Below are 57,671 nucleotides of genomic sequence, written 5' to 3'. Positions count from 1 at the left end.
GGCGGGTGTGCGGTCCCTGGAGAGCGAGGCCGCCCAGGCTCTGCGAGACAGGGGCGTCGTCGTGCGGGTGGCCGATTATGCGCGGCCCGAGACCCTGGCTGAGGCCTTCCGGGGCATCGAGCGCCTGCTGCTGATCTCCTCGAGCGAAATCGGCCAGCGCGTCTCCCAGCATGGGAACGTCGTCGCGGCGGCGAAGGCGGCCGGGATCGGCCGGCTCGTCTATACCAGCCTCCTTCATGCCGACACCTCGCCGATCAATCTGGCCGGGGAGCATCGCGCCACGGAGGCCGCCATCGCGGGCTCAGGCCTGCCGGCGGCGATCCTGCGGAACGGCTGGTACACGGAGAACTACACCGCCTCGATCCCCGGCGCGCTCGCCGGCGGCGCCTTCCTCGGCAGCGCCGGTGACGGCCGGATCGCCTCGGCCGCGCGGGCCGACTACGCCGAGGCCGCCGCCCTCGTGCTGACCGGCGACGGCCATGACGGGCGGACCTACGAACTGGCGGGGGACGAGGCCTACACCCTGGCGGATCTCGCCGCCGAACTCTCGCGCCAGACGGGCCGCGACATCCCCTACCGGGACCTGCCGCAGTCGGACTATGCCGCGCTGCTCAAGGGGTTCGGCCTGCCGGACGTCCTGGCCGATTCCCTTGCCGCGTGGGACGTGGACGCCGCGCACGGCGCCCTGTTCGACGAGGGCCGGCAGCTCTCGACGCTCATCGGCCGCCCGACGACGCCGCTGTCGGCCAGCATCGCCGCCGCGCTGGGGTGAGGCCGGCCTCGGGCCAGACCATTTCCGAAGGATCGCTACGGTCTCCGGCGGGCGCGGGTCCCCTCTCCTTACAGGAGAGGGAGCCTGTCGCGCTTCGTGCCGAACCATTTCGGATAAAGACCGGCTGTCCAGCGGATGAATGAATCAAGTCGCCTTGTGGGGAGGAACTGGAGAGGAACGCGCTCACCCGGCGGGATCGTCCGGGGGGCGGCGGGCGGCGGTGTCCCGGTCCTTGGCGATGCTGCGCCGAACGACGACGAGCTGCCACAGGGCCAGGCCCAGCGCGAGGGCGAAGACGAGGCCGATGTCGAAGGCGGCGAAGAGCCGGTCGCTCACGAGGGGGCGGGCTCGCGGCCGAGCGCCTCGCGCTCGCGCAGGGTCTCCACGAGATCGAGCACCTGCGCCACCTGCGCCGGGACGTTCCACCAGGGCGGGATCCGCGGGGCCACCGACGGCCGAGCGGCCACGGCCTCGATCAGGAACAGGATCTCCGGCAGGGGTGGTTCCAGCAAGGCCGCCCTGTCGTCCGTGGAGATGAGGGCGCGGGCGAGGAGCGCGAGCTTCCGGCGCCCGTCCACGCGGGCGCGGCGGGAGACCGAATCGTAGCCGGCCCGCTCCACCTCGCGGCCGATCTCGGCATAGATCAGTCGTGCCGCGCGGATCGCCGGGCGGCAGGCGGGGGGCAGGCCCGCGATGCCGGATTCGGAGCGCGCATAGAGGAGCTCCGCCGCCGCCAGCAGGCGCGCCACGACGCCCCCTAGAGCGGGGGTAAAGGTGGGCGCGCGCAGGAACGCGTCCGGGTCGATCCCGGCCTCCCTCAGCCAGGATCGCGGCAGGTAGAGCCGGCCCGCCCGCGCGTCCTCGCCGACATCGCGGGCGATGTTGGTGAACTGCATGGCGATGCCGAGGTCGCAGGCGCGGGCCAGCACGTCGGGGTCGCGCACGCCCATGACCAGGGTCATCATCGCCCCCACCGAGGCGGCGACCCGCGCCGCGTAGGCGGTGAGGTCGGAAAGGGTTTCGTAGCCATGCCCGGCCGCGTCCCAGGCGAGGCCCTCGATCAATGCGGCGGGGAGCGCCTGTGGGATGGCATGGTCGGCGACGATGTCGGCGAGCGCCCGGTCCGCCGGGGCGTCGCAGGGCTGTCCGTCATAGGCGAGGGCGAGGCGCAGCCGCAGCCGCGCCACGGCGGGCCGGCGCCCGCTCGCGGCGACGTCGTCCACCGCGTCGTCGGAGAGGCGGCAGAAGGCGTAGAGCCCGTAGGCCGGCCGGCGGAGGGAGGGCGGCAGCAGGGCGGAGGCGGCAAAGAAGCTGCGCGACCCGGTGCGGATCGCCGCCCGGCAGGCGGCGTGGTCGGCCGCATCCGCATGGGGGATCGCCCAGAGGGGCGGCCGAAGTAATTCAAGCGAAGACGCGCGCATCCGGCACCACGGTATCGAGAATTCGGGCGGAGGAGAGGACGCCGGGCAGGCCGGCGCCGGGATGGGTGCCGGCCCCCACGAGGAAGAGCCGCGCCACGTCCTCGGAGGCGTTGTGCGGCCGGAACCAGGCCGATTGCGTCAGCACCGGTTCGAGTCCGAAGCCCGAGCCGCGAAAGCTCAGGAAATCGGCCGCGAAATCCCCCGGATGCGTCACCTTGGAGGTGACGATGCTCTCCGACAGGCCCGGCATCACGGTGGCGTCGAGATGGCGTTCGATGGCGCGGCGATAGGGCTCCGCCTCCGCCGCCCAATCCTGGCCGCCGGCGAGGTTCGGCACCGGGGAGAGCACGTAGAACGCATCGCAGCCGGGCGGCGCCAGCAGCGGATCGGTGGCGGTGGGGCGATGCAGGTAGAGGCTGAAATCCTGCGACAGCACCTTGCGCCGGAAGATGTCGTCGATGAGCCCGCGATAGCGCGGCCCCATCAGGATGGTGTGGTGGGCGATGTCCGGAAAGGTCCGGTTCGTGCCGAAATACCAGACGAACAGGCCCATGGAGGAATGCGACCGGTCGAGGCGGCGGTCGGTCCAGCGCCGCCGCACCCCGTCGGGTAGGAGGGTGCGGTGGGTGAAGGCGGAATCGGCGTTGGAGACGACGATGTCGGCGGCGATGCGCTCGCCCGAGGCGAGGGCGACCCCGGTGGCGGCCCCGTCCTCCACGAGGATGCGCGAGACCTCAGCGCCGCAGCGGAGCGACCCGCCCTGCCCCCGGATCAGCCCGGCGAGCCCGTCCACCAGGCGACCGGTGCCGCCGAGGGCAAAATGCACGCCCCAGCGCCGTTCGAGATGGGCGATGAGGCAGTAGATCGCGCTCGCCCGGAACGGGCTGCCGCCGATGAGGAGCGGGTGGAAGCTGAAGATCGTCCGCAGGCGCTCGTCGCGGATGTAGCTCGCCACCACGTCGTAGACGCTGCGATGCCCGCCGAGACGCACCAGATCGGGCATGATCCGCAGCATGTCCGCCACCGAGCCGAAGGGCACGTGGCCGAGCCGCTCGAACCCGACCTCGCAGATCGCCCGCGAGCGCTCCATGAAGCGCTCGTAGCCGGCGACATCCCCGGGCGAGAACCGCGCCACCTCCTCACGCATGGCGGAAAGATCGCCGCTGTAATCGAAGGTCGCGCCGTCCTCGAAGCGGATGCGGTAGAACGGCAGCATCGGCGCCAGGACCACGTCGTCCTCCATGCGCCGTCCGCACAGGGTCCAGAGCTCCTCGAACAGGAACGGCGCGGTGACGATGGTCGGCCCGGCATCGAAGGTGAAGCCGTCCTGCCGATGCACCCGCGCCCGCCCGCCGGGCTGGTCGAGCCGCTCCAGCACCGTGACCCGGTAGCCCCGCGCCCCGAGTCGGATCGCGGCGGCCAGCCCCCCGAAGCCACTGCCGATCACCACCGCATGGGGGCGACGGGCCGGCCGGGACGAGGAGGTCGGCACATCGCTGAGTGTCAACATAGGGTGACACTATCAGGGGTGAAATTGGGGATGCAAGTGGTGATTTGTGGTCGGAGCGGGTGGGCGTTCTGGAGGGCTTGATTTTGGGGGAATCTCAGTGGCCTAAGGTCTTCAACCTCAGGCCACCGCAGCACCGTGAATAAGCTCTTCTCAGAAACATACGTCTGTTCTGTAATTTGACATTTTGCAGCATGTTTTTATTGGTCTATAATAATAGAATATTTCTTATCATAAATAAATTTCGCCACCGCATGTAGTATAATATTTAGAATACATAGCGTCCGGTAGATAGATTAAACTAAGAAAATTCATTATCGAGCAGAGATAAATCCGTCAAAATATCAACGAAATCTAGCGCTCGGGCGGAAAATTGCATTGGTACGAGATAATCCGTTACAAGCGCCGACCGGATTTGAATTTTCTCAAGCGGGATCGAAGTTAGTCGCGCTAATTCACGTGTATTCGCCTTGAGAAAGCGTAGTCGGTCTAGGTGCTTCTGGATAGGCGTGCGATCTCCTGTTTCCGTGATGCTGGTGTACTCTGTCAGTCGTTCTCCAATCTCACCGACCGTGCGCGCAAACGAAAGACGCTTGCATTCGACAGCGTAAACAATGCTCTCCTCCGGCCTCCATGCAAGAACATCGATGTCGCCCAGTTTCTGCTCGCCACCGAGGGCTTGAAGACCCACCTCGGTCCGTACCTGCCACCTCAGCCGGCGTAGGCGTTCTGCAACGGTGCTGTTGAATGCGTGTCCATCGCGGTCAACGGCAGCGCCGATGAGCGAGCGCATCTGTGAGCTGTCGAATAACTCAACCGGAATGCGTCCACTGGCAGTTTCACAAAGATAGCGTAGGTTGATATCGAGAAGTGTTGGGACAATGAGAACGTCTGGGTCCGCGTCATTTGATAGCTGTACTAGTGGGCGCCGGGTCAACGACAGTCGCCGATTGAAACGCCAGGGGTACCAATCGCGCGCCTTAGCTCCCTTTGGCTTGATCTCGTCCCATTGCGACCGCGGCTTAAGGGCGAGCGCCTCGAATGTTCGTAGGGGATTCTTTGCCCCAAGCTCTGCAAGTCTTCGTAGGACCTCGCTCCTGGGTAAGCGGTACTGCGATCGCATCTGATCCATTGCCGCTTCGGCACAGTCGGCGACAAAAGAGAAGTAATCGGTCGGATCTAAACCGAACTCGGCCAAAAATGCAGACGCAAATACAGTGTCAATGGCGCCGCCCTCAGCGTGAACAGGTTGAAACGCAATGCCATAGTCTTCCGCTGCAGCGCGAAATATGCGTTCCCCATGTGCGGCCATATAGGGGTGCTGAATATTTTCCGCAAAACTGCCATCAAAGGAGATGGAACCATTCGGATTTACAATTGGCGTATCACTTACAAGACTATGGTGCAGCGCATCGCTCTGACTGGCGCATTCAATAAGAGTTCCAACGTGGGCCATTAGCTCGTCGAGGTCCGTTGTGCTGCATTGCTTGCCACCTGCTGGCGGAGACGTGCAAAGTGCCATTTCAGCAACAACACGACTTGCGAGCCCTGCCAAAGCGCGTTGTCCTTCGCGGTCGTTCGCGGCGCGTAACACATCACCAACGTTATGATGCAGTGCAAGCAGAGCGGCAGCCGTCATTCGCCAAGTTGACCTGTCGTGTTCGATGGCATCCTGATTTAAAAGAGCACGCTCTATAACACTACTACGGTTTAATGAAACTAACTGCCCGCGGATGCGCTGCCAGAGTGCGTCCACCGCCAGGTTCAGTAATGGGCGAGCCTTGTCGAAAGGGACGCGCCCCGGGGAGGAGGTCCACCCGGCTTCCTGCGCTAATCCGAGGCGACTCCAAGTGCTGTTCTCGGGCGATTGCAAACGAGGCTGTGGTAGCTGGACCGCGGCACGGACGGTTTCGCGTAAGTTACTTGGCGGGATCATGTGAAAAAAGCGCGCCTCATCTGACCGTACCACCTCGTTCACGAGAGCAGCTAAACTTACGTCGTCAGTCCCACCCCCAATGAGCGCGAAAGCACCTCTGACAAGTGCCGCCACCATCAGGCGATCCCCAATGTTGAGAGGCCTCGCGAACGCCCGCAGGTAATCGAGAGGACACTTAATCATAATAATATTGTTACGAATTTCGACCACCGGCTCTGTCAGCGGTCCAGGTTGGAGCAACGTCGCTTCATCAAAATTTATAAGTTCGTCGAAGCATAGCTGAATGACTATTGGCCCAGATGGGAGATTTGGAAGAATGTCTTCTAATATTGGTGCTAGCCGGACAAGCCAGTTGCGCGCCATCTTCCAGATTTCAAGAACTATGTTGTAATGCCGCTCGTAACTAGGTTGGTCTTCACATTCAACCCACCATGGGCGGTGTGTAGTCTCGATGCATGCTGATAGTACTCCTGATGCAATGCGACCCGGACTGACGAAGACGGGCAGGTTCTCTAGTTCCGTAAAAAAGACATTCGTCGTCTCCCGTTGCACCTCCACCCAGGCTCGGCCACCTGGCGCCAATGCGACATGCTGGTCCAGAGTAACCCTGAGACGATGACGAAGCGGGGTCAGGAAGTCGGTCGCGAGTCCAATCATTCCCAGCGACATTTCAGCTGGGACTAGTTCATAATTATGCTGGTTGGCAAAGGCGTAGAGATTCGTGAACCCATTTAAGTTTGCAATCCTAATTCCGCGACGAACGAGTGCGTCCTCTTGGTCCAGCAACTTCCACGAGCGGAGCGCGCTAAACTCAGCGTCCCATCCAAGGCGCATGAAGTCTGGAAGAGACAGACCGAGGCGCTGCCATCCAACGGGTGACCCGCCGAAGCCGACAGCGAAACCTCGGCCAACCCCACCATGGATGACTAGCGTCATGCCGCGACGATAGTCGGCGCGGGTTGCCAACACTTGAGTTTGTTCATTGACGCGCGAATCAATGATTCCAAACAGCGAATGAGTTGCCTGCAGGCCGTTGCGAGCAACAGCAGTCAGATCATCGGGGACGAAGATAGCGTGGATGTAGCTACCTTCATCGAAGCGTCCGATGAAATCGACTAAACCAGATACGCCGAGCGGCGTTGGGCCATCAGTGACGACTATGTCCCAACCAACTCGACCTAGGTGAAAGGCGTCCTGAAACTGGCCGTCGGCCACCGTCGTTTGAAGCAACGCAAGATCGCCAGCCTCTTCCGCGCTTTCAATGATGAACCGGCGAACGGCCGCGCCGATAGCTGTTGGAAGCGCTACGATGGTGAGCCCATCGGTGCGCACCAGTGGGCGACGCTCGAGGCTAGTGTGTCCAAGGCCCTCGCCCTCTAATGTGTGGGCGTCCTTAGGTCGGAACACAAACGGGTTCAGGTCGCCAGGCGAGAAGCCCAGGGCAAAGATATCTTCTATCGTGAAGGTGACATGTGCCTTTCCGGGCTCAACTGTCGCAGCGGAGATTCTCAGCGGGCGCCGCGGAGGAGAATTGCTTAATGTGAAACGCGGTATCGCTGTCCGTGCGGCAACAGCTTCGCTCAAGCGCAGGAGCGCAATAACGTGTACCTGGGCCCGCGCTGCCCAGGGACGATCCTTAAGCTTCGTCAGTGCCGCCAAACAAGATTGCACATAATAGTCGTTGTCGCCCCATCCTCCATCAAAAAGCCTCGCGTTACCGAACCAGGTCGCGACATTCGACAAGAATACGTCCTCGACCGGATCCTCCAGTTCAGCGGCGTCTTGGAAAATGATGTCGTTCAGCCATTCTCTAAGCTGCACCAATGAGGGTGCCCGTGTACCCCGGCAACCAAGTGCAGCTAGGTGGATCAGCACCTCCACCCGCCCCGTTGCAGGATGGTTTTCGGGACGTAAAAGAAGCGCTGCCGCCACCTGAGCGACGAGCGGAAAGCTGAACTTGCGCAGACGGTAGATCAGGCGATCTAGGCGAGAGGCTAGCGAGCCAATATGTCGGGCTTCCTCACCATCTGCCCCAGCCATAAAGGCGGCCATGGCGTTGAACTTAAGATCGTTGGGAAACATTCATCTCTGCCTTTGGCACGCCAGATTGCTATGAAACGCATGCCAGCAATTTTCGCATCCGCGCTTGCCGTCAAATTCGTTTAGGGCAACGGCTCATGGTGCTTCAGAAAAATGTGCAACTTTTGCCGAAGTCAACTTATGGTGAGCGTCTACTTCTCAGATTTGCCTCATTGATGCCGCTCCTGCGCTCTTAGCAAACTTCCACGATTTCTATCGGCGTCCGCTTTTCCAATTGGTCGGACGTAGGCGACAGTCGCATACCGGCCCAATTCAGACCTCACGGCCAAATCTCGAACCGAAACACCACCGCGCCGCTATCACGGCAGTATAGTAACCCCAACATCTTCCCCCACCGCCAAATCCATCGCCCCAAAAATCACTGTCGCCACCTTCTCCGGCGCCTCCTCATGCGCGAGGTGGCCGAGGCCGCGTAGCAGCTCCACGCGGGCGTGGGTCAGGCGCTTCTTCAGGGCGAAGGCGGTGTCGGGGGAGATGGCCTTGTCCTCGCTGCCGACCACGAGGAGCGTCGGGGTGGTGAGGCGGGGGATGGCGCGGTCGAGGGTGGCGAGGTCCCAGTTCGCCATCATGCCGAGCGCCCCAGCCACGTGGCCGGGTGTGCGGAACAGGCGGCGGTAGAGATCGAGCCCCTGGGGGTCGAGGCGCGAGCCGGTGCCGCGAATCAGGCGCTCCACCGCCGGGCGGTCGGCGGTCCAGGCGAAGAGTTTTGGGGTCACCGGGTTGAGGAAGAGCAGCCGCGCCATGCTGGGGAACAGCACCGAGGCGAGGCCGGGAAACGGGGTCAGCGCGCCGTTGAGCGCCACCAGGAGGTCGGGCGCGATCCGCCCGTCGAGGCAGAGCCGGACCAGGAGCGCCGCCCCCGCCGAATGTCCGACGACCAGGCTCGGGCGGAGGGCGAGGCTGTCGAGCAGGTCGCCCACGGCGCCAGCCATCCCCGGCAGGGAGAGTTTCGCGGCGGGGAGCGGGTCGGTGAAGCCGTGGCCCGGCAGGTCCGGGGCGACGATCCGGAAGCGCGTCGCCAGGAGCGGCATCAGCCCGCGCCAGGAATGGGTGGCGGCCCCCGTGCCGTGGAGCAGCAGCACGGTCGGGGCCCCTTCCTCCCCCATTTCCTGCACGTGCCAGTTGAGGCCGGAGGCCGTGACGAAGCGGCTCGCCTCCCGGTGCGGCCAGTCGGCGCCCTCGCGCTCCCAGCGGGGTCGTTCGGCGGGCGCGCGCATGCTGGAACCCTTTATTCCCTCGCCGACCGGATCGCGGCGCTCATCGCCCCCGCATCGGCATGGGGCAGGGGCAGATAGCGCGCCCCCATGGCGGCGGCGAGGCGGCGCGCCGAATCCTGCGGCCTCGGGGCCGTGTCGATGAGGATGGCGCGGAAGGCCGCCTCGCGGAACAGGCGGGCGGCTTTGAGCGAATCCTCGCCCGCGCGCTCCCGCCCGGCGATCCCCGACCGGGCGACGTTGGCCCGTCCATCGGTGAGCATCACCACCACCGGCGTCCCGCCGCCGCGCCTGACCCCGAGGGCCACCTCGCCGGCGGCGTCGATGCCGGCGGCGAGCGGCGTCCCGCCGCCTCCGGGCAGGGCGGCGAGCCCGCGCCGCGCCCGCACCAGGGAGCGCGTCGGCGCAAGGATCAGCTCCGCGCCGGCACCCCGAAACGCCACCAGGGCGACCTTGTCCCGCCGCGTATAGGCTTCGGCCAGAAGCAGCTCGACGGCCCCCTTGGCCTCGGCCAGCCGCTCCAGGGCGGAGGAGCCGGAGGCGTCGACGGTGAAGATCGTCGTGGTCTCGGTCCGCTGCCGGAACCGGGTGATTCGGATGTCGTCGGGGCGGATCGCCAGGAAGGCGGCGCTTCCGTCCGGCGGCCGGCGGATGGCCTGCCAGGGGGCCGCGGCGCGCAAGGTCGCGATGAGATCGAGCCGGCCCCGGCGCGGATCGCCCGGCCGCGCCCCCATGGGGCGGCCGGAGCGGGCGGAGACGGCCTTCGCCCCGGCCTTGCCGGCCCTCGGCATCCGCAGGCGCGGGCCGTCCCGCATCAGCATGGCCAGGAGACCGGCGGGAATCGCGGCGCGGGCGGCCTCGACGATGCGGTCGTCGCTCGCCTGTCCGGTGCCCTCCTCCGGCTCTGGGCCGGGGGGCGCCTGTTCGGGGGGCGACGGCTCGCCCTCCTCCGGCTTCTCCCCGGGGGCGGATTCGCGTTCCGGGAGGCGGGTGGCGCGGTGGCCGAGGACGAGGCGCGCGGCCTGCCGCGCATCCGCCTCGGCGGTCTCGGCGCGCCCGTCGAGGCGGGCGAGGAGGCGGGCGACCCGGAGGGCGAGGAGCGGCGCGCGCAAGGAGGCGATGCCGAGCCGGGCCGCGACCTCGCTCAGCTCCGCGACGGGATCGTGGCCGCTCCGCGCACCGCCATGCGGCGGCATCTCGGATTCCGGCGAAAGGCCGTCGCATGGCGGTGGAAGCACCGGTCGCATGGCGCTCGGCGGCACGGTCGTGAGGTCGAGATGGAAGGCCAGCCGATCGGCCAGGGCGGCCGGCGCGGCCTCGTCCTCGCCGATCCCCTCGTCGAGGAGGACGAGCCCGAATCGCGCCGGCCGGGTCTCCGCCAGCCCGTCCCGCTCCACCCTCAGACGCCCGGTATCGAGGGCGGCGGCGAGATGCGCGGCAATGCCCTGCCCCATCCGCTCCGCCATCGCGGCCACGAGAAGTCCCCCATCGGCCTCGGCCAGCAACCCGGCCTGGGCCACCGGCCGCCCGGCGGAGAGGGTCGCCGCGAGGTCGAGTCCGCCGATGAGCCGATCCTCGGCGATCCCCGCCGGCATCCGCCGTAACGGCTTGCCGGGATTGAGGTTTTCGCGGACGATGTCGAGCCAGCGGTCGCGCACCGGACCGGCACCGGCGCGCAAAACAACGCCGCCGCAGCCATGTGGGTCGGCGGCCACGAGCCGGGCGATGCGCAGGGCGTCGGCCCAGATCGCCGAGCTCTCGCTCACGAGCCCAGCACCTCCTCCACCGCTCTCGAGACCCGAGCGGTGGAGCCGGATTCGTCGAGCGGGTTGCGGCGCAGGCGGTGGCGTAGAGCCGATGGGGCGACCTGCCGGAGATGGTCGATTCCCACAATGTCGGCCCCCTCATAGGCGGCCAGCGCCCGGGCGGTGCGCATCAGGGTCAGCTCGCCGCGCAGGCCGTCGGTGCCCAGAGCGAGGCAGAGCCGGGCCGCGGCCTCCAGGGTCGCGTCGGGCATGTCGAGGGTGGGCAAGCGGGCGCGGGCGGCGGTGAGCCGCTTTTGCAGCGCGCGGTCGGCCTTGGCATAGGCGGCGCAGAACCCCGCAGGGTCGCGCTCATAGGCGTCGCGCCGGCGCACCACGTCGATGCGGGTAGGCAGGTCGGTGGGCGTCGTCACCTCCACCGCGAGGCCGAACCGGTCGAGGAGCTGGGGGCGCAGCTCGCCCTCCTCCGGGTTGCCGCTGCCCACCAGAACGAATTTCGCCGGGTGCCGGACGCTCAACCCCTCGCGCTCCACGGTGTTGATCCCGGAGGCCGCCACGTCGAGGAGCAGGTCGACGAGGTGGTCGTCGAGGAGGTTGACCTCGTCGATGTAGAGGAAGCCGCGATTGGCGCGGGCCAGCAGCCCCGGCTCGAACGCCTTCTCGCCACGGGTGAGCGCCCGTTCGAGGTCGAGGGCGCCCACCACCCGGTCCTCGGTGGCGCCCAGCGGCAGGTCCACCACCGGCACCGGCGCGAGGTGGCTTTTTCGCGATGATGCATGGATCGCGCAATGCGGGCACTCGCCGGCGGCTTTCGCGGGATCGCAGGAATAGGGGCAGCCGATCACCGCCTTCATCGGCGGCAGCAGGGCGGCGAGGCCCCGGATCGCGGTGGACTTGCCGGTGCCCCGGTCGCCGAAGACGAGGACGCCGCCCACGGTGGGGTCCACCGCCGCGATCATCAGGGCGCGCCGCATCTCGTCCTGGCCGACGATGGCGGAGAAGGGGAAGGTGACGGGCGGGGCCGTGATGGACGGTTCGGGGTCGCCTCGGGGCTTCCGGAGGATTCCTTGGCTCGCGTCGCGCTCCGGCGCCTCGGGACGAGGGTGGGCGTTTGACGGGAGGGATGTGGTTCGGGTCGTTCCGTTGACGATCATCGACAGTCCCCCGGTGACCCGATTCAAGCTCTGGATGGTCCCCTCTCCCCGCCCGGCGGGAAGAGGGAAATGCTACTCCGCCGCCGCCTGCTCGACGCCCATCCGCGTCCAGATGGCGGCGAGCGCCCCGACGAGATGGTCGATGTCGGCGTCCGAATGCAGCGGCGATGGGGTGATCCTCAGGCGCTCGGTCCCGCGCGGCACGGTGGGGTAGTTGATCGGCTGGACGTAGATGCCGAACTCGTCGAGCAAGGTATCGCTGATCGCCTTGCACAGGACGGGGTCGCCGACCATCACGGGCACGATGTGGCTGTCGTTGGGGAGGTAGGGGATGCCGGCGGCGTCGAGCCGGGCGCGGACCTGGGCGACGCGTTCCTGATGCCGCTCGCGCTCGGTGCCGCTGGCTTTCAGGTGTCGGATGCTCGCCGCCGCGCCGGCGGCCACCGCAGGCGGCAGCGAGGTGGTGAAGATGAAGCCCGAGGCGAAGCTGCGGACGAAATCGCAGAGCTTGGCCGAACCGGTGATGTAGCCGCCATGCACCGCGAAGGCCTTGCCGAGGGTTCCCTCGATGACGTCGAGGCGATGGGCGAGGCCCTCCCGCTCGGAGATGCCGCCGCCGCGCGGGCCGTAGAGGCCGACCGCGTGGACCTCGTCGAGATAGGTCAGCGCGCCATGCGCTTCGGCGACGTCACAGATCTCGGCGATGGGGGCGATGTCGCCGTCCATGGAATAGACCGACTCGAAGGCCACGAGCTTGGGCCGTGCGGGGTCGATCATCCGCAGCTTGCGGTCGAGGTCTTCCGGGTCGTTGTGGCGGAAGATGTGGCGCTCGGCGCGGGACGCCTTGATGCCTTCGATCATCGAGGCGTGGTTCTCGGCATCCGACAGCACGACGCAGCCCGGCAGCTTGCCGGCGAGCGTGCCGAGTGCCGCCCAGTTCGAGACGTAGCCGGAGGTGAAGAGCAGGGCCGCCTCCTTGCGGTGGAGGTCGGCGAGCTCCTGCTCCAGAAGCACGTGGTAATGGTTGGTGCCGGAGATGTTGCGGGTGCCGCCCGCCCCGGCACCGCAGCGGTCCAGCGCTTCGTGCATGGCGTCGAGCACGACCGGGTTCTGGCCCATGCCGAGATAGTCGTTGGAGCACCAGACGGTCACCGGGCGCTGCCCGCCCGGGCTGTGATGGGTGGCGTGGGGAAAGCGGCCGTTCCGGCGCTCGAGATCGGTGAAGACGCGGTAGCGGCCCTCGCGGTGCAGGCCGGCCAACTCGTCTCCGAAAAATGTCTCGTAGTTCATGGCCGTCCCCTTCCCTATGGATCGCGATGTTTCGCGTTGGCTGCTTGAGACTCGTCGTGCTGGAGCGTCAGAGGGCGTTCCCTCCCCCCTCTGCGGGGGAGGGGAGCCCTCGCGTGAGCGAAGGTCGGGAGAGGGGAACCGCCTCTCCGGAAAAGCCTGTGCCGACCCCCCTCACGCCCGTTCCGCAGGCACCCTCCCCCGCATAGGCGGGAGGGTTCGGGGTGCCCGCAGCCTTCGGCAGGCTCCAGGCCCACAGGGCCGCCGAGGGCAGGGGCAGCATCAGGAAACCGTGCTCCAGGGTCGCCAGCGCCATCAGCGTGGTGACGATGGTGAAGCCGGCCACCTCGTGGGCGCCGATCCCCTCCCCCATCGCGGCCCACGCGAGCAGGATCGTCACGAGGGCGGCGATGCCGACCGAGAACGGGAAGAGCGCGTTCATGCGCCGGTTCCTGAGGAAGCAGGCGAGGTAGCCGAGGCGTTCGGGCAGGAACTCGGCGTTGAGGTTGCGCACGCCGAGGAACATGTTGAGCCGCGCCGAGAGGTTCATTCCCCAGAGGATCAGGTAGGTCCACAGGGCGAATTTGTTGGGCTCAGCCCAGGTCAGGGCGAGAATGCCGGCCATCCCGGCGACGATGGCCGCCTCGTGCCACAGGCTCGTGGCCGCCGCCGCCCGGAACAGGGCGAACCCCGTCGTCGTGGGAGGGCAGCCGGTTTTGCGCGGCCCCGCGACGTAGCCCATGTAATAGCTCATCTCCTGCCAGCCCCAGACGAGGAGTGCCGCCGTGAATGCCGTGTAGGCGCCCGCCTCGCTGGTGTCCCCGGCGCTGGCGCCGATGGCGTAGAGCGCGGCCACCAGCACCAGGGTGCCTGCCGCCATGCTCCAGGGGTGGGTGTGGCGGGGGCGGTGATCGAGCAGAATGATGAGACCGGTGGAGAACCACCAGATCAGCACCGCGTAGAGCGCGGGAACGGCGTGGGCGGCCATCCTCCCGCGTCCTACCAGACCGGCTCGAGGCGGATTTCGGCGGGCATCGGGTTGTCGATGGTGGGCAGGGCATAGAGCCGGACGAAGTTCACCGCCGAGGCCGCGATCCAGGCGCCCTGTTTCAGCCTGCCCACGATCCCGCCCTGCGCCTTGGCGTCGGCGAGCTTGTTGGAACAGACGAGAAGCCGGTCGAGAGCCGCCTTGAACTTCGGATTGTCGAGATCGAGGGTGAGCGGGAATGTCTGTTTCGAGATGTCGGAGGTGATCTGGAAGACCTTGAAGTCGTAATCGGTCGGATCGACCCCGAGCGCCTTGTGGAAATGCGGCCGGCAGTGATCGCGCACATACATGGTCGCGAAGACGGCGAGCAGGAAGAACTTGATCCAGTAGCGGTTGATGCCGGTGGTCAGCTTGGGGTTGGCGCGCATCAGCAGCGCGAAAGCCTCGCCGTGGCGGAACTCGTCGTTGCACCACTTCTCGAACCACTTGAAGATCGGGTGGAAGCGTCTTTCCGGGTTGCGCTCCAGCTCCCTGAAGATCGTGATGTAGCGGGCGTAGCCGATCTTCTCGGAGAGATAGGTGGCGTAGAAGATGAACTTCGGCCGGAAGAAGGTGTACTTCTTCGACTTCGTCAGGAATCCCAAGTCGACGCCGATACCGAAATCCTTGAGCACGTCGTTGATGAAGCCGGCATGCCGCGCCTCGTCCCGGCTCATGAAGCCGAACAGCTCGCGGATGTCTGGGTTCTTGGCGCGCTTCCTCATCTCCGCATAGAGCACGCAGCCCGAGAACTCGGCGGTGATCGAGGAGACGAGGAAATCCATGAATTCCTTGCGCAGGTCCGGGTCGAGGCCGGACATGTCGAGGTCGAACTCCTCGTTGCGGGTGAAGTGGCGCTTGTTCGGGTCGGCGCGCAGTTCCGCGATCAGGATGTCCCATTGCTTGCGCACGGGCTCCACATCGGTGCGGTCGAGTTCTTCGAAATCGGTGGTGTAGAAGCGGGGGGAAAGGAAGGTCGTCTCCTGGGCGGCCTTCGTCCCCTCGTTCATGGGCAGCTTCGGCGTGACGCCCTTCGGGGCCTGGTGCTGGATCGAGACGTTCACAGGCGCCTCCTCTCTGAGAAGCTGACTTCGTAGAGTTCGGTGAGCTCGAAATTTCCGGCGAACTTGGTCCAGAGCCGTTCCAGCAGGCCGGCACGTATGACCGTGGCGGTGCGGCGGACCACGATGCGCTCGCCGTAAGGGACGGAGGTCGGCGCATCGTGGACCCGGACCTCGTCGCCCGGCTCGATCTCGAACGCGGCGTCCAGGGTCACATGGGCGTGGAGCGTCTCGGGGGTCTGCTCGATCTCGACGGTGCAGGGCACCTCGACGGTGCGACGTCCGAACGGCGCGATCATCGGGCGGTTCCGCTGTCGGCGAGCCTCGTCTCGGGAAGGAGCCTCGTGAAGGCGACGAAGTTCGACGGGCCGAAGGCGCCGAGGTTGACGGTGCGGCCCGTCGATGGGTCGGAGAGTTCGAGGCCGCCGTCGGTCAAGCGCGTCAGGCGGAAGGGCTGTTCCCGGTCGAGGCCGGCGCGCAGGCGGGCCTGGCCGAAGCCGCGTAGGGTGGCGCGGACGAAATTGTCCTGGCCGGGCTCGATCGTGGCGATGACATCCTGTGAGCGCGCGTCCCGGATGACGATGGCGCCGTCGGCGCGGTCCTCCGGCTTCAGGTCGACGGAGCGGACGATCCGAGCCGGCGGCATGTGCGAGAGGCCGATCCCCTCGCTGCGGCCGACCCCCACCACGACGGTCACGAACCCCATGAGCCCGAGTGCCCCGATGACCAGTGGTCGCGGAATCCGGGCGGCATCAGCCTTCGCCGTCATCGCGTCTCCTCCCTGATTTCAACTCGCGTTGGCGAGGCGCGGCGGGCGGACGGGCCGCTGCCGCGCGACCACCATAGGAGTCGCAGTTTCCTCGGTTGTGTCAAGTGCACTTGACAGTGCGCGAGCAAGGATTTCGGCGGCGCGCTTTGCATCTGGCACCGATCGCATCATCGGTTCGGGGTTCGTGACCGCCCAGGGACGGGCGTGAGGCCAGAGATGGAGGTAGGCCACGCGGTTGCCCCTGCGCAGCCGTAAAGGCAGGTCACCACTCCCGTCCGTAAAGACCTTGCACCCCGCGCCTTCGATCAGGCTGAAGGGTAGGTTGAGGGTCATCGGCAGGGCGATGCCGAGGCGCATCACCACCCGGCGGTTGGTGATGGTGTAGGTGGTCGAGCGCGCCGAGAGCCAGCCGAGGAGGCCGAGCAGCGCGACCGCGCCCGTGCCGACGAGGAGTGTCGGCCCGGCGAGAAGAGCGGCCTGTCCGAAGTCACCCTCGCCGAGGGGCGGCAACGCCGCCCACAGGGCCAGGCCGACGAACCAGAGGCCGACGAGGCGGGCATGCAGCGCCCGCGCCGCGATGCCGAAGGCGCAGGGACGACCCTGCCAGAGGATATGTTCTCCGGGTGGCAGAGGCGCGGGCAGGCCCGGCGGCGCGTCGAAGGCGTTGGCAGGCACGCCCAGGGGGGATTTCGCGGCGCGGCTCACAGGAACGGCTCCTGGCGTTCGGCCGTGGCGTAGAGGGTGCCGGCGCCGAAGAAGGCCATGATCCGCTCCTCCTCGTAGAGGGTCACCGAATCCGGGTCTTTCTGGCCGGGGATGTCGGCGAATTGGTGGGCGAGCAGGGCCTCGGTCTTCACCGTGCGCGAGAACCGCCCGGTCCGGCAGAAGGTATTGGGCATCAGCACCCTGCGCCCGCCCGAACCGAGCTCGACCTCGATGTAGCGGACCATGGATTCGCCGCGGTCGATCCAGAGATCGGTGACCGTGCCGGCCACCTGCCGGTCGGCGCCGAACACGGTCATGCCAATCGGGTTCGGGCCGTCCTCGTGGACCACGAAATGCTCGGCGACCCGAAGCGGAACGATCCGCTTCTCGTCGTCCCAGGTGCGGTCGTGGTGATCGTCGCGATGGGCGTAGGAGCCGGGGCCGATCTGGTCGTGCAGGCCGTCGCCGTCCGGCTCGAGCGGCGAGCCGGGCCAGACCTCGCGCTTGTGGCCCTTGTAGTTCCAGGCCGGCTGCATGTCGGTCTGGGGGGCGGTCTTCACCAGGCCGTTGGAGAGCAGGAACTGCTTCGGGCTCGGGATCAGGATCGGGTCGGGGCGCTTGAGGCGGCCGGCCGCCTCGCTCTCCAGGGGATAGCCTTCGCGGCGGTCCTCCTGGCGCAGGTAGAAGACGAGGCCGGCGAAGAAGATCCAGAACGCGTAGAGCACGACCTGGGCGACATCGACATAGCCCGTGATTTCACCTCTTGGCATGATCAGGCTCCTTGACCGGGAACAGGGGACGGCAGGAGGGCGCGTGCCTCCCTGCCGCGTGTGGCGGTGTCACGACTGCCGGTGTCGCGGACCAGCGGTCCGATGGCGACGAGGGTCGCGAACAGCAGGGCGATCTCGATGTGGTAGACGATGAGGTAGCCGACAGACGGATCGCTCATGGCCTCGCCGAGCGCGCCTGATGCCGAGAGGCTGGAGCCCACGTCCCGCAGGATGCCGCTCGCGGCGATGGCGATGCCGGCCGCACTGGCCTGGACCGCGCCCCAAGCGCCGAGCGCCAGGCCGGTATCCTCCGGCCCCGCCTTCGCCATGGAGGCGGTGAGCGTGCCGTGGGCGAACAACCCGCCGCCGAGGCCGATCAGGGTGACGCCGGTGGTGAAGAGCTGGGCCGAGGCCAGCGGGGCCGCGAAGATCACCGCCGAGAAGGCCATGATGCCGATCCCGCTGCCGGCGGCCGCCACCCGGAACGGATCGCCGCCCCGGTTGAGCCAGCGCGCGGCCAGCAGCAGCCCGACCCCGCCGCCTGCCGCGAGCATGGCGGTGAGCGCCGTGGTGGCGGCCACCGGCAGGTGCAGGATCTGGCCGCCATAGGGTTCGAGCAGGATGTCCTGCATCGAGAAGGCGGCCGTGCCCAGCCCCGTGGCCACGAGGCGCCGGCGGGCGAGGCCGCTGCCGGCATAGGCGGCCCAGGATTGCGAGAAGCTCGGGCGCGGCAGGTCCATCGCGGTGCGTCCGGGCTGCCGTGCCTCCTGCTTCCACAGGGCGATGCCGTTGAGCGCGAGGGTGACCACCGCCGCGCCCTGGATCACCTGGATCAGCCGCAGGGCCGAGAAGTTCGCCAGCAGCAGACCAAAGGCGATGGCGCTGACCATCATGCCGGCCAGCAGCATGGCGCAGAGGAGCGCCACCACCCTCGGCCGGGCATGGGCGGGGGCGAGATCGGTGGCGAGCGCCAGCCCGACGGTCTGGGTGGTGTGGAGGCCGGCCCCCACCATGACGAAAGAGAGCGCCGCCGCCACATGGCCGGGCCAGACCGGGCCGGTGGTGTCGCCCGACAGGATCAGCAGGGAGAACGGCATGATGGCGAGCCCGCCGAACTGCAGCAGCGTGCCGAACCAGATGTAGGGGACGCGGCGCCAGCCGAGGACCGAGCGGTGCCTGTCCGAGCGGAAGCCGATCAGGGCCCGCAGGGGGGCGAAGACCAGGGGCAGCGACAGCATCACGGCCACGATCCAGGCCGGGACTTCGAGCTCGACGATCATCACCCGGTTCAGCGTACCGATGAGGAGCACGGCGGCCATGCCCACCGTCACCTGGAACAGCGACAGCCGCAGGAGCCGACCCAGCGGCAGCTCCGGCGTCGCCGCGTCGGCGAAGGGCAGGAACGGCATCAGGCCGGGGCCGAGGCGCGTGAGCAGGCGGGCGGTGAGGTCGGCGGGTTTCATGCGCGCGTCTCCGCATCCATCCGACCCGGCCCGCTCATCCCGAGGTGCCGCACAGCGGCCTCGAAGGAGGCATCCAGATTGCTCGGCGGGTTCTGGAGGGCTCCTTCGAGGCCTCCGCTCCGCTGTGGCACCTCAGGATGAGGTCGTGGCTTGGAGGACGGAAAACTCACCGAGACCCGCTTTAGCTCGACGGCGTTCGAGAGGTAGAATCCGCTATTGACCCGCTGCGTCCGGCCCACCGCGAACCCGGCGAGCGCGGCCTCCCTGCCGATCCGGCGGCGCAGGCCGCCTTCGGTGATCGGCACGATGGCGGGCGCCCGGTCGCCGCGCGGGAAGAGCCGGCCGGCGGCATGCATCAGCGTGAGGAGCGCCGTGCGCGGGGCCACGGTGAAGACCAGGGATCCGTCGGTGCGCAGGCCGAGCTCGGCGAGGGCGCGGACGATGTCGCCAGCGCTGTAATGGATGAGCGAATCCATCGCCACTACGTGGTCGAAGCGCCCAAGCCAGGGGTCGAGCATGTCGCCGACGCGGAAGTCGATGCGGTGGCCGCCGAGGAGTTCGGCGCTGCGCTCGCGGGCCAGACCCACCAGCGTCGGCGAGACGTCGATGGCGACCACCTCCGCCCCGCGGCGGGCGGCCTCGACGCTGAGGGCTCCCGTCCCGCAGCCGGCATCGAGAATGCGCCGGCCGGTGAGGTCGTCGGGCAGCCAGGAGAGGAGGTTCGCCCGCATGGCGTCCCGCCCCGCCCGCACCGTGGCGCGGATCTTCGAGACCGGGGCGTCGGTGGTGAGGCGCGCCCAGGCCTCCACCGCCGTGCGGTCGAAATAGGTTGTCAGTTGCGACCGGCGCGACGCGTAGCTGGTGCTCGTCATGGCGCTTGACCCTCAATCGAACCCGAGGAACTCGAACAGGTCGCGGTCCTTCATCGGCATCGCCGAGAGCGGCTTGCCGCCGGCCCAGAGATGGGCGGCGAGCCGCATGTACTCGTCCGTCACCGCGATGAGTTCGGGCGTCGGCTCCATCTCGAACAGGGTCGACTTCTTGAGGCGCGAGCGCCGAACCACGTCGAGGTCGGGGAAATGCGCGATGCGCTCCAGGCCGACGGCGGCGTTGAAACGGTCGATCTCGTCGGTCTTGGCCGAGCGGTTGGCGATCACGCCGCCGAGCCGCACCGGATAGTTCTTCGACTTCGAATGGATCGCAGCGACGATCCGGTTCATGGCGAAGATCGAATCGAAGTCGTTGGCGGTGACGATCAGCGCCTGGTCGGCATGCTGGAGCGGCGAGGCGAAGCCGCCGCAGACCACGTCGCCGAGCACGTCGAAGATGACCACGTCGGTGTCTTCGAGGAGGTGATGCTCTTTCAGAAGCTTCACCGTCTGGCCGACGACGTAGCCGCCGCAGCCGGTGCCCGCGGGGGGGCCGCCGGCCTCGACGCACATGACGCCGTTATAGCCCTCGGCCACGAAATCCTCGATCCGCAATTCCTCGGAATGGAACTGCACCGCCTCCAGGGCATCGATCACCGTGGGGGCGAGGCGCTTCGTCAGGGTGAAGGTCGAATCGTGCTTCGGGTCGCAGCCGATCTGGAGCACGCGTTTCCCGAGCTTCGAGAACGCCACCGACAGGTTCGACGACGTGGTCGACTTGCCGATGCCGCCCTTGCCGTAGACGGCGAAGACCTTCGCCGTGCCGATCTTCAGCGCCGGATCGAGCTCGACCTGGAGGCTGCCTTCCTCGCGGCGCGAGGCCACGGGATTACGGATGGCGATGTTCATGCGGCGACCCCTGCGGTGATGCCTTCGAGACGGTCTTCGAGCTCCTCCTCGGCACGGTCGAGCGCGTCGCGCGTGGCCGCGTCGGGAGTCCAGAAGCCGCGCTGGTGCGCCTCGATCAGCCGATGCGCGACCTTGGCGGACGCGGTCGGGTTGAGGGCGGCGAGGCGCTCGCGCATCGCCGGATCAAGGAGGTAGGTTTCGGTGATGCGCTGGTAGATCCAGGGCGCGACGGCGTTGGACGTCGCCGACCAGCCCATGGTGTTGGTGAGATGCGCCTCGATCTGGCGCACGCCCTCGTAGCCGTGGCCGAGCATGCCCTCGGTCCATTTCGGGTTGAGCATGCGGGTCCGGGTCTCCAGGGAGACCTGCTCGGAGAGTGAGCGCACGACGCCCTCCCCCCGTGTCTGGTCGCTGATGAAGATCGGCACGGCCTCGCCCTTGGCGCGGGCCACCGCCCGGCCCATCCCGCCGAGACCATCGAAGTAATGGTCGACGGAGGTCACCCCGACCTCCACCGAATCGAGGTTCTGGTAGGCGAGATCGACCTTGGCGAGCACGCTGCCCATCAGGGCACGCTGGGCCGTCGGCCGGCCGTTGCGGCCATAGGCGAAGGATTTGCGCCGCGAGAAGGTCTCGCTGATCTCGTCCTCGTCTTCCCAGCGGCCGGTTTCGACGAGGTTGTTGACGTTGGCGCCGTAGGTGCCCTCGGCGTTGGAGAACACCCGCAGGGCCGCCGTCTCCATGTCGATGCCGTGCTCGTCCATGTGGGCGAGGGCATGCTTGCGCACGAAGTTCCGCTCCGACGGCTCGTCGGCGGTGGCCGCGAGATAAGAAGCTTCCGCCATCAGCTTGGTCTGGAGAGGGAGCAGATCGCGAAAAATGCCCGACAGGGTCACCACCACGTCGATGCGCGGGCGGGCGAGTTCTTCGAGGGGGATCAGCGTCGCGCCGCAGAGGCGGCCGTAGCCGTCGAAGCGCGGGCTCGCGCCGATCAGGGCCAGGGCCTGGGCGATGGGGCCGCCCTCGCTTTTCAGGTTGTCGGTGCCCCAGAGGACCAGGGCGATGCTCTCCGGCAGGGGCGCGCCCTCGTCGCGGTAGCGGGCGAGGATGCGGGCGACCTGCCGCGTGCCGTCGGCCACCGCGAAGGCGGAGGGTAGGCGGTAGGGGTCGAAGCCGTGGATGTTGCGTCCCGTGGGCAGTACGGACGGGTTGCGCAGGAGGTCGCCGCCGGCGACCGGGGCGATGAAGCGGCCGTCGAGCGCCCGCAGCAGGGCGGGAAGCTCGTGGTCTTGCGCCAGCAGGGCGTCGGTGTCGCGCAGGGCGGCGAAGGCTGCGCGGTGCTCCTCGTCGAGGGGCAGGTTTCCCACGGCCAGCGCCCGGTCGAGGGGGGCTCCCGCCACCAGGGCCTCGATGCCGGCGCGGTCGGGCTTCAGGCCGCCCGACGCGTCGGCCAGGGCGAGCAGCAGGTCGATCCGCTCCTCGGGGGGCGTGCCCTCCCCGACTACGTGCATCCCGTGCGGGATCAGGGTGTGTTCGAGTTCGCTAAGGGCGAGGCCCAGCGCCAGGATCCTGCCGGACATGTCCCCGGACCAGGCTGGCTCGGCCGATGTCAGGTCGAGGGCTGAACCCTGCGCCTGGATCATCTGGCCGAGGTCGCGGCGCTCGGCTTCCGCCTCGGGCTCCAGGCCGCGCCAGCGCTCGATGGAAGCCTTGAGATCGATGAGGCCCCGGTAGAGCCCGGCCTGGGTGAGACTCGGGGTGAGGTAGCTCACCATGGTGGCGGCCGAGCGGCGCTTGGCGATCATGCCCTCGGAGGGGTTGTTGGCGGCGTAGAGGTAGACGTTGGGCAGCGGCCCGATCAGGCGCTCGGGCCAGCAGGAATCCGACAGGCCGGTCTGCTTGCCGGGCATGAATTCGAGCGCCCCGTGGGTGCCGAAATGCAGCACGGCGTCGGCCCGGAAATCCTCGCGCAGGTAACGGTAGAAGGCGGAGAAGGCGTGGGTCGGGGCAAAGCCGCGCTCGAACAGCAGCCGCATCGGGTCGCCCTCGTAGCCGAAGCCCGGCTGCACGCCGACGAAGACATTGCCGAACTGCGCGCCCAGCACGAAGATCTGCGAGCCGTTGCTGTTCTGGCGTCCCGGCGCCGGACCCCATTGCGCCTCGATCTCAGAGAGGTGGCGCTCGCGCCGGACATGGTCGTCGGCCGGGATGCGGTGATGGACGTTGGCGCTGGTGCCGAAGCGGGCGGCGTTGCCGGCCAGCACCGCGTTGCGCAGGTCGTCGACGCTGCCCGGCACGGCGACGTCGTAGCCGTCGGCCCTCAACCCCTTCAGGGTGTTGTGGAGGGATTGGTAGACCGAGAGGAAGGCGGCGGTGCCGATGCTGCCGGCATTGGGCGGGAAGCCGAACAGGACGATGGCCACCTTGCGCGCGGCCCTGTCCTTGCGGCGTAGGGTGACGAGGCGCTCGACACGGGCGGCGAGCATGTCGGCCCGCTCCGGATGGACGCTCATGTCGCGGGCATTGGCGCCGGGCGAGCGGCTGGAACGGCCGCCGAACACCATCGGCGCGGTGGCCCCGTCGAGTTCGGGGATCGCCACCATCATGGTGGCCTCCACGGGGGAGAGGCCGCGGTCGGAGGCCTCCCATTGCTCCACGGTCTGGAATTCGAGGGCGTGGGCGGCGAGATAGGGGACGTCGAGGTCGCGCAGAATGGTCTCGGCGGCGGCCGCGTCGTTGTAGGCGGGGCCGCCCACCAGGGAGAATCCGGTGAGCGAGACGAGGGCGTCGATGGCGGGCCGGCCGTTGCTCCGGAAAAACGCTTCCACCGCCGGACGGTTGTCGAGGCCGCTGGCGAAGGCGGGCACGACACTGAGCCCGCGCGCCTCGAGGGCGGCGATGACGCCATCGTAATGGGCGGTATTCCCGGCGAGCACGTAGGAGCGCATCACCAGCAGGCCGACGCGGCCCTTCATTCCTGCGGACGGGACCGGCAACCGCGCGGGATCCTCGCCGATCCGTCCCTTCATGCGGGGATGGTAGAGACCGGTCTCGGGGTAGCTCAGGGGCGCCGGCGCGGTGGCGATCCGGCGCCAGCTCTCGCGCGGCCCGGCGGCGTAGCGGCCGACGAGGAAGCGCACGAGATTGGCGATGTTCTCGTCCGAGCCCGAGAGCCAGTATTGCAGGGTGAGGAAATAGGCCCTGACATCCTGGGCCGAGCCGGGGATGAAGCGCAGGATCTTGGGCAGCCGGCGGATCATCGCCATCTGGCGGGCGCCGTTGCCCTGTGCGCCGGTCTTGCCGCGCAGCTTCTTCAGGAATTCGAGGGCGCCGCTTTTGGTGCCGTCCATGTCGAAGCGGTTGAGGCGGGTGGTCTTGACGATCTCGCTGGCCGAAAGGCAGCCGACCATCGCGTCGCAATGCGGGCGGCGGGCGAGCAGTGCCGGATGGATGGCGCGGACATGCTCGTCCATGAAGAGCATGGTGGAGACCACGATGTCGGCGCGGGCGATGTCGGCCTTGCAGGCGGCCAAAGCCGCCGGGTCGGTGTCCCATTCCGCCGCCGCGTGGAAGCAGAGCGTGAGACCCGGCATCTCGTCGCGCAGCCGGTGGCGAGCGCGCTCCAGGGCGCTGGCCATGTGATTGTCCATCGTCACGACGACGAGGCTGAGGGCGGGACGCTCAGCGTCCGAAATGCGCTTTGGCATCGTACAGCGTCTCGACGGTGATGAGGGGGAGCGCCCGCTCGCGGGCGAAGCGTTCGGTGTTGGCGCGGGCTTTGCCCCGCACGAAGAACGGGATTTTTCTCAGTTCTTTCTCGGCATCGGGAGCCCAGGTGCTGTGTGCGGAACCGGAACTCCCTCCCCCCTCTGCAGAGTCTTCGGGATTCACACATCCGCTCGACGGCCGTTCCCCTATCCGAGAAGGTCCGACCTGAGGCGCGACGGGCTCCTTCTCCTGAAAGGAGAGGGCTGGGGTGAGGTGTGGTCCATCTCCGGAAAGGTCGCACACCTCACCCTGTCCCTCTCCTTCCAGGAGAGGGGACCCGTGCGGCCCGCCGGATGGGTGAACATCGTAGCCCACAGAGGGGGGAGGGACAGGCGAGTGACCGGGTCCGAGATGCGAGGGCGCGGCGTCGGCGTGGAACTCGGAATCCTCGCGGAACATGCCGAGTAGATGCTCTTCGAGCCCCATCATCAGGGGATGGACCCAGGTGTCGAACAGGACGTTGGCGCCCTCGAACCCCATCTGCGGCGAGTGCCGGGCGGGGAAATCCTGGACGTGGATCGGGGCCGAGATCACTGCGCAGGGCAGGCCCAGACGCTTGGCGATGTGGCGCTCCATCTGCGTGCCCAGCACCAGTTCGGCGGCGCTGGCCTGGATCGCCGCCTCCACGTCGAGGTAATCGTCGGTGATCGTCGCCTCGATGCCGTGGATCGCCGCCTCGGCCCGGATCTCGCGGGCGAAGTCGCGGGCATAGCTGCCGAGACCCACCACCTTGAAGCCGAGTTCGGTGGACGCGACGCGGGCGGCGGCGAGGGCGTGGGTGGCGTCGCCGAAGATGAAGACGCGCTTGCCCGTGAGATAGGTCGAATCGACCGAGCGCGAATACCAGGGCAGCCGCGAGGGCGCGCCGGACAGGACCGGAGCCGGATCGACGCCGGCGATCGTCGCCACCTCCTCCACGAAGCGGGTCGTGGCGGCGACACCGATCGGCACGGTCTCGACCATCGGCTGGCCGAAGGTTTTTTGCAGGTGCTGGCCGGCGGCGCGCGCGATCTCGGGATAAAGCACGACGTTGAAATCGGCCTCGCCGAGGCGGCCGAGGTCGGACGGGCTGGCGCCCAGTGGCGCCACCACGTTCACGTCGATGCCGAGGGCGTCGAGAAGCGTCCGGATCTCGATGAGATCGTCGCGATGGCGGAAGCCCAGGGCCGTGGGGCCGAGGATGTTGCAGGACGGGCGCCGTCCGGCCTTCCCGACCGTTTCCGCCTTCGGGCCGCACAGGGTCCGCACCAGCCGGTAGAAGGTCTCCGAGGCGCCCCAGTTCTCCTTCTTCTGATAGGCGGGCAGGTCCAGCGGGATCACCGGGATCGGCAGGGCCAGCGCCTTGGCGAGGCCGCCCGGATCGTCCTGAATGAGTTCGGCGGTGCAGGAGGCGCCGACGATCATCGCCTCGGGGCGGAAGCGCTCGTAAGCGGCCGCGACCGCGTCCTTGAAGATCGCGGCGGTGTCGGAGCCGAGGTCGCGCGCCTGGAAGGTGGTGTAGGTCACCGGCGGGCGGGCGTCGCGCCGCTCGATCATCGTGAACAGCAAATCGGCATAGGTGTCGCCCTGGGGGGCGTGCAGCACGTAGTGCAGGCCGCGCATCGCGGTGGCGACGCGCATGGCGCCGATATGGGGCGGTCCCTCGTAGGTCCAGACGGTGAGCTGCATCGGGCTACACCTCAAGCCGGGTACGGCGGACGAGGGGGCGCGCGAACAGTTCGGCGAGGTCGCCGGCCTGGTCGTAGCCCTGGATCGGGGTGAACAGCAGCTCGATCGACCATTTGGTCGCGAGCCCTTCCGCCTCCAGTGGGTTGGCGAGGCCGAGCCCGCAGACGGTGAGGTCGGGCCGGGCCTGGCGGCAGCGGTCCATCTGATCGTCGAGGCTCTGCCCCTCCACGATCCGGGTGCCGCGCGGCAGCAGGGCCATCTCGCGGTCGAGATGCCCGCGATGGAGGTAGGGGGTACCGACCTCCACCAGTTTGGCGCCCATCTCCCGCGAGAGGAAGCGCGCCAGGGGGATTTCCAGCTGCGAATCGGGAAAGAAGAAGACCCGGCGCTGCGTCAGCATCGCCCGGTAGGGGGCGAGCGCCTGCTCGGCCCGGCGCAGCCCCGGCGCGGTGGCGGCCTCGAACCGTCCGGCCGCCACGCCGAACGCATCCGCCGCCGCCTTGAGCCAGCCCGTGGTGCCTTCGGATCCCAGCGGGAACGGAGCGGCGAGCCGTGTGGCGCCCCGCTCTTCCAGCTCCCGCGCCGTGTCGGCGAGGAAGGGCTGGGCCAGGAGGTAGCGGGTGTTCTCCCCGACAGGCGGCATCGCGCCGGCCCGGCGTGCGGGCAGGAACCGCACGGGGCCGATTCCCATCTCCGAGAAGATCCGGGCGAACTGGTCCTCGACCACGTCGGCGAGCGCGCCGACCACGAGGAGCGAGGTCTCGGCATTGGCCGCCTCGGCCGGCATCTCTGGCACGAGGGAAGCCAGGCAGGCATCCTCTCCTTGCGTGAAGGTGGTCTCGATGCCGCTGCCGGAATAGCTCAGCACCCGCACGTCGGGCGCGAGGCTGCGCGACAGCCTCTGGGCGGCGCGCGACAGGTCGAGCTTGATCACCTCCGAGGGGCACGACCCCACCAGGAACAGGAGCTTGATCTCGGGCCGGCGCGCCACGAGGCGGCCCACCACCGCGTCGAGTTCGTCGTTCATGTCGGCGAGGCCGGCGAGATCGCGCTCGTCCATGATGGCGGTGGCGAAGCGCGGCTCGGCGAAGATTATCACCCCGGCCGCCGACTGGATGAGATGCGCGCAGGTGCGCGACCCCACCACGAGGAAGAAGGCGTCCTGGATCTTGCGGTGAAGCCAGACGATGCCGGTGAGCCCGCAGAACACCGCCCGCTGGCCGCGTTCCTGCCGGATCTCGACTCCGCGCTCGCTCTCGACCGCCGTGACGGGAGCGTGGGCATTCATCGCGCGCCCTCCGTGGCGAGGGTGCCGTGGGGCGACGCCTGGAGGCGGGCGGCCCGCAGCTTCAGCAGGAATTGCGCGGCGTTGACGGCGTAGGAGGCGTAAGCCGCCAGCGCCAGGAGCATCAGCCCCGTCGTATCGAGGGCGCCCGTGGCGAGCGCCACGAGATAGGCGGTGTGGAGGGCCAGCACGAGCATGCTGACCATGTCCTCCCAGTAGAAGGACGGCGCGAACAGATAGCGCCCGAAGACGTCCTTCTCCCAGATCGAGCCGGTGACCATGATCGCGTAGAGCACCAGGGTCTTGACCACGATGGAGGCGTTGGCGGCCAACGAGCCCTCCCCCGTCGCCAATGTGCGCAGGACGAGGCCGAGGCTGACGAGGAAGACCAGGAACTGGAGCGGCGCGAGGATGCCCTGCACCAGGGTCCAGGCGGAGGCGTCGCGCCGGGCGCGCTCGGCCGGCGAATAGAGAGGTCGTCTCGGCTGGCCTCCTCTTGCAGGCATCGGCTCCACCCCGTCTTGACCCGGCCCCGCATGGTCGGAGGCCCGTTGAGAGGGAGGTTAGGAACCCGCCGGAAGAGTGTCAAGCTAGCTTTACGTCGTTTTCATTTTACAGATTTGATGCAGAATAATGTGAGGGGCGGGATTGCCAAATCGTTGGCAACCGGTATCGTCATCGTCAAGGCCCGCTTGTAACCATTTTCATGTTGCTCGCAGCGTCAAAGGCATTCGCAAGTCGATGATGCGAAGTTCGACACTCAAGATCGAGCTGGATCAAGAAGCCGTCAGCAACATTGGGAGGTTCCAATGGATGACGTCAGTTCGCTTCGGGCGGCCTCGATGTTTGAGAGGTCGTCCAGCGAAGTCCATCCGCAACGTAATAATGCATTATATCCCGATCGACCGTTTCAGGATCGGAGCCCGGCTTGGGATCGTGACCTCGCCAGCGTGGTCGAAGCCGAGATCATCCCGCGGTTGATGCTGGCCCACCGGGCCGACCCCCGCTCCGAGCGTCCCGGCATCCTGCCGACGCCGGACCAGATCGCCGAATTCGCCGCCCTGGTGCTCGCGCCCGATTGCGACGATGTGGAGAGCCGGATCGTCGTCCTCATCGAGGACGGCCTCTCCCTGGACAGCCTGCTCCTCGACCTCCTCGCCCCCACGGCACGCCATCTCGGCCACCTGTGGGAGGAGGATCTCTGCGATTTCGCGGAGCTCACCATCGCCATGGGGCGCCTCCAGCGCATCATGCACGACCTCACAGCCCGGTTCCGCTCGGAGCCGGCGCCGGATCCGCACGGGCGTAGCATCTTCCTGATGGCCTGCCCGGGCGAGACGCACAGCTTCGGCCTCTCCCTCATCGAGCGGTTCTTCCGCGATGCCGGATGGGACGTCACGAGCGCGGCGCACGAGCTCCACCCCGACCCGATCCGGACCGCCCGCACGGGCTGGTTCGACGTGATCGGGGTGTCGCTCGGCTCCGAAACCCTCCTTCCGGCCCTCGCGAACATGGTGGCGGAGCTTCGGCGCGCCTCGCGCAATCCGTCGGTTCGTGTCATGGTCGGTGGGCCGATCTTCACCGAAAACCCCGACCATTCGGTTCTCGTCGGCGCTGACGCGACGGCGAGCGATGCCCGTCTCGCCATTTCCATTGCCGAGAGCTTGCTTGATCCGCGGGCCAGACCCTGCTGAAAGACCGGCTCGACGTCGTCACATCGTGGTGATCCTTGACCAGTCTGGCACTCCCTGCAGCGGCGGAAACGTTCGCAGCGCTTCGCAAAACCCTCGGTCCCCTCGATGCGGAGGCGGCCGGGCTCCTCGTCGCCGCGGCGACGGACCTCGCGTTGATCGTCGACGCGGACGGGGTCATCCGCGATGCGGCCTTCGGCAATGCCGATTTCACCGACGAGGGTTGCGAGACCTGGCTCGGCCAGCTCTGGGTGGACACCGTCACCGTCGAGAGCCGGCCCAAGATCGCCGCCCTCCTGCGTGACGCGGCCCCCGGCGCGGTCACGCGCTGGCGCCAGGTGAACCATCCCTCCGCCACGGGCATCGACCTGCCGGTGCGCTACTCGGCCATGCGCCTGGAGACTGGCGGCCCGGTGATCGTCATCGGCCGCAACCTGCGTGCGATGGCGGCGCTGCAGCGCAAGCTCGCCGAGACCCAGCAGGCGCTGGAGCGCGACTACCTGCGCCTGCGCGGCGCCGAGACCCGTTACCGCCTGCTGTTCCAGCTCGCCGGCGAGCCGGTCCTGGTGGTGGATGCCGCCACGCGCCGGGTCACCGAGGTGAACCCGGCCGCTGCCCGCCTCATCGGCCGCGTGGAGAAGCGCATCATCGGTCAGGACGTGGTGGACCTGTTCGATGCGGGCAGTACCCGCGAGCTCGAATCGCTCTTCGCCGGCCTGCGCGTGACCGGACAAGCGGGTGACCTCGTCGCCCGTCTCGGCAACGGTCGCGGCGAGACCCGCGTTGCCGCCTCGCTGTTCCGGCAGGAAAACGCCACCAGCGCCCTCCTGCGGCTGTCGGCCGAGCCCACCGACGCGGCCCCCCCGAGCCGGACCGGGGCCTCGGCCCTCGACGTGATCCAGAGCCTGCCGGAGGGCTTCGTCGTCACCGATCCGCAGCGGCGCATCCTCGCGGCCAACGCCGCCTTCCTCGATCTGGTGCAGCTCGCCACCGAGGAACAGGTGCGCGGCGAACCCCTCGACCGCTGGCTCGGGCGCGAGGAGACCGAGGCCGCCGCCTTGTTCTCGACCCTCGGCCATCACGGCTCCGTGCGCCACTATGCGACGAGCCTGCGCGGCGAGTACGGGTCGGTGGAAGAGGTCGAGGTCGCCGCCGTCTCGGTCCCGGGCGGCGGCCAGCCCTGTCTCGGCTTCACCATCCGCTCGACCCCCCGCCGCACTGCCGCCGCCCCCGGCGGGCGGGAATTGCCGCGGTCCGTCGAGCAGATGACCGAGCTGGTCGGGCGGGTCTCCATGAAGAACCTGGTGCGCGAATCGACGGACCTGATCGAGCGCCTGTGTATCGAGGCCGCCCTGCGCATCACCCGCGACAACCGCGCCTCGGCCGCCGAGATGCTGGGCCTCAGCCGCCAGGGGCTCTACGCCAAGCTGCGCCGCTACGGGATCGGTGACCTCGACGGGCCGGATCTCGCCGACGACGAATGAGCCTCGGCGACGGGCGGCCTGCGTCCGACTGTCGCCCTTATTTGTCGGGCAAAGTGTAAATCAAACTTGACACGTCGAGGCGTCGGAACCTAGCTTCCACGTCATGGCAACGTCGGTCTCCCCCGCTCCTTCCGCCATCCGCGGACTGCCCGCTCCCAGCGCCCTGCTGGAGCTGTTGAAGCCGATCACCTGGTTCGCGCCGATGTGGGCCTTTGCCTGCGGGGTGGTCTCTTCTGGGGTTCCGGCGAGCGGGCACTGGCCGGTCATCGTCGCCGGGATCGTGCTCGCCGGCCCCTTGGTCTGCGCCACCTCGCAGGCGGCCAACGACTGGTACGACCGCCATGTCGACGCGATCAACGAGCCGAACCGGCCGATCCCGTCCGGCCGGATGCCCGGCCGCTGGGGCCTCTACGTGGCACTGGCCTGGACCGCCCTCTCCCTCTCCGTCGCGGCCGCCCTGGGGGTCTGGATCCTCTATGCCGCCCTGTTCGGGCTGGTCCTCGCCTGGATCTACAGCGCGCCGCCCTTGAGGCTGAAGCAGAACGGGTGGTGGGGCAACGCCGCGGTGGGGCTCTGCTACGAGGGCCTGCCCTGGTTCACCGGTGCCGCCGTGATGGCCGGCGCCCTGCCCGACCACCGCATCCTCACCGTGGCCTTTCTCTATTCCGTGGGCGCTCACGGCATCATGACCCTCAACGATTTCAAGTCGGTGGAAGGGGATGCGCGCATGAATCTCCGCTCGCTGCCGGTCCAGCTCGGGACCGACCGGGCCGCCCGCCTCGCCTGCCTCGTCATGGCCCTGCCCCAGCTGGCGGTGATCGCCCTCCTCTACGCCTGGGACCGGTCCGGGCATGCGGTCTTCGTTGCCGGCCTGCTCGCCGCGCAACTCGTCCTGATGTCCCGCCTGTTGAAGGATCCCCGCGGACGGGCGGCCTGGTACAACGGCACCGGCACCACCCTCTACGTGCTCGGCATGCTGGTGGCGGCCTTCGCCCTCAGGGCACTCGCGCAGCAGGGAGCCGCGTGATGGCGCCGACCTTGGGCTGGCTCGCCATCGTCCGCCTCGGCCTCGTCCAGACCGCTTTGGGTGCCGTGGTCGTCCTCATGACCTCGACCCTCAACCGGGTCATGGTGGTGGAGCTCGCCTTGCCGGCGATGATTCCCGGCGCCCTCGTGACCCTCCATTACGCCGTCCAGGTCCTGCGCCCGCGCTGGGGCTACGGCTCGGATATGGGCGGGCGACGCACGCCCTGGATCGTCGGCGGCATGGCCGCGCTGTGCCTCGGCGGCTTCGGCGCGGCGACGGCGACCGCCCTCATGGAAACCCATCTTGCCGCCGGCATCGCTCTGGCGATCCTGTCCTTCCTCACCGTGGGCATGGGGGCGGGTGCCGCGGGCACCTCCCTCCTCGTGCTCCTGGCCGGCGGCGTCGAGGCGCGCCGCCGGGGGGCTGCGGCCACCATCGTCTGGGTGATGATGATCGCGGGCTTTGCCATCACCGCGCCGATCGCCGGACATTTCCTCGATCCGTTCTCCGGCGCCCGGCTGGTGGCCGTGTCGGGCACGGTCTCGCTCCTCGCTTTCCTCCTGGCCGTGCTCGCGGTCGGCGGCATCGAGCCGGAGCGCGCTCCGTCCAGCCACGCGGAGGGCGCCCCGAAGCGGCCGTTCCGCGAGGTGCTGGCACGGGTCTGGTCCGAGCCGGCCTCGCGCCGCTTCACCGTTTTCATCTTCGTGGCGATGCTGGCCTACAGCGCGCAGGAACTCATCCTCGAACCCTTCGCCGGCCTCGTCTTCGCGATGACGCCCGGCGTCACCACCAAGCTCTCGGGACTGCAGCATGGCGGCGTGCTCGCCGGCATGCTCACGGTGGCCGGCCTCACCATGGGGATCGGCGGCCCGTATCTCGGCTCGCTTAAACTGTGGACCGCCACCGGCTGCGCCGGTTCGGCCCTGGCGCTGGCGGGGATCGCTGGCGGCGGCCTCGTCGGCCCGGACTTTCCCCTGCGCGTCGCGGTCTTCGCCCTCGGCCTGTTCAACGGCATGTTCGCCGTGGCCGCCATCGGCTCGATGATGGGCCTGGCGGGTGCCGGCGGCGAGGCCGAGCGCGGCACCCGGATGGGGGTCTGGGGCGCGGCCCAGGGCGTCGCCTTCGGGGCCGGCGGCTTCCTCGGGACCATGGCGGTGGATCTCGCCCGTCTCGTCAGCCCCGAGCCGGTCCATGCCTATGCCGCCGTGTTCCTGGCCGAGGCCGCCCTGTTCCTGGTGGGCGCGCTCCTGGCTCTTAGGATCGAGCACGCGGGCGCGACGCTGCTGCGCCGTGCCGCCCGCCCACGACGGCCCGTGCTTCAACCCCGCTATCGCTGAGGTGAGTCCCATGCCGGAGCCGGAGACCTTCGACGTCGTGGTGGTGGGGGGCGGCCCGGCCGGGGCCACCGCCGCCACCGATCTCGCCCGGATGGGGCGCCGCGTCCTGCTCCTCGACAAGCCGGGCCGGATCAAGCCCTGCGGCGGCGCGATTCCCCCGCGCCTGATCCGCGACTTCGCGATTCCCGACCATCTGCTCGTCGCACGCGTGCGCTCGGCGCGGATGGTCTCGCCCAAGGACAAGCGTGTCGACATGCCCATCGCCGACGGTTTCGTCGGCATGGTCGACCGCGAGCATTTCGACCCCTGGCTGCGCGACCGCGCGGCCCTGGCCGGGGCCGACCACCGCCCCGGCAGCTTCACCCGCATCGTCCGAGACGACGACGGCGGGGCCACCGTTCATTACCGCTCCGGCGAGGCCGAGCACCGGGTCCGCGCCCGCCTCGTCATCGGCGCTGACGGGGCGAGTTCCGTGGTCGGGCGGGCCGAGATTCCCGGCCACGCGGCCATGAAACAGGTCTTCGCCTATCACGAGATCGTCCGACGTCCGGCGGATGGGAGCGGCGACGTCGAGGGGACGCGCTGCGACGTCTATTACCAGGGCAAGCTCTCGCCGGATTTCTACGCCTGGGTCTTCCCCCATGGCGACACGATCAGCATCGGCACCGGCAGCGCCCGCAAGGGCTTCTCCCTGCGCGGGGCGATCCGGGCCTTGCGCGCCTCCACCGGCCTCGATGCCGGGGAAACCCTGCGCCGCGAGGGCGCGCCGCTGCCGCTGAAACCGCTCAAGCGCTGGGACAATGGCCGCGACGTGCTGCTCACCGGGGACGCCGCCGGCATCGTCGCCCCGGCCTCGGGCGAGGGCATCTACTACGCCATGCTCGGCGGCCGTCTCGCGGCGGAGGCGGCCGACACCTTCCTCGCCACCGGCAAGGCCGCCTCTCTGGCTCTTGCCCGGCGTCGCTTCATGCGCCTGCACGGGCGCGTCTTCCTGATCCTGCGCATGATGCAGTGGGTCTGGTACCGCAACGATTCCCTGCGCGAGCGCTTCGTCTCGATCTGCAAGGACAAGGACGTCCAGCAGCTCACCTGGGATTCCTACATGAACAAGGAACTGGTGCGGGCAAAGCCCGCCGCCCATGTGAGGATCTTCTTCAAGGATCTGGCGCACCTGTTCCGCTGGGTCTCCCCATGATCGGTGGGTTCGAGACCGGCCCGGTCGTGACCGCGGCGGCCGCCGCCCTCGTCACCGCCCTCGCCGGCGGGCTCCTGACGACCACCGGCCCCTGGTATCAATCCCTGCGGCGGCCCTCGTGGAAGCCGCCGGACTGGGCCTTCGGCCCGGTCTGGACCACGATCTTCACCCTCACGGCGATCTCCGCCATGATCGCCTGGCACGCGGAGGCCGGAACCTCGGCGCGTGGCGCATTGCTCGCCGCCTACGGCGTCAACCTCGTCCTCAACATCGCCTGGAGCGGCATCTTCTTCCGCCTGCGCCGGCCGGACTGGGCCTATCTCGAGGTGATCGCTCTGTGGCTCTCCATCGTGGCGCTGATCGCCGTGACGGCCCAGGTCTCGGGGATCGCGGCCCTCCTGCTCGCGCCCTACCTCGCCTGGGTCAGCGTCGCGACACTGCTCAACCGGGCGATCGTGCGGCTGAACGGGCCGTTCGGTGAGGCGCGCTCCGCTCGCAGTATCGGAAGCCGGGCATGATTCCGGATGCGGCGACCCTGGCGGCATTGTTCGCCTCCGGGCGGATCATCGACGTGATCCTCGGTCTCGTGGCCCTGGAGGCCGCCGCCCTCGTGGCATGGCGCCTCTACGGGGGGGATCGCCCGCTCCTTGCGCCCCTTTTCTGCAACCTCGCCTCGGGCGCGGCGCTGATGCTGGCGATCCGCGCCGCGCTGATTGGCTCGGATTGGACGGTGGTGGCGCTCTGCCTCATCGCCTCTCTGATGGCGCATCTAGGGGAGGTCGCGTTGCGCATGTTCGGGGGGTCGCGTTCCGCATCCGATCCGGCCATGCCCGACCTTGGCCAACCGGGCAGAACGGTCACGAGGCGTGCCTGAATTGCATCTGTCCAACCTTCGGCTTCATGAGTGGAGAACCGGCTTCATGCGTCGCATATCTGCCCTCCTGCTCGGTTCGGCCGGCCTCATGGCCGCCGCGACCTGTGCCTCGGCCCAAGATGTGGAACAGATCAAGCGGGGTGAATACTTGGCGACGGCGGGCGATTGCGTCGCCTGCCATTCGGCGCCGGGGGGCAAACCGTTCGCGGGGAACTACGTCCTCAACACGCCGATCGGGAAGATCCGCACGCCGAACCTCACACCGGACGACGAGACCGGGCTCGGCAAATGGACTGCCGACGACTTCTACCGCGCCCTGCACGATGGCATCGACAACGAGGGCAGCTATCTCTATCCGGCCTTCCCCTTCGCCTGGTACACCAAAGTCACGCGCGACGATTCAGACGCGATCTTTGCTTACCTGCGCTCCCTCGAACCAGTGAATGAGCCGCGCAAGCCTTCCGAGATCCCGTTCCCGTTCAATATTCGCACGGCACTCATCACTTGGCGCACAGCCTTCTTCACCGCGGGCGAGTTCAAGCCGGATCCGAACGCCAGCGCCGAGGTCAATCGCGGCGGCTACCTCGTGGAGGGGCTCGGCCATTGCGGCATGTGCCACAACGCCAACAAGATCGTCGGAAACAGCGGATTGGCCGGAAAACTCGGCGGCGGGGTCATCGACGGCTGGTACGCCCCCAATATCACCCCCGACGACCACACCGGAATCGGCTCCTGGACCGACGATCAAGTGGTCGAATACCTCAAAACCGGCGCCGCTCCGGGCAACCGGCCGGGCGTCGCCGCCGGGCCGATGCGCCAGACCATCGAGGAATCCCTTTCCAGGCTGACCGATGCCGATTTGAAGGCGATGGTCGCCTATCTGCGTACGCAGAAAGCCAAGGAAAGCTATAAAGTCAAGGATCTTCAGGCGTTTAACCAGGCCGATGCGCCGGGTGCCGCCACCTATCTCAGCTACTGCTCCTCCTGTCACAAGCCGGACGGCAAGGGCGTCGAGGGGGCGATTCCGGCGCTCGCCGGCAACACGTCCGTCCAGGCGGAGGGGCCGGAGACGGTGATCCGCGTCATTCTCGGCGGCCTCGCCGCCCAGAACGGCTACGCGCCGATGCCCGCGGTGGGGGCGGGCATGACCGATCAGGAGGTCGCCGACGTGACCGATTACATCCGCAACGCCTGGGGCAACAACGCCCCCGTCATCGCCGAGCGCGGCATCGTCGGCACCGCCCGCGCCGCCACGCAGACCATGCTCGCGGGAACGGCACCCTGCGCCGTCATTGCCCAACCGGACGTGGCCAAAGCCATCGCCAACGCACTCACCGCGACGAGCCTGAAGGGGTTGGCACAGGAGAACTTCATCCCGGTCGTCGACGCTCTGCTGCCCAAGGTGAAGGCCGCGGCCGGCGGCGCCAAAGATGACGACATCGTCAACGGACTGACTACGGCGTTCTGCCAAGCCGCCCGCAACGACCCGGCCTATGGCAAGATCGGCTGGCACGTGGTGATCGGGAGCTTCTCCAGCATCGTCTACAGCCAAATCAGGAGCCCCGAAAAGCGGGCCGCCTTGCCGGCCCCCGCCAGTACCGTGCCGACGCCATAATCAATGCGGGACGACGGTGACAGCATCGGCACGTATGGAGACTGTAGGCTTTCTGTCGATCATTTTAGCTTGAGCGGCGGTCGAATTCCAAACGCGTAAGAATCCAGTTAACTTGAAGGGAATATCAAATAAATATTGATGCCTTTATCGTTCGTCAACTTGTTCGAAGAACGGCAGGCTATACGAATGTGACCTTTGGGTGACAACGCCGCTACGATTAAGGGATGGAGGGAATGGGATCCGGTGCTGGTGCGTCGATGAGGGAGAGCTTGCTCGAATGCGGCGCTTTCCCTGTCGCGCTCCCGGAAGAGGCACTGGATGATTCACGGTTTCCGCTACGCAACCTCTACGCTCGGTCTCTCCCTGTGTGTCGGCCTCGGCCTGACGACCGTTGTCTCCGGGTCAGCCCTGGCCGGCTCGGCGGCGCAACCCGGGCAGACGGTCGGCCTTCCGGCCGGCGCCCAACTCCCCGTCGGTCTCTATTTCGTCAACACGTCGAGCTTCGGCGTCCGCGACACCCGACCGCTCGATTCCGAATCGAACATCAACTTGCCTACCTTCCTCTGGGCGACGCCGTGGAGCCTGGTGGGCGCGCGGCTCAACCTCGTAGCGATTCAGCCAGTTGTAGCATCGAGCCCGCGCGGCACACCCTACCAGAGCGGCATCGGCCAGCCTCTGCTCGCCGCCCAGCTCGCCTGGAATCTCGGCAACGATATCGGGGTGAGCTATCTCTTCGGCGGATATCTACCGATCGAGACGAGTTTCCTGACCCAGAACGCGTCGCTGAGCCACCGTTTTGCCGCGACGTATAGCGGCAACGGTTTCAACCTCACTGCCAATCTTCTCTACGGGATCTTCGTCGATCCGGTGACTGCACAGGGTGTAGTCTATCCCGACTATCTGAACCTCGATCTCACTGCGACCAAGAAGTTCGGCAAGTGGGAGGTCGGCCCTGTGGCCTTCGCTTCCACCGATCTGCCCACGCGTTTCCCCGGCTATCGCCGCCAGGGTCAGATCGCAGTGGGCGGCCTCGTCGGCTACAATTTCGGGCCCGTGAACTTGCAGGCCTACGTCACACGGGACGTGGCCGAGCGCAATTATGGCGGCCGCGAGACACGCGGCTGGCTGCGGCTCATCGTGCCAATCTACAAGGAGAGCACCAATTCGGCGGCGCCCTCGATTCCGCTGAGCGGGCGGCAATTCCTGCGGTAGGGCATCGTCACGGGGCGGCGACAGGCGCGCGGCGTGCCACCCGTCTCGCTGCTCCGCAGGCAGTCGGTGCTCCGTTGAGATAAGCCCAGCGTTTACCGTAAACCGCCCATTAATCCGACTCGTCGAAACCTAGCGATCGTCGGGGCCGCAGCGGCGTTCGCTGGTCCCCACGCGTGGTTTCAAGGGTAACGGTGTATGCGTAGCGTTCACACGGCGATCGACAACGTTGTTCCTTTCCGGCGTCCTGGTAGGCCCCAGCCCCAGGCCCCTGTCGTCTCGCCCTCCCTCGCCGCGCGGCGTGTGGACCAGCGCGCACTCATGGATGCGGTCTATGCTAGCGGGACGCTCGCGGTCGCGGCCGGTGACCGCGAGACCAAGCTGATCGCTGCCCGTCTGCAGGTCTATGGCTTTCTCACCGTGGAGGAATTGGGAGAGGATAGTGCATTGCGGCGCCTACGTCCGTCTGAGGCCATCCGCGCTCAGGTCGATCGTCCATGGCGCCTGTCGAAGGCCGCCTACGGTTCGGGCCTGTCCGTCACGGTCCCGGCCGCCGATGATTTCCTGTTCGATTCTTCCGCCGGCGCCTCGGCCTGATCTCTCTGCGAAACGGACCCTCTCACGGCCCGTCGAGACAGGCTCGTTGACGTGTCCTGCTGGGATGTGACAACTGGGTCATCAAGCACAGTCACGCTCCATGACCCGGTAAAATATCCCTTGATCAGCAATGATCCCTTCCTCAGCCTGCCGACCCTGGCAGTCTGATCCTCCTGGCCCAAGCCTGTGACCGTGGTGGCCCTCACTAAGCTACACCACGTCCAGGGACACGACCCGGCCGCCGGGGGAAATTTTCAGCGATCGCGCTTGTCCACCACAGCGCATCCGGTCATCGGTCCGCGGCTTCCGTTCGTCACCGAGCACGTGACGAGGGCTGTCGCCGCATCTGCGTGACTATGTCGGGTGACGACCGCCTGCTCGCGGGCGCGGCGCGCGGCCGCCTCGATCAGGTCGGCCCCGATGCCGGTGGCGATCCGCCCGGCCCGGCCGAACAGGCCATAATAGGCATCCCCTGGCGTCTCGCCCTTGAACTGTACGCCGACCGCTGACGGGTCACCGCAGGCGAGTGTCAGCGTCATCCCGTCTGTCGACGACATCTCGGCGAAATCGATAGTGCGGTTGACGAGGGTGGCTTTCGTTTCGGCGACCACGCTGTCGATGAGATCACCGCAGGAATCGGCGCGTGCCGACAGGACTGAGAGCGAGAGCACGGCGGCGGTCAGGATGATGAGGCGCATGACAGGTAAAATAGGCGCGCCGCTCGCCCTGTCGAGGTGGACCATCGCACACGCCCCGACGCCATTGAATGATCGTTCATTGACTCATGAATGAACGTTCAATAGGCATTGAGGGAACGGGGGGGCGTCATGGGCGAGTTCAGTTGTTATGACGATGTCGATGCGCCGCGCGGGTGGGATGCCGGGCGCGTCCTGGCTTCGATCCGTTCCGCCTGTGGGCCGTCAACCCTTCTGCCGGGGCTGCTGATCCTGGTTGGTTGGCTCGCTTTCCTTGGCTGGACCGGTGCGGGCTCCGACGGCTGGCAGGCGCGCGTCTGCGCCGATCACGCCGAGCAATCCTGGTCCTGGCAGGCACGGTCCTGCGGAATGACCCAAGCGGAAGGTTCTAGTCTCGGCGCGGACGGGAGGTCGGCATCGTGAGCGCCGGTACCGCCATCGAAGTGAAGTCCGGCCCCTCGGCCAGGCGCCAGGACATCCTCGATGCCGCCGAGACCTGCTTCGTGCGGAACGGTTTCCATCGGACGACGATGCAGGATCTTGCGCGTCAGGCCGGCATGACAGCCGGCAACATCTACCACTACTTCAAGTCGAAGGAGGCTGTGGTCCTCGGGCTCGCCGAGCGTGAGCGCGGGCATGGCATGACCCTCGTCGAGGAAATGGAGCGGGCCGGCGATCGCCGCGGCGCCCTGATGAGGGTCCTCGAACGCTACTTCGCCAAGGCGACCCGCGAGAGTGCGGTCCTGCGCGTCGATCTCTGGTCCGAAGCCACCCGTAATCCCGACATCGCCGCCATGATCGATCGGGGCGAGACCGAGGCCCGCCTCTGGTTCGTGGAGACCCTCGCGTCCCTGGCCACCTCGCCGGCCTGCGATGCCGCCGCCCTCTACGACGAGACGCTGAATCCGCTGATGAAAGGCATCCTCGTCAACCTGGCCCTTCGGCCGGACTTCGATCCGGCCCCGGCAGTGGCGCATCTGTGTGTTCTGATCGAAGCGGGTTTGGCCGGACGGCTGCCGACGGCGTCACTCGAATCAGAATCCAGCGTCCTGCTCGCCTCCCCCGGTCATCCATTACGAACCGTCTTGGAGAGCAGCCGATGAGTGCCGTCATCAAGGTCGTCCGTCCCGCGATCCTCATCCTCGGCCTCGGCCTCGGCCTGCCCTCGGGGTCGGTCATCGCCGAAGAGACGCCCACCCCGGTCAGACTGGCGCCGGCAGTGAGCACCGTCGAGGCCCGGCGCCGCGAGATCGTCGAGCAGGTCGTCGTTACCGGAACCCTCGTCCCCCGCGACGAGATCCTGGTGACCCCCGAGATCGAGGGCTATCGGGTGACCGAAGTCTTGGTCGAAGAGGGTATGCGTGTGGAGAGCGGTCAGGTCCTCGCCCGGCTCTCGCGCGACCTGATCGACCGCCAGATCGCTCAGCAGAACGCCCTCGTCGATAAGGCCGCCGCCGTCGTGCCGCAGGCTCAGAGCAGCATCGAGCAGGCGCAGGCCGCCGAGATGGAGGCTCGCCTCTCCCACGACCGGGCGAAGCAACTCATGCAGAGCGGCAACGGCACGGCAGTGATCATGGAGGGGCGCATCTCCGCCCTGCGCCAGGCCGAAGGCAAGCTCGCCTTCTCCCGCAACGGTCTCGTCATCGCCAGGGCCGAACTCGCCCAGGCGAAGGCCTTGCGCGACGAACTCGATCTGCGTCTCGCCCGCACCGAGATCCGTGCGCCCGAGGCCGGGATCGTCAGCCGCCGCGTCGCCCGCGTGGGCATGGCCGCCTCGTCCTCCACCGAGCCCCTGTTCCGGCTGATCGCGCGTGGCGAGATCGAACTCGAAGGCGAAGTCATCGAGACCAAGCTGCCGCTGCTGCGCGAGGGCACGCCCGCTTCAATGGAGCTCCCCAATGGTGAGCGGGTGCGGGGCAGCGTGCGCGCGGTCTATCCGGAAGTCGACAGGGCGAACCGCCTCGGCAAGGTCCGCGTCCGGCTCGATCCCGATTCCCGCCTGCGCATCGGCACCTTTGCCCGCGGCGCCATCGAGATCGCCCGGACGCGCGGCGTGACCGTGCCCCAGGCCTCCGTCCTCTATGGTGGACCGAAGCGCAGCAGCGTCCTTGTGGTGACGGACGGGGTCGTGGAGGCACGTGAGGTCCGCGCTGGCCTCTCCGACGACGACGACATAGAGATCCGCGCCGGTCTTGCCGAGGGCGAGGCTGTGGTCGCGCGCGCTGGCAGCTTCCTGCGCGACGGCGACCGGGTCCGCGCCGTCCCCGTCGCGCTATCGGCACCGGCCATGGTGGCCGCTCCGTCGCGCAAGGAGACCGCGGAGGCGGGTCAGCCCTAGGGCTGTCTCCTGCCTACCTCCCCTCCCGCACCATCAGAACGGGTTGCCGCGATGCGCCTCAACATCTCCGCCTGGGCGATCCGTAAGCCGATCGGCCCGCTGGTCCTGTTTCTCGTCCTGATCGTGCTCGGCCTTGTCAGCTTCCGGGGGCTGCCGGTCACGCGGATGCCCAATATCGACGTTCCCATCGTTTCCGTGGCGATCACGCAGTCGGGGGCGGCGCCTTCCGAACTGCAGACCCAGGTCACGAAGTGGGTCGAGGATTCGATTGCCGGCGTGCGCGGGGTGAAGCACATCACCTCGGCCATCACCGAGGGCTCGTCCGTGACCACGGTCGAGTTTCGCCTCGAGGTGAACACCGACCGCGCCGTCAACGACGTGAAGGACGCGATCTCCAAGATTCGCATCAACCTGCCCCGTACCATCGACGAGCCGGTGATCAGCCGCGTGGAGATCGCGGGCCTGCCGATCCTGATCTACGGTGTGAAGGCGCCGGCCATGACCCCAGCCGAGCTGTCCTGGTTGGTAGAGGACAAGATCGCCCGCACGCTCCAGGGGGTGAAGGGCGTGGGCGGCGTCGAGCGCGTGGGCGGCGTCGCCCGCGAGATTCGGGTTGTGCTCCAGCCTGACCGGCTCCTGGCGCTCGGCATCACCGCTGCGGAGGTCAACCGCCAGCTGCGCCTCACCTCTGCCGACATGGCGGGCGGGCGCGGCGAGGTCGGCGGGCGCGAGCAGTCGATCCGGACGCTGGCCGCCTCCCGCACCATGCGCGATCTCAAGGCGACCTCCATCGTCCTCGCCGGCGGCCGCAAGGTGCGTCTCGACGATCTCGCCCTGGTGCAGGACGCCATTGAGGAGCCGCGCACCTTCGCCCGCTTCAACGGAGAGCCGGTGGTGGCCTTCGCGGTGTCGCGCGGCTCGGGCGCCAGCGACGCCGAAGTGGCGGCGGGCGTCGAGAAGCGGATCGCGGAGTTCCGCCGGACCTATCCAGACCTTGAGTTCGAGACGATCGATTCCTCGGTCTCGGCCACCATCGGCAGCTACGATTCCGCCATGCACACGCTGATCGAAGGTGCCGTGCTTGCCGTCATCGTGGTGTTCCTGTTCCTGCGCGACTGGCGCGCCACCCTCATCGCCGCCGTCGCCCTGCCGCTGTCGGTCTTCCCGACCTTCTGGGCCATGGACGCCATGGGGTTCACCCTCAACGGCATCAGCCTTCTTGCCATCACCCTGGTCACCGGCATCCTCGTGGACGACGCCATCGTCGAGATCGAGAACATCGTTCGGCACATGCGGATGGGGAAATCCGCCTATCGCGCCGCCCTCGAAGGCGCCGACGAGATCGGGCTCGCTGTCATCGCCATCACCGCGACACTCATCGCGGTGTTCGCCCCGGTCTCCTTCATGGGCGGCATCGCCGGCCGCTACTTCATGCAGTTCGGGCTCACCATTGCCGTCTCGGTGTTCATGTCGCTGCTGGTGGCGCGGCTGATCACGCCTATGCTCGCCGCCTACTTCCTGCGCGACCACGGCCACCACGATGAGCGTGAGGGATGGGTGATGCGCGCCTATGGCCGGCTGGTGGGCTGGTCCGTGCGCCACCGGGTGATCACGCTGATCGTCGGCCTCGCACTCTTTGCGGCGTCGCTGGCCTCTACTGGACTGCTGCCCTCGGGCTTCGTGCCGAAGCAGGACAACGCCCGAACCCTCTTCATGGTCGAACTCGCCCCCGGCGCCCGGCTGCCCGACACGATCGCCGTGTCCGACCGCCTCGTCGCCCGCATTCGCTCCCTGCCGGAAGTCACCTCGGTCTTCGTCGATGGCGGCCGCCAGGTCGGCGGCAAGAAGGAGACGCGGCTCGCCACCCTCATCGTTAACCTCACCCCGAAGAACAGCCGCGCGAAGAAGCAGGCGGCCGTGGAGACCGACATTTCCGCTCTTATCGCCGAGGAGCCCGATATCCGCTCCTGGTTCCTGCGCGATTCCGGCCAGCGCGACCTCGCCCTGGTGGTCGGTGGCCCCGATGCCGAGGTGGTGGCCGAGGTGGCCGCCCGGCTGCAGCGCGACATGGCGGCGATCCCCCACCTCGTCTCGGTGATGTCCACCGCTCCCCTCAACCGCACGGAGGTCCGGATCCGCCCCAAGGAGGGCTCGGCCGCCGATCTGGGCGTTTCCACCGACACCATCGCCGAGACGGTGCGGGTCGGCACCATCGGCGACATCGGTCTGAATCTCGCCAAGTTCAACGCCGCCGACCGCCAGATTCCGATTCGGGTTCAATTGCCCGAGAGCGCGCGGGGCGCGGTCTCGCGCCTGGAGAATCTTAAGGTTCCGGCCAAGAACGGTACCGCGGTGCCCCTCGCCGCCGTGGCCGACATCGAGCTCGACCAGGGCCCCGGCGCCATCGAGCGCTACGACCGCGTGATCCGTGTGGCGGTGGAGGCCAACATGGAGGGGTCGGACGCCCTGGGCTCCCTCATCGCCCAGGCCCTGGAGACGCCGACCGCGAAGTCGCTGCCGCCGGGCGTCACCATCCGCCAGACCGGCGATGCCGAGATCATGGGCGAGGTGTTCTCGGGCTTCCTCCTCGCCATGGGGGCCGGGATCATGATGGTCTACGCCGTGCTGGTGCTGCTGTTCGGCAACTTCCTGCAACCGCTCACCATCCTGTTCTCCTTGCCCCTCTCCATCGGGGGGGCGATCCTCGGCCTCCTCATCCTTAACATGCCGATCTCGATGCCCGTGGTCATCGGTATCCTGATGCTGATGGGACTGGTGACGAAGAATGCAATCATGCTCGTGGATTTCGCCGTCGAGGAGATGGCGCGGGGCGTCGATCGGGTCACCGCCATCGTCGATGCCGGCCGCAAGCGTGCGCGCCCCATCGTGATGACAACCATCGCCATGGCCGCCGGGATGGTGCCTTCGGCGTTGGCGCTCGGTGTCGGTGGCGAATTCCGCGCGCCGATGGCGGTGGCGGTGATCTCCGGTCTCATCGTCTCGACCCTGCTGTCCCTTGTCTTCGTGCCGGCCGTATTCCTGCTGATGGACAGCCTCGGCGCGCTCATCGGGCGCCTGTTCGGTCGCTTCGTCGGTGCTCGCGACGAGGCGGTACCCGACCCTGCCCCGAGCGTTGGCCACTGACGCGGCGGAGCCCGGATCAGGAACTTTCCCGAACCCTCCGTCCCGCGAGGTCTCCGGCCTGCGGATCGCGGGACATTTGGAAGCACATTTCGCGCGCCCTCGCCTATAGTTCGGCTTGTCAACACGTCTATCGGCCCGTTGCCGACGCGAGGGCGAAATGAAGAGCCTCAACCCCAAGCACAGTCGTTGCCGCCATGCGTGTCTCGCCGATCTCGGCGGCGCTCATCATGGGACGAGTCTGACGAATAAGGTTGATGGTCATGGGTTATCACGACACGCGATTTGAGGCGTTTGGGTCCGGCCCCGCATGGGTTGTCGGCGGCGCCATCGCGCCGAGGCACTTTCGCCGCGCTTATGGCAGGGCGGCGGTGGCGGCTGCCATTGAGAACGGGCTGATGCCCGAGGAGCTGTCCGAAGTGCTGGGCGGCCGCCGTGTCGTCGAGGCCTTCCCGGTCGATGGCGGCGAGAGCGTCTCCGACTACGCCCACCGGGCGGTGGCCGAGATGATGGTCGCCTATCTCAGTTACGCCCCGGCCTGACCGGCCGCCGGCTTCCCGGACATTCTACGATCCATGAAGGCGGGCCGCTCGCGGCCCTGGAGACGACCATGACCGACGACCTGCTGTCCCGACGCTGCCTGCTGAGAGCGGGCGCCACCGTCGCGGCCGCCCTGCCCCTCGGCCTCACCGCGACGGCGGGGCGTGCCTGGGTTCCCGGCCCTGCCGCGCCCTTCGATCCCGGTCCCCTCTGCGCGCCGGCGGCGGCCACCGAGGCATGGAGCGGCCCGCTCCGGCCCATCAAGCTCGCCTGGAACGCCAACGCCGTCTGCACGGCCGCCGCTCCCGTCGCCAAGGAGCGCGGAATCTTCGCCGCCCACGGGCTCGACGTGGAGTTCATCAATTTCGGCGGGTCCACGGAGGCCCTGCTGGAGGCCATCGCCACCGGCAAGGCCGATGCCGGAATCGGCATGGCCCTGCGCTGGCTGAAGCCCCTGGAACAGGGGTTCGACGTCAAGATCACCGCCGGCCTCCATGGCGGCTGCCTGAGGCTGCTCGGCGCGAAATCCGCCGGCATCACCGACATCGCGTCCCTGAAGGGCAAGACCATCGCCATCAGCGACCATGCCAGCCCGGCCAAGAACTTCTTCGCCCTGCTCCTGTCCGATGCCGGCATCGATCCCGACCGGGAGGTGGAGTGGCGGCAATACCCGGCCGATCTCCTCAACCTCGCCGTGGAGAAGGGCGAGGCCCAGGCCCTGGCCGATGCCGACCCGCGTACCTTCATCTGGCTCAAGGACCCCCGCTTCACGGAAGTCGCCACCAATCTGACGGGCATTTTCGCCACGCGCTCCTGCTGCGTCGTGGCCCTGCGCGGCAGCCTGATCCGCAACGACCGGGCGGTCGCCACCGCCCTCACCCGCGCCATCCTCGAGGGCGGCCATCGCGTCGCAACCGATCCGCTGGACGCCGCCGGCATCTTCTCGAATTACGGCGGCAAGGGCTCTGTGGAGGATCTGGCAGCGATGCTGCGCAGCCATACCCACGATCACCGGCCCGTGGGCGTCACCCTCAAGCAGGAGATCGCCCTCTACGGCGACGAGTTGAAGCGCGTGAACGTGATCCGCCGCTCCACCGACACGGCGAAGTTCGCCGACCGTGTCTACGCCGACGTCCTGAGCTGAGGGGCATCCATGTCGAGTTCATTGACGGGCGCGTTCGGCGGCGGCTTCCGCCGGGCGGCCGATGCGGATGCCACGGTATCCAGCCGCTCCGCATGGCGGACCCGTCTCGCGGCCGTGTGGTGGGTCGGCTTCTTCGCCGGTTCCTTCTGGCTCGCCCTCGCGGGCCTGACCCTCGGTCTGCCAGAGAACGGCGACTTTCCCTATTCCGCCACGTTCGGCCATGGCGCCGGACTGATCGGTGCGGCCTTGCTTCTGGCGAGCCCCTTTCTCCCCGCCCTCGGCCGGGTCGGAGCCCGCCTGCGCCATTGGGGACCGTGGATCGTCGCCCTCGCCATCGTCTTTGCCGTCTGGGAACTGGTGACGGCCAAGTTCGAATGGCTGCCGATGCCGTTCTTCCCACCGCCCCAGGCGATCCTCGAAGTCTTCGCCGAGGATTGGCCGAAGCTGGGCGGCAGCATCGTCAATTCGCTGATCCTGCTGTCGGGCGGCTACGTGATCGGGGCCGCCGTCGGTTTCGTCCTCGGTGTGGCAGTGGGGTGGTCGCGGACGGCCGGGTACTGGGTCCATCCGGTTTTGCGCTTCGTCGGGCCGCTGCCGGCCACCGCATGGCTGCCGCTGGCCTTCTTCGTGTTCCCTTCCTCCTGGTCGGCGAGCACCTTTCTCGTGGCTCTGGCGACGGGTTTCCCGATGACGGTGCTGACCTGGTCCGGGATCGCGGCGGCCAACAAGTCCTATTACGATGTTGCCCGCACGCTCGGCGCCTCGCAGAGCTTCCTCATCCGCAAGGTCGCGATCCCGGCCGCCCTGCCCCACGTCTTCGTCGGGCTGTTCATGGGGCTCGGCGCTTCCTTCGCGGTTCTCGTCGTGGCCGAGATGCTGGGCGTGAAATCCGGCCTTGGCTGGTACCTGCAATGGGCGCAAGGGTGGGCGGCCTATGCCAACATGTACGCTGCCCTCATCGCCATGGCGCTGATGTGCTCGACGCTGATCACCTTGCTGTTCCGTCTGCGCGACCGCGTCCTCTCCTGGCAGAAGGGCCTCGTCCAATGGTAGCGGCCCCCCTCGAAGCACCGGCCGGCGCCTCCGCCATCGACCGGGGCGGAGCTCTGACCGTCAGGCGCGTCTCCCATGCCTTCGACATCGGCGGCACGCGCCTGCCCGTCCTCGACGACATCGACCTGACCATTGCGCCGGGTTCCTTCGTCGCCTTGCTCGGCCCCTCGGGCTGCGGGAAGTCGACGCTGCTGCGCCTCGCCGCCGGCCTCGAACCGCCGGAATCCGGTACCCTCGCCCTCGACGGGGAGACGATCGCCGGCCCCGATCCGGAACGGCTTCTCGTGTTCCAGGACCCGACGCTCTATCCTTGGTGCACGGTGCGGGGGAATGTCTCCTTGGGCCTGGAGGCGCGCGGGCTGCTGCGCCGCCATCGGCATCGCATCGACGAGGCGCTGGACCTCGTCGGGCTCGCCGACTTCGCCGAGGCCTATCCCCACCAGCTCTCCGGCGGCATGGCCCAGCGCACGGCGCTCGCCCGGGCCCTGGTCAACGATCCGCGCCTGCTCCTCCTCGACGAGCCCCTGGGCAAGCTCGACGCTCTCACGCGCCTCGCCATGCAGGGCGAACTGGTCCGGCTCTGGCAGGAAAGCCGCTTCACGGCGCTCCTCGTCACCCATGATGTCGAGGAAGCCCTCATCCTCGCTCAGCGGGTGATCGTGCTGAGTGACCGGCCGGCCCGGATCAGGACCGAGATCGCGGTGGATGCCCCCTATCCCCGCCGCCGCGACGACCCGAAGCTCCTGAGCCTGCGCACTGAGATCCTCGGTATCCTCGGGGAGAAATGACCGCCATCCGAGGGGGCGAACGACCGCCATCGGACGGGGTCAACATGCGCCATCCGACGGGCTTTACTCCAAAGCGGACGATCCGCCGGATCCTGCGTGTTTCGCGCTCGAAACCGGCCTGGATTCACGCGGGCGGAGGGTTGTCGGAGCCACAGGTCGAGAACGGGGAGGAATGCCCCCGCCCTCTTATGGATGACGCCCTCGTCCACCCCATCGTCTCGCACTCGGTACAGTGTGCGACAAACTGGGGACAGATCGTGAATCGCGGGAGCCGAGTCGCGTCGGTCCACGTTTGCCGACTCCCGACACCAATGATGGGCAGCGCACTCCCCGATGGCAAAACGCCGGACTAGGACGTCTCCCGACAGCGCCTCCGAAGAGGTCGTCGCTCCCCTCGTTCCCATCGGCGCCCTGGCCGTGGCGCTCCTCGACCTCGTGGCCCTGAACAAGCCCCTGATCCACATGGTGCGCGAAACGCACCGGCAAGACGCCATCGCGGCCATCCTGCGCGCCCTGGCTCCCGATCGCAGCGTCGCGATTTACCCGGAATGGGATTGCCTCCCCTTCGACCGGACCTCGCCGTCGCGCGGCGTCATGGGGCAGCGCACGGGCGTGTTGCGCTGGCTCACGGATGCCGCCGCCCTCCCCGATATCGTCCTGACGACCGCCCCCGCCCTGATCCAGCGGGTTCCACCGCCCGAGACATGGGCGGAGGCCCATCTCGAGATCCGCGTCGGCGACGATTTCGACCCCAAGGCGATTACCGCGACGTTGCAGCGCCTCGGCTACATCCTGGACGACCGGGTCGACGAGCCCGGCGAGGTGGCGGTCTGGGGGCGAACGGTGGACGTGTTCCCCGCCGCCGCGCCGCGCCCCTGCCGGATCGAGCACGAGGATGGCCGCGTCATCGCGATCCGGTCCTACGATCCGGTCTCCCAGCGCTCCCTGGCGGAGGCCGAGCGATTGGTCATCGACCCGGCCACGGAGATCCTTCTGCCGGAGGGATCGGAGAACCAGTTGCGGCCCTTCACCGGTCAGGAGCACCAGCTTCCCCGCTTCTACCCTACGCTCACGACGGTGCTGGACTACGTCCCGGATGCCCGCCTCGTGGTCGAGACCGGCGCCGATCAGCGCGCCGCCGCCTTCTTCGAGCAGATCGCCGAAGGGCGCGATGCCGGCGACCGGAACCGTGACCTCGGCGACCTCTATCTCGACCCTCGGAGTTGGGCCTCCCTCCAGGAGACGCGACGGGTCGCCACCGCGTCGGCGGACGAATCCGAGGATGTCGCAATTCCGGCGTTCGTGCGGAAAGCCCGTCCCAATGCGGCCCTCGCCGAGACCCTGCGCCGGCACCTCGAAAGCGGCGAGCGCATCCTGCTGACGGGACCGGAGGAGCCACTCGGTCGCCTGATCCGCGTTGCCGAGCGTGTGTTGGGTCGCAAGGCACGACGGGTGACGAATTGGGCTGAGGTTACCCGTGCCGGGCCCGGAGCGATCCTGGCGCTTGCCGCTCCCATCGAGGCGGGGTTCAGGGTTCCGGGACAGGGTGTCTGCGTCATTGCGGCCGCCGACCTGTTCGGGAGCCGCGCCGCCGCTGCGGCTGAGGGGGAGCCGACGGCGAGCCTTCCCATCGGCGAGGTCGAATTGCGCATCGGCGATGTGGCGGTCGATCGCGACAACGGTCTGTGCGTCTTTGAGGGATTGGAGCATGTCGAGACCGGAGCGGAAGGCGGCGAGGACGCCCTGCGTCTGCGTTTTGCCGGAAACGCGATTCTGATGGTCCCGGTCTCCCAGGCCGACCGGATCTGGCGCTACGGCTCGGAGGCCGAGGCGGTGACCCTCGACAAGCTCGAAGGCGGGTCCTGGGGGCGTCGGCGTCTCGAAGCCGAGGCCTGCATGGCCAAGGCGGCCCGCATGATGCTCGCCGATGCCGAGGCACGCCGGGAGGTCAAGGCGCCGGTTCTGTCACCCCCGGTCCGGGAGATGGAGCGCTTTGCCGCCGGTTTCGGATTCAACCTCACCGCCGATCAGGCGCGCGCCGTGAACGGGGTGATGGGCGATCTCGCCTCGGGGCGGCCGATGGATCGGCTCGTCTGCGGCGATGTCGGCTTCGGCAAGACCGAGGTGGCCCTGCGTGCCGCCGCCGCCGCGATCTTCGCCGGTCGCCAGGTGGCGGTGGTGGCGCCCACCACCGTGCTGGCTCGCCAGCATGTGCAGACCTTTACCCGGCGTTTCGCCCGCTTCGGCATCGAGGTCGCCCATCTCTCTCGCCTCGTCACGCCGGCCGAGGCGAAGCGCGTGAAAGCGGGGCTCGCCGACGGCAGCATCCGCCTCGTCATCGGCACCCATTGCCTCACCGCCAAGGGCGTCGGTTTCGCCGACCTCGGCCTCGTGGTCATCGACGAGGAGCAGCGCTTCGGGACCAAGATGAAGCAGGCGCTCCGCAACACGGCGGGGGACGGTCACGTCCTCACGCTCACGGCGACGCCGATCCCCCGCACCCTGCAATCCGCCCTCGTCGGACTGCAATCCCTCAGCGTCATTGCCACGCCGCCCGCGGTGCGCCAGCCCATCCGTACGGTGATTGCGCCGTTCGACGCAGATGGCCTGCGGGACGCGCTCCTGCGCGAGCATCGACGGGGCGGACAGAGCTTCGTCGTCTGCCCGCGGATCGAGGATATCGGCCCCATGGCGGAGCGTCTCGCCAAGCTCGTCCCCGACCTGCGCACGATGATCGCCCATGGCGAGCTCAAGGCGGCGGACATGGACGACGTGATGGTGCGCTTCGCCGATGGCGAGGGCGACGTGCTGCTGGCGACCAGCATCATCGAGAGCGGCCTCGACGTGCCCCGCGCCAACACGATGCTGGTCTGGGATGCGGAGCGTTTCGGTCTGTCGCAGCTGCACCAGCTGCGGGGCCGGGTCGGTCGCGGCCAACGCCGGGGCGTCGTCTACCTGCTTCACCAGCCGGAGAAGCCTCTCAGCCCGGCGACGGAGAAGCGGCTGCGCACGTTGGAAGCCCTCGATCGGCTCGGTGCCGGTTTCGCCATCAGCGCCCGCGACCTCGACCTGCGCGGGGCCGGCGATCTCGTGGGCGAAAACCAGGCCGGCCATGTGAAGCTGATCGGGCTCGGCCTGTATCAGCACCTTCTGCATCTCGCCCTGAGGGCCGCGAAGGGCGAGACCGCCGAGGATTGGACCCCCGAGATCCGGATCGGTCTCTCCGGCGGCGTGCCTGCGGATTACGTGCCGGAGCCGGAAGTGCGCCTGAGCCTCTATACGCGGCTCCTGCGCCTGACGACCGCCGACGAGGTCGAGGCGCTACGCCACGAGGTTGCGGACCGGTTCGGGCCACCGCCGGAGGCGTTCGAGGCCCTCGTCACCCTGGCCCGGCTCCGGGTCGGTTGCCGCACGCTCGGAATCGCCCGGTTGAGCGGAGGACCTCAAGGTCTGGCGGCGGATTTCCGTGCCAATGCCCCGCCGATCCTGCTGCCGGTCAACGCGCATATCGAGCGCCGCGACCGCCGCGTGCTCCTGCGGGCGCAGTGCGAGGATGCCGTCGAGCGCGGCCATCTTGGCGCCCGCCTCCTCGAACGCCTGCAGGAGGCCAGCGCCCGGCGCCCGGCCAAGGAGGGAAGGAGCGGATCCTCGCCGATGCGGAAGGCCGGGTGAGATCGGGGGGCTCGGACGGGAAGGCGTCATCGCTTGCCCCGAGGCGTCTGAAGGAGGACGCCTCGGGGCAAGCTGCGGCGGATCATTCTCGCCGGGCCACGTCGTGACGACGATGGTGGGGCCGGGCGAGGCCGAGATTCTCGCGGAGCGTGGTCCCCTCGTACTCCGTGCGGAACAGTCCGCGCCGCTGCAATTCGGGGATCACCAGCGTGGCGAAATCGTCGAGCCCGCCGGGTAGCGTCGGGGGCATGATGTTGAACCCGTCGGCGCCATAAGCTTCGAACCGCTCCTGAAGGGCGTCGGCGATCCGGGCGGGTGTTCCGATGAGGGTCCAGTGGCCCCGAGCGCCGGCGATGCGCAGGTAGAGCTCGCGGATGGTCAGGCCTTCGCGCCGGGCGATGGTGACGAGGAGATCCTGCCGGCTCTTGCCGCCCTCCGTCCCGTTGGCCGGCGGAACCGGCGCATCGTCGGAATAGCCGGAGAGGTCGAGCCCCGCGAGCTGTTCCAGGAGCGAGCGGCCGACGACGGGGTGGATCAGCTCCTGCAACGCGCCGTACTTGTCCTCGGCCTCAGCCATCGTGCGGCCCACCACCGGAAAAGCGCCCGGCAGGATCTTGAGTGAGTCGGGCTCGCGGCCGTGCCGGCCGAGCCGGCCCTTCACGTCGGCGTAGAACGCGGTCGCATCGTCCAGGGTCGCCTGGGCGGTAAAGATCACCTCGGCGGTCCGGGCCGCCAATGCCTTGCCGGCCTCCGAGGAGCCCGCCTGCACGACGACCGGATGGCCCTGGGGCGGACGGGGCACGTTGAGCGGGCCGCGCACGGAGAAATGCTCGCCCTCATGCCCAAGCACGTGCAGCTTGGCCGGATCGAAGAAGCGCCCTTCCTCGCGGTCGCGGACGAAGGCGTCGTCCTCGAACGTGTCCCAGAGGCCGGCGACCACATCCACGAATTCCTCGGCGCGGGCGTAGCGGCTCGCATGGGCGAGATGGCTGTCGCGGCTGAAATTGTAGGCCTCGCGCGGGTCCGCCGAGGTGACGAGGTTCCAGCCCGCCCGGCCACCGCTGAGATGGTCGAGGGAGGCGAACTTGCGCGCTACGTGGAACGGCTCGTTGTAGGTGGTGGAGGCGGTGGCCACGAGGCCGATGCGCTCTGTCACCGCCGAGAGATGGGAGAGCAGGGTCAGCGGCTCGAACTGTCCGACGTAACGGATCGCCGTGCGGCTCAGGGCGTCGATGTCGTCGCCGCGGATGCTGACCCCGTCGGCGAGGAAGATCAGGTCGAACTTCGCCGCCTCGGCCACCTTGGCGAGGCGGCGGTAATGGGCGGGATCGATCCCCGCATCCGCCTGCGACGAGGGGTGCCGCCACGCCGCGACGTGGTGCCCGCCCGGATAGAGGAAGGCACCGAGGCGCATCGTGTCCCGGCGACGTGACATGGGTCTGTCCTTGATCTCTCGTTGCAATGGGCTTGCTTGGCAGGGGGCGCTTCAGGCCGAGCCGACCCGGTATTGGCGCGGCGGGGCGGTACCGTTCACCGCGAAATCGCCCACCGCCCTGTCGCGGTAGATCCGGGGATTGTGCGAGGCGATGGTGCGGGCGTTGCGCCAGTGCCGGTCGAGGCCGAGACCGCTTTTCACCGCCGAGGCGCCGAGCGCATCGAACAGGGTCGTGGTGGCCTCCAGAACGAGATTGGTCACCACCGTCACCGCCTGGTTCACCTCGATGTCGGCGATACCCGCCGCATGGTCCGCCGCTTCTCCCGTGCGGTGACTATCGTAGGTCCGCTGCAGGGCCTCCGCCGCCTTGAGGACGATGGCGCCGGCCGCATAAGCCGCGCCGCGCACGCGCCCCACCACCTGCTGCACTTGGGGATCGTCGCCGGCCCGGCCGCCATTGCCGTGGCTGTAGACCCGTTTGCGCTCGGCCACGAGCCGCGACACGTCGATGGCGGCCGAACGGCCGATGCCGGCCAAAGTCGCCAGATGGACGAGCTGGAAGAACCCCATCGCGTAGGGGAAACGCTCCGGATCGGGCTTGATGAGCTCCGGTCCGATGAGGACGTCCGTGAAGATCGCCGTGCCGCTCGCGGTGAGCGACTGGCCGAAACCGTCCCAATCGTCGACGATCTTCACACCCGGCGCCCGCACCGGCACGGCCGCCACCAGGGACGCGCCCGCCTCGTCCTGGGCCGAGACATGGATCCAGTCGGCGAAGAGCGAGCCGGTGGTGTAGAATTTCCGGCCGTTGAGCAGCCATTGCCCGCCCTGCCGCCGCAGGACCGTATCGAACTGCCCGACCTTGGCCTCGCCCGTCTCGGACACGCCGCTGCCGACGGTCTGGCGATCGCCGATCCGGCCGGTCCAGCGCGCCCGCCATTCCGGCGACGACGAGCACAGCATGTCCTCCGTGAAGCCGAAATGTGCGCGCAGGGCGTTGGTGACGTTGGGATCCGCCTCCGACAACTCGATGAGGAGGTTGAACAAGTCGGGCAGGCTCGCGCCGTGGCCGCCCTCTTCGCGTGTAAGGCGCAGGGTGGTGAAGCCCGCCTGTTTCAGCCAGTCGATCTCGTCATGGGGGAGCGTGTGCGCGAGATCGCGGGCGATGGCGGTGTCGCGGATGCGCGCGAAGACCGGCCGGAACCCGGCCGCGAGCGCCTCGTAGCCCGCGCTCGGTCCCGCGCCCCATCCCGCTTCCGTCTGAGACATTCGACCGATCCCGTGCCTGTGATGCCGTCACGCCGAAGGGGCTCGCGCTCGATGGCCCCCGGCCTCGTGGTCGTCCTGATCGTCAATCCGGGCAGGGCAGACAAGTATAAATTATGGTAAGATGTGTGATTTGGAGATGTTATGCTCCAAATCATCGTAAAATAGACAATGTATGCTTGAAAGTGATGATCGTTGAAAGATCATTCTTGTTGACCGGGTCCGGTCTCCGGCTAGGCTCATGCGTAGGAATGCCTCCCGCATCGCGTGAACGAGGCCTCTCTCCATCGCACGATACCCTCGCCCCGGATTGCCTGGATCTGTCATGAGCGCACGCCGCGAATTGAGGCTGAACGCCTTCGAGATGGGGGCGCCGGGCCATACCTGGGCCGGGCTGTGGCGGCACCCGCGCGATATGGCGGCGCGCTACAATACCCTCGATTACTGGGTGTCGCTGGCCCGCACCGCCGAGCGCGGCCTGTTCGACGGGATCTTCCTCGCCGACGTGGTCGGGGTCTACGACGTCTACGGCGCCAGCCCCGCCACCGCCCTCGCCCGGGCGGCGCAGGCGCCGAACCTCGACCCGTTCCTGCTGGTGCCGGCGATGGCGCACGCTACGACGCATCTCGGCTTCGGGGTCACGGCGAACCTCACCTACGAACACCCCTACACCTTCACCCGCCGGCTCTCGACCCTCGACCATCTCACCAAGGGGCGGATCGGCTGGAACGTGGTCACCGGCTATCTCGAGAGCGGCGCGCGCGGCATGGGCCTGCCCCAAGCGCGCGAACACGATGCGCGCTACGATGCCGGTGAGGATTTCCTGGAGGCCGCCTACAAGCTCTGGGAGGGAAGCTGGGAGGACGGCGCGGCCCTGCGCGACCGGGCGGGCGGTCTGTTCACGCAGCCGGCCAAAGTCCACCGCGTCACCCATGACGGGCCGAGCTACCGGGTCGACGGGCAGCATCTCAGCGAGCCGTCACCGCAACGGACGCCCGTGCTCTACCAGGCCGGCGCCTCGTCGCGCGGACGTCTCTTCGCCGCCCGCCATGCCGAGAGCATCTTCCTCAACGGCCAGACCAAGGCCATCGCGGGCAAGGCCGTGCGCGCCACGCGGCAGGCGGCGAAGGAAGCGGGCCGCGATCCCCACGACATCCGGACGTTCCTCGGGGCCACCGTGATCGTGGCGCCTACCCGCGCCGAGGCGTTCGATCTGCGCGACGAGTACGCGCAATATCTCGACGTGGAGGGACAACTCACCCTCGTCTCCGGCTGGACCGGGATCGACCTGTCCGGGCTCGATGCCCATGAGGGGCTCGCCTACGTCAAGACCAACGCCATGCAGTCGTTGCTGGAGAACCTGACGCTGCCCGGCGAACGCCCCTTCACCCGTGCCGATTTCGCCGAGTTCGGCCCGCGCGGGGCACGGGCTCCCTTTATCGTCGGATCGCCCTCGGACGTCGCCGACGCGCTGCTGTCCTGGGCCGACGAGGCCGATATCGACGGCTTCAACCTCACCCGCGCCGTCGCGCCCGAGACGATCGAGGCCTTCGTCGACCTCGTCGTGCCCGCGTTGCAGGACCGGGGCGCGTTCAAGACGCGGTATCGCGAGGGCACGCTCCGCGAAAAGCTGTTTCCGGAGGGCGGCGCCCACCTGAAGGCGACCCATCCCGGTGCACGCTTCCGCCGGGCCGCCGGCGAGGCCCGCGCCTCCGCCGCCTGACGGCTCCCTCCCCCCTCCCCTATGGCATTCACACATCACGTGGGCCGCACGGGTCCCCTCTCCTGGAAGGCAACGATGTTCGCACATCTCGCGGGTACCACGGGTCCCCTCTCCTGGAAGGAGAGGGACAGGGTGAGGTGTGTGACCGTTTCGGAGAAGGACCACACCTCACCCCAACCCTCTCCATCCAGGAGAGGGAGACGGTCGCGCCTCATGTCGAACCCTCTCGGAACCCTGCTTGGCCTCGCCACCGTGATGCTCGCCCTCGCCGGCGGCCCCGCTCGCGCCGAAAAACCCCTGCGCATCGGCGCGACGCCGGGTCCCGTGGGGCAGACCCTGGCCTTCGCCGCCGATCTCGCCCGTAAGCAGGGGCAGAATGTCGAGATCGTCGAATTCACCGATTGGGTGACGCCCAACGAGGCCGTGGCCTCGGGCGATATCGACGCCAACCTGTTCCAGCACGTACCCTACCTCCAGAGCGCCATCCGCTCGCGGGGCTACAAGCTGGTGGCGGTGGAGGGCGCGATCGTTCTGCCGGTGGGCCTGTTCTCGAAGACGGTGACCAGCCTCGACAAGGTCCCCGACGGCGCCTCGGTGGCCATCGCCAACGACCCCGTCAACGCGGCGCGGGGATTGCGCCTGTTGGAGACCGCCAAGCTGCTCACCCTGAAACCGGGCGTCGGCGACGAGGCCTCCGTCGCCGACATCGTCGCCAATCCGAAGCGCCTGCGGATCCTCGAACTCGAAGCGGCGCAATTGCCGCGCGCAATGGACGACGTGACCCTGGCGCAGGTCAGCTTCACCTACCTGATCGCTGCGGGCGGCGACCCCAAGACCTCCCTCATCACCGACGGGGTCGGGGACCGGCGCTACACGCTGAGCTTCGTCGCGCGGCCCGACAATCGCGACGATCCGCGTCTGGCCGCCTTCATCCGCAGCTTCCGCTCGGCGCCGGTGCGGGACTACATCGAGCGGACCTACAAGGGCTTCCTCGAGCCGGTCTGGTAGCGCGGTCTCGAATTTTAGCTCCGGTCCCGACCCGTTTTCGCAGGCGTGAGCCCGCTATCCGGACGAGCCCTGCACGTCGCTCGGATGCGGTTGCTCAGGCACTCCCGAACAGAGAGACCCTCCATGCCCCTGAACCGTCGCGCCCTGCTGGGCGGAACCCTCGCCCTGCTCACGGCCTCCACGGCCCGGGCGGCGGCACCGCTCAAGGTGGTCGCCTCCTCGGTGCCGCATGCCGAGATCCTGACTTACGTCCAGGACAAGCTCGCTCCGGACCTGCCCCTGCGGATCATCGAGATCAGCGGGGACATCCGCCCGAACCGCCTCGTCATCGACGGCGACGCCGACGCCAACTTCTTCCAGCACGTGCCGTATCTGCGCAGCGAGGAGGCCG

The 57,671-nt window shown here is 68.0% G+C and carries 47 protein-coding genes (2 of these 47 cut by a window edge); 23 read left to right on the top strand and 24 right to left on the bottom strand.

Annotated features, from left to right (window positions below):
* Positions 1-772, top strand: partial view of an SDR family oxidoreductase gene (locus tag ASF26_RS10905; RefSeq protein ID WP_056253261.1) — the 3' portion only. The gene continues 107 nt to the left of window position 1, outside the view; only the last 772 of its 879 coding nucleotides appear in the window; its start codon lies beyond the left edge, outside the window; it ends in the stop codon at positions 770-772.
* Between the two features lie 183 nt (positions 773-955).
* Here the strand turns inward: ASF26_RS10905 and ASF26_RS23095 are convergent, their stop codons facing one another.
* The 21 genes from ASF26_RS23095 to bchF form a co-directional block, all read right to left on the bottom strand.
* Complete coding sequence (locus ASF26_RS23095) at positions 956-1,108, bottom strand: hypothetical protein (protein WP_200925908.1); 153 nt, start codon at positions 1,106-1,108, stop codon at positions 956-958.
* Positions 1,105-2,193: a phytoene/squalene synthase family protein gene (locus tag ASF26_RS10900; protein ID WP_056253258.1), complete on the bottom strand. Its 1,089-nt coding sequence runs from the start codon at positions 2,191-2,193 to the stop codon at positions 1,105-1,107. Before ASF26_RS10900 ends, ASF26_RS23095 begins: the two co-directional genes overlap by 4 nt.
* Complete coding sequence (locus ASF26_RS10895) at positions 2,174-3,703, bottom strand: phytoene desaturase (protein WP_056253256.1); 1,530 nt, start codon at positions 3,701-3,703, stop codon at positions 2,174-2,176. Before ASF26_RS10895 ends, ASF26_RS10900 begins: the two co-directional genes overlap by 20 nt.
* Before the next feature lie 298 nt (positions 3,704-4,001).
* The gene (locus ASF26_RS22660) at positions 4,002-7,718 is read right to left on the bottom strand and encodes a hypothetical protein (RefSeq protein WP_156462947.1); all 3,717 of its coding nucleotides are present in this window, start codon (positions 7,716-7,718) and stop codon (positions 4,002-4,004) included.
* A 317-nt stretch (positions 7,719-8,035) separates the two neighbouring features.
* A complete protein-coding gene (gene bchO, locus ASF26_RS10885) occupies positions 8,036-8,953 on the bottom strand; it encodes an alpha/beta fold hydrolase BchO (RefSeq protein ID WP_056253249.1) in 918 nt (305 codons plus the stop codon).
* A gap of 11 nt (positions 8,954-8,964) precedes the next feature.
* A complete protein-coding gene (locus ASF26_RS10880) occupies positions 8,965-10,716 on the bottom strand; it encodes a magnesium chelatase subunit D (RefSeq protein WP_056253247.1) in 1,752 nt (583 codons plus the stop codon).
* On the bottom strand, positions 10,713-11,873 hold the full coding sequence (gene bchI, locus ASF26_RS10875; RefSeq protein WP_156462953.1) for a magnesium chelatase ATPase subunit I: 1,161 nt from the start codon (positions 11,871-11,873) through the stop codon (positions 10,713-10,715). The genes ASF26_RS10880 and bchI overlap by 4 nt, the downstream gene beginning before the upstream one ends.
* Positions 11,874-11,939: 66 nt before the next feature.
* Complete coding sequence (hemA, locus tag ASF26_RS10870; protein ID WP_056253244.1) at positions 11,940-13,157, bottom strand: 5-aminolevulinate synthase; 1,218 nt, start codon at positions 13,155-13,157, stop codon at positions 11,940-11,942.
* Between the two features lie 67 nt (positions 13,158-13,224).
* Positions 13,225-14,142: a putative photosynthetic complex assembly protein PuhE gene (gene puhE / locus ASF26_RS10865; protein WP_056253242.1), complete on the bottom strand. Its 918-nt coding sequence runs from the start codon at positions 14,140-14,142 to the stop codon at positions 13,225-13,227.
* An 11-nt stretch (positions 14,143-14,153) separates the two neighbouring features.
* Positions 14,154-15,191, bottom strand: coding sequence for a magnesium-protoporphyrin IX monomethyl ester (oxidative) cyclase (gene acsF / locus ASF26_RS10860; RefSeq protein ID WP_147833139.1), 1,038 nt, complete (start codon positions 15,189-15,191; stop codon positions 14,154-14,156).
* A gap of 50 nt (positions 15,192-15,241) precedes the next feature.
* Positions 15,242-15,541: a hypothetical protein gene (locus ASF26_RS10855; protein ID WP_056253234.1), complete on the bottom strand. Its 300-nt coding sequence runs from the start codon at positions 15,539-15,541 to the stop codon at positions 15,242-15,244.
* Positions 15,538-16,011: a photosynthetic complex assembly protein PuhC gene (gene puhC / locus ASF26_RS10850; RefSeq protein WP_056253231.1), complete on the bottom strand. Its 474-nt coding sequence runs from the start codon at positions 16,009-16,011 to the stop codon at positions 15,538-15,540. The genes ASF26_RS10855 and puhC overlap by 4 nt, the downstream gene beginning before the upstream one ends.
* An 18-nt stretch (positions 16,012-16,029) precedes the next feature.
* Complete coding sequence (puhB, locus tag ASF26_RS10845; RefSeq protein ID WP_056253228.1) at positions 16,030-16,716, bottom strand: photosynthetic complex putative assembly protein PuhB; 687 nt, start codon at positions 16,714-16,716, stop codon at positions 16,030-16,032.
* Positions 16,713-17,486: a photosynthetic reaction center subunit H gene (puhA, locus tag ASF26_RS10840; RefSeq protein ID WP_056253224.1), complete on the bottom strand. Its 774-nt coding sequence runs from the start codon at positions 17,484-17,486 to the stop codon at positions 16,713-16,715. The genes puhB and puhA overlap by 4 nt, the downstream gene beginning before the upstream one ends.
* Positions 17,487-17,488: 2 nt before the next feature.
* Positions 17,489-18,949, bottom strand: coding sequence for a BCD family MFS transporter (locus ASF26_RS10835; RefSeq protein WP_056253221.1), 1,461 nt, complete (start codon positions 18,947-18,949; stop codon positions 17,489-17,491).
* Entirely contained in the window at positions 18,946-19,821 is an 876-nt protein-coding gene (gene bchM, locus ASF26_RS10830) for a magnesium protoporphyrin IX methyltransferase (protein WP_056253219.1), read from the bottom strand. The genes ASF26_RS10835 and bchM overlap by 4 nt, the downstream gene beginning before the upstream one ends.
* 12 nt (positions 19,822-19,833) lie before the next feature.
* Positions 19,834-20,727, bottom strand: a complete 894-nt coding sequence (gene bchL / locus ASF26_RS10825) for a ferredoxin:protochlorophyllide reductase (ATP-dependent) iron-sulfur ATP-binding protein (protein WP_018043258.1) — start codon at positions 20,725-20,727, stop codon at positions 19,834-19,836.
* Entirely contained in the window at positions 20,724-24,434 is a 3,711-nt protein-coding gene (locus ASF26_RS10820) for a magnesium chelatase subunit H (protein WP_056253216.1), read from the bottom strand. The genes bchL and ASF26_RS10820 overlap by 4 nt, the downstream gene beginning before the upstream one ends.
* The gene (gene bchB / locus ASF26_RS10815) at positions 24,409-26,163 is read right to left on the bottom strand and encodes a ferredoxin:protochlorophyllide reductase (ATP-dependent) subunit B (protein WP_056253213.1); all 1,755 of its coding nucleotides are present in this window, start codon (positions 26,161-26,163) and stop codon (positions 24,409-24,411) included. The genes ASF26_RS10820 and bchB overlap by 26 nt, the downstream gene beginning before the upstream one ends.
* A 4-nt stretch (positions 26,164-26,167) precedes the next feature.
* Complete coding sequence (locus ASF26_RS10810; RefSeq protein WP_056253210.1) at positions 26,168-27,451, bottom strand: ferredoxin:protochlorophyllide reductase (ATP-dependent) subunit N; 1,284 nt, start codon at positions 27,449-27,451, stop codon at positions 26,168-26,170.
* Positions 27,448-27,954, bottom strand: a complete 507-nt coding sequence (gene bchF / locus ASF26_RS10805) for a 2-vinyl bacteriochlorophyllide hydratase (RefSeq protein ID WP_056253207.1) — start codon at positions 27,952-27,954, stop codon at positions 27,448-27,450. The genes ASF26_RS10810 and bchF overlap by 4 nt, the downstream gene beginning before the upstream one ends.
* Before the next feature lie 444 nt (positions 27,955-28,398).
* Between bchF and ASF26_RS10800 the strand changes: the two genes are divergently transcribed.
* The 10 genes from ASF26_RS10800 (at position 28,399) to ASF26_RS10755 (ending at position 38,477) form a co-directional block, all read left to right on the top strand.
* On the top strand, positions 28,399-29,142 hold the full coding sequence (locus tag ASF26_RS10800) for a cobalamin-dependent protein (protein WP_056148922.1): 744 nt from the start codon (positions 28,399-28,401) through the stop codon (positions 29,140-29,142).
* A 35-nt stretch (positions 29,143-29,177) separates the two neighbouring features.
* A complete protein-coding gene (ppsR, locus tag ASF26_RS10795; protein ID WP_056148924.1) occupies positions 29,178-30,623 on the top strand; it encodes a transcriptional regulator PpsR in 1,446 nt (481 codons plus the stop codon).
* Positions 30,624-30,726: 103 nt separating this feature from the next.
* Positions 30,727-31,650: a chlorophyll synthase ChlG gene (gene chlG / locus ASF26_RS10790; RefSeq protein WP_056253206.1), complete on the top strand. Its 924-nt coding sequence runs from the start codon at positions 30,727-30,729 to the stop codon at positions 31,648-31,650.
* Entirely contained in the window at positions 31,650-32,987 is a 1,338-nt protein-coding gene (locus tag ASF26_RS10785) for a BCD family MFS transporter (protein WP_056253203.1), read from the top strand. Before chlG ends, ASF26_RS10785 begins: the two co-directional genes overlap by 1 nt.
* A gap of 10 nt (positions 32,988-32,997) precedes the next feature.
* On the top strand, positions 32,998-34,182 hold the full coding sequence (locus tag ASF26_RS10780) for a geranylgeranyl diphosphate reductase (RefSeq protein WP_056253200.1): 1,185 nt from the start codon (positions 32,998-33,000) through the stop codon (positions 34,180-34,182).
* Positions 34,179-34,700: a TspO/MBR family protein gene (locus tag ASF26_RS10775; protein WP_056253197.1), complete on the top strand. Its 522-nt coding sequence runs from the start codon at positions 34,179-34,181 to the stop codon at positions 34,698-34,700. Before ASF26_RS10780 ends, ASF26_RS10775 begins: the two co-directional genes overlap by 4 nt.
* Positions 34,697-35,056: a hypothetical protein gene (locus tag ASF26_RS10770; RefSeq protein ID WP_056148935.1), complete on the top strand. Its 360-nt coding sequence runs from the start codon at positions 34,697-34,699 to the stop codon at positions 35,054-35,056. The genes ASF26_RS10775 and ASF26_RS10770 overlap by 4 nt, the downstream gene beginning before the upstream one ends.
* A gap of 46 nt (positions 35,057-35,102) precedes the next feature.
* Positions 35,103-36,671, top strand: a complete 1,569-nt coding sequence (locus ASF26_RS10765; RefSeq protein WP_056253195.1) for a c-type cytochrome — start codon at positions 35,103-35,105, stop codon at positions 36,669-36,671.
* A gap of 318 nt (positions 36,672-36,989) precedes the next feature.
* Positions 36,990-37,883: a transporter gene (locus tag ASF26_RS10760; RefSeq protein ID WP_156462946.1), complete on the top strand. Its 894-nt coding sequence runs from the start codon at positions 36,990-36,992 to the stop codon at positions 37,881-37,883.
* A gap of 195 nt (positions 37,884-38,078) precedes the next feature.
* Entirely contained in the window at positions 38,079-38,477 is a 399-nt protein-coding gene (locus tag ASF26_RS10755) for a hypothetical protein (protein ID WP_026175835.1), read from the top strand.
* 254 nt (positions 38,478-38,731) lie between these two features.
* Here ASF26_RS10755 and ASF26_RS10750 read toward each other — a convergent pair whose 3' ends face one another.
* The gene (locus ASF26_RS10750; RefSeq protein WP_056148941.1) at positions 38,732-39,175 is read right to left on the bottom strand and encodes a hypothetical protein; all 444 of its coding nucleotides are present in this window, start codon (positions 39,173-39,175) and stop codon (positions 38,732-38,734) included.
* A gap of 129 nt (positions 39,176-39,304) precedes the next feature.
* Between ASF26_RS10750 and ASF26_RS10745 the strand changes: the two genes are divergently transcribed.
* From ASF26_RS10745 to ASF26_RS10705, 9 genes are all read left to right on the top strand, one after another.
* A complete protein-coding gene (locus ASF26_RS10745) occupies positions 39,305-39,595 on the top strand; it encodes a hypothetical protein (protein WP_056253191.1) in 291 nt (96 codons plus the stop codon).
* Positions 39,592-40,275: a TetR/AcrR family transcriptional regulator gene (locus tag ASF26_RS10740; protein WP_056253188.1), complete on the top strand. Its 684-nt coding sequence runs from the start codon at positions 39,592-39,594 to the stop codon at positions 40,273-40,275. Before ASF26_RS10745 ends, ASF26_RS10740 begins: the two co-directional genes overlap by 4 nt.
* Positions 40,272-41,510: an efflux RND transporter periplasmic adaptor subunit gene (locus ASF26_RS10735; RefSeq protein ID WP_156462945.1), complete on the top strand. Its 1,239-nt coding sequence runs from the start codon at positions 40,272-40,274 to the stop codon at positions 41,508-41,510. Before ASF26_RS10740 ends, ASF26_RS10735 begins: the two co-directional genes overlap by 4 nt.
* 51 nt (positions 41,511-41,561) lie before the next feature.
* Positions 41,562-44,654: an efflux RND transporter permease subunit gene (locus ASF26_RS10730; protein WP_056253185.1), complete on the top strand. Its 3,093-nt coding sequence runs from the start codon at positions 41,562-41,564 to the stop codon at positions 44,652-44,654.
* A gap of 254 nt (positions 44,655-44,908) precedes the next feature.
* Complete coding sequence (locus tag ASF26_RS10725; protein WP_244475893.1) at positions 44,909-45,193, top strand: hypothetical protein; 285 nt, start codon at positions 44,909-44,911, stop codon at positions 45,191-45,193.
* A 68-nt stretch (positions 45,194-45,261) separates the two neighbouring features.
* Complete coding sequence (locus tag ASF26_RS10720) at positions 45,262-46,335, top strand: ABC transporter substrate-binding protein (RefSeq protein ID WP_056253183.1); 1,074 nt, start codon at positions 45,262-45,264, stop codon at positions 46,333-46,335.
* A 9-nt stretch (positions 46,336-46,344) separates the two neighbouring features.
* Complete coding sequence (locus ASF26_RS10715; protein ID WP_156462944.1) at positions 46,345-47,388, top strand: ABC transporter permease; 1,044 nt, start codon at positions 46,345-46,347, stop codon at positions 47,386-47,388.
* Positions 47,382-48,176, top strand: a complete 795-nt coding sequence (locus ASF26_RS10710) for an ABC transporter ATP-binding protein (RefSeq protein WP_056253178.1) — start codon at positions 47,382-47,384, stop codon at positions 48,174-48,176. Before ASF26_RS10715 ends, ASF26_RS10710 begins: the two co-directional genes overlap by 7 nt.
* Positions 48,177-48,509: 333 nt before the next feature.
* Positions 48,510-51,848, top strand: coding sequence for a DEAD/DEAH box helicase (locus tag ASF26_RS10705; RefSeq protein WP_056253176.1), 3,339 nt, complete (start codon positions 48,510-48,512; stop codon positions 51,846-51,848).
* A gap of 82 nt (positions 51,849-51,930) precedes the next feature.
* On the opposite strand, the gene ASF26_RS10700 is transcribed toward ASF26_RS10705, so the two are convergent.
* Both ASF26_RS10700 and ASF26_RS10695 read right to left on the bottom strand, forming a co-directional pair.
* The gene (locus tag ASF26_RS10700; protein ID WP_056253173.1) at positions 51,931-53,283 is read right to left on the bottom strand and encodes an LLM class flavin-dependent oxidoreductase; all 1,353 of its coding nucleotides are present in this window, start codon (positions 53,281-53,283) and stop codon (positions 51,931-51,933) included.
* A 51-nt stretch (positions 53,284-53,334) separates the two neighbouring features.
* Positions 53,335-54,552, bottom strand: coding sequence for an acyl-CoA dehydrogenase family protein (locus tag ASF26_RS10695; protein WP_056253170.1), 1,218 nt, complete (start codon positions 54,550-54,552; stop codon positions 53,335-53,337).
* 322 nt (positions 54,553-54,874) lie between these two features.
* Between ASF26_RS10695 and ASF26_RS10690 the strand changes: the two genes are divergently transcribed.
* From ASF26_RS10690 to ASF26_RS10675, 3 genes are all read left to right on the top strand, one after another.
* A complete protein-coding gene (locus ASF26_RS10690) occupies positions 54,875-56,272 on the top strand; it encodes an LLM class flavin-dependent oxidoreductase (protein ID WP_056253168.1) in 1,398 nt (465 codons plus the stop codon).
* Between the two features lie 213 nt (positions 56,273-56,485).
* Positions 56,486-57,280, top strand: coding sequence for a MetQ/NlpA family ABC transporter substrate-binding protein (locus ASF26_RS10680; RefSeq protein WP_056253162.1), 795 nt, complete (start codon positions 56,486-56,488; stop codon positions 57,278-57,280).
* Between the two features lie 123 nt (positions 57,281-57,403).
* On the top strand, positions 57,404-57,671 hold the beginning of the coding sequence (locus tag ASF26_RS10675; protein WP_056253159.1) for a MetQ/NlpA family ABC transporter substrate-binding protein. 530 nt of this gene lie beyond the right edge of the window; 268 of the gene's 798 nt are visible here — the first part of the coding sequence; its start codon is at positions 57,404-57,406; its stop codon lies off the right edge, out of view.

The organism is Methylobacterium sp. Leaf93 (assembly GCF_001422345.1).
GTDB lineage: Bacteria > Pseudomonadota > Alphaproteobacteria > Rhizobiales > Beijerinckiaceae > Methylobacterium > Methylobacterium bullatum.
The sequence above is the reverse complement of the archived record's forward strand: the minus strand, read 5'-3'. Positions and strand labels throughout refer to the sequence as shown.

What these genes read in the sequence shown, in the direction of transcription:
- ASF26_RS10765 (WP_056253195.1), top strand. Translation starts at nt 35,103, where the DNA reads ATGCGTCGCATATCTGCCCTCCTGCTCGGTTCGGCCGGCCTCATGGCC.
- bchB (WP_056253213.1), bottom strand. Translation starts at nt 26,163, where the DNA reads ATGCAGCTCACCGTCTGGACCTACGAGGGACCGCCCCATATCGGCGCC.
- puhC (WP_056253231.1), bottom strand. Translation starts at nt 16,011, where the DNA reads ATGACGGCGAAGGCTGATGCCGCCCGGATTCCGCGACCACTGGTCATC.
- hemA (WP_056253244.1), bottom strand. Translation starts at nt 13,157, where the DNA reads ATGAACTACGAGACATTTTTCGGAGACGAGTTGGCCGGCCTGCACCGC.
- ASF26_RS10730 (WP_056253185.1), top strand. Translation starts at nt 41,562, where the DNA reads ATGCGCCTCAACATCTCCGCCTGGGCGATCCGTAAGCCGATCGGCCCG.
- ASF26_RS10820 (WP_056253216.1), bottom strand. Translation starts at nt 24,434, where the DNA reads ATGCCAAAGCGCATTTCGGACGCTGAGCGTCCCGCCCTCAGCCTCGTC.
- ASF26_RS10680 (WP_056253162.1), top strand. Translation starts at nt 56,486, where the DNA reads ATGTCGAACCCTCTCGGAACCCTGCTTGGCCTCGCCACCGTGATGCTC.
- puhE (WP_056253242.1), bottom strand. Translation starts at nt 14,142, where the DNA reads ATGGCCGCCCACGCCGTTCCCGCGCTCTACGCGGTGCTGATCTGGTGG.
- ASF26_RS10775 (WP_056253197.1), top strand. Translation starts at nt 34,179, where the DNA reads ATGATCGGTGGGTTCGAGACCGGCCCGGTCGTGACCGCGGCGGCCGCC.
- ASF26_RS10770 (WP_056148935.1), top strand. Translation starts at nt 34,697, where the DNA reads ATGATTCCGGATGCGGCGACCCTGGCGGCATTGTTCGCCTCCGGGCGG.
- ASF26_RS10785 (WP_056253203.1), top strand. Translation starts at nt 31,650, where the DNA reads ATGGCGCCGACCTTGGGCTGGCTCGCCATCGTCCGCCTCGGCCTCGTC.
- bchF (WP_056253207.1), bottom strand. Translation starts at nt 27,954, where the DNA reads ATGCCTGCAAGAGGAGGCCAGCCGAGACGACCTCTCTATTCGCCGGCC.
- acsF (WP_147833139.1), bottom strand. Translation starts at nt 15,191, where the DNA reads ATGAACGAGGGGACGAAGGCCGCCCAGGAGACGACCTTCCTTTCCCCC.
- chlG (WP_056253206.1), top strand. Translation starts at nt 30,727, where the DNA reads ATGGCAACGTCGGTCTCCCCCGCTCCTTCCGCCATCCGCGGACTGCCC.
- bchL (WP_018043258.1), bottom strand. Translation starts at nt 20,727, where the DNA reads ATGAACATCGCCATCCGTAATCCCGTGGCCTCGCGCCGCGAGGAAGGC.
- ASF26_RS10900 (WP_056253258.1), bottom strand. Translation starts at nt 2,193, where the DNA reads ATGCGCGCGTCTTCGCTTGAATTACTTCGGCCGCCCCTCTGGGCGATC.
- ASF26_RS10725 (WP_244475893.1), top strand. Translation starts at nt 44,909, where the DNA reads ATGGTCATGGGTTATCACGACACGCGATTTGAGGCGTTTGGGTCCGGC.
- ASF26_RS22660 (WP_156462947.1), bottom strand. Translation starts at nt 7,718, where the DNA reads ATGTTTCCCAACGATCTTAAGTTCAACGCCATGGCCGCCTTTATGGCT.
- ASF26_RS10700 (WP_056253173.1), bottom strand. Translation starts at nt 53,283, where the DNA reads ATGTCACGTCGCCGGGACACGATGCGCCTCGGTGCCTTCCTCTATCCG.
- ASF26_RS10735 (WP_156462945.1), top strand. Translation starts at nt 40,272, where the DNA reads ATGAGTGCCGTCATCAAGGTCGTCCGTCCCGCGATCCTCATCCTCGGC.
- puhA (WP_056253224.1), bottom strand. Translation starts at nt 17,486, where the DNA reads ATGCCAAGAGGTGAAATCACGGGCTATGTCGATGTCGCCCAGGTCGTG.
- ASF26_RS10780 (WP_056253200.1), top strand. Translation starts at nt 32,998, where the DNA reads ATGCCGGAGCCGGAGACCTTCGACGTCGTGGTGGTGGGGGGCGGCCCG.
- ASF26_RS10710 (WP_056253178.1), top strand. Translation starts at nt 47,382, where the DNA reads ATGGTAGCGGCCCCCCTCGAAGCACCGGCCGGCGCCTCCGCCATCGAC.
- ASF26_RS10705 (WP_056253176.1), top strand. Translation starts at nt 48,510, where the DNA reads ATGGCAAAACGCCGGACTAGGACGTCTCCCGACAGCGCCTCCGAAGAG.
- bchM (WP_056253219.1), bottom strand. Translation starts at nt 19,821, where the DNA reads ATGACGAGCACCAGCTACGCGTCGCGCCGGTCGCAACTGACAACCTAT.
- ASF26_RS10835 (WP_056253221.1), bottom strand. Translation starts at nt 18,949, where the DNA reads ATGAAACCCGCCGACCTCACCGCCCGCCTGCTCACGCGCCTCGGCCCC.
- ASF26_RS10895 (WP_056253256.1), bottom strand. Translation starts at nt 3,703, where the DNA reads ATGTTGACACTCAGCGATGTGCCGACCTCCTCGTCCCGGCCGGCCCGT.
- ASF26_RS10755 (WP_026175835.1), top strand. Translation starts at nt 38,079, where the DNA reads ATGCGTAGCGTTCACACGGCGATCGACAACGTTGTTCCTTTCCGGCGT.
- ASF26_RS10690 (WP_056253168.1), top strand. Translation starts at nt 54,875, where the DNA reads ATGAGCGCACGCCGCGAATTGAGGCTGAACGCCTTCGAGATGGGGGCG.
- ASF26_RS10760 (WP_156462946.1), top strand. Translation starts at nt 36,990, where the DNA reads ATGATTCACGGTTTCCGCTACGCAACCTCTACGCTCGGTCTCTCCCTG.
- ASF26_RS10695 (WP_056253170.1), bottom strand. Translation starts at nt 54,552, where the DNA reads ATGTCTCAGACGGAAGCGGGATGGGGCGCGGGACCGAGCGCGGGCTAC.
- ASF26_RS10855 (WP_056253234.1), bottom strand. Translation starts at nt 15,541, where the DNA reads ATGATCGCGCCGTTCGGACGTCGCACCGTCGAGGTGCCCTGCACCGTC.
- ASF26_RS10715 (WP_156462944.1), top strand. Translation starts at nt 46,345, where the DNA reads ATGTCGAGTTCATTGACGGGCGCGTTCGGCGGCGGCTTCCGCCGGGCG.
- ASF26_RS10720 (WP_056253183.1), top strand. Translation starts at nt 45,262, where the DNA reads ATGACCGACGACCTGCTGTCCCGACGCTGCCTGCTGAGAGCGGGCGCC.
- ASF26_RS10810 (WP_056253210.1), bottom strand. Translation starts at nt 27,451, where the DNA reads ATGAATGCCCACGCTCCCGTCACGGCGGTCGAGAGCGAGCGCGGAGTC.
- ASF26_RS10750 (WP_056148941.1), bottom strand. Translation starts at nt 39,175, where the DNA reads ATGCGCCTCATCATCCTGACCGCCGCCGTGCTCTCGCTCTCAGTCCTG.
- bchO (WP_056253249.1), bottom strand. Translation starts at nt 8,953, where the DNA reads ATGCGCGCGCCCGCCGAACGACCCCGCTGGGAGCGCGAGGGCGCCGAC.
- ASF26_RS10745 (WP_056253191.1), top strand. Translation starts at nt 39,305, where the DNA reads ATGGGCGAGTTCAGTTGTTATGACGATGTCGATGCGCCGCGCGGGTGG.